50 protein-coding genes and 1 pseudogene (1 of these 51 running past the window's edge) are annotated in these 57,671 nt (G+C 37.5%); 17 read left to right on the top strand and 34 right to left on the bottom strand.

Annotated features, from left to right (window positions below; all coding sequences use genetic code 11):
* A protein-coding gene (locus ABJH90_RS04860) for a hypothetical protein (RefSeq protein ID WP_348137085.1) crosses the window boundary here: on the bottom strand, positions 1–1,165 show its 5' portion. Its footprint begins 653 nt before the window's first position; the window shows 1,165 of its 1,818 coding nt (coding positions 1–1,165); it begins with the start codon at positions 1,163–1,165; the stop codon falls past the left edge of the window.
* Between the two features lie 144 nt (positions 1,166–1,309).
* Here ABJH90_RS04860 and ABJH90_RS04855 point away from each other — a divergent pair, with 144 nt between their 5' ends.
* Positions 1,310–2,521, top strand: coding sequence for a hypothetical protein (locus ABJH90_RS04855; RefSeq protein WP_348137083.1), 1,212 nt, complete (start codon positions 1,310–1,312; stop codon positions 2,519–2,521).
* A gap of 92 nt (positions 2,522–2,613) precedes the next feature.
* Here the strand turns inward: ABJH90_RS04855 and ABJH90_RS04850 are convergent, their stop codons facing one another.
* From ABJH90_RS04850 to cphA, 6 genes are all read right to left on the bottom strand, one after another.
* The gene (locus ABJH90_RS04850) at positions 2,614–3,360 is read right to left on the bottom strand and encodes a hypothetical protein (RefSeq protein ID WP_348137081.1); all 747 of its coding nucleotides are present in this window, start codon (positions 3,358–3,360) and stop codon (positions 2,614–2,616) included.
* Between the two features lie 9 nt (positions 3,361–3,369).
* Entirely contained in the window at positions 3,370–4,128 is a 759-nt protein-coding gene (locus tag ABJH90_RS04845) for an NAD(P)H-dependent oxidoreductase (RefSeq protein ID WP_348137079.1), read from the bottom strand.
* A 22-nt stretch (positions 4,129–4,150) separates the two neighbouring features.
* The gene (locus ABJH90_RS04840; RefSeq protein WP_348137077.1) at positions 4,151–4,423 is read right to left on the bottom strand and encodes a hypothetical protein; all 273 of its coding nucleotides are present in this window, start codon (positions 4,421–4,423) and stop codon (positions 4,151–4,153) included.
* Positions 4,423–5,088, bottom strand: a complete 666-nt coding sequence (locus tag ABJH90_RS04835; protein ID WP_348137075.1) for a Crp/Fnr family transcriptional regulator — start codon at positions 5,086–5,088, stop codon at positions 4,423–4,425. Before ABJH90_RS04835 ends, ABJH90_RS04840 begins: the two co-directional genes overlap by 1 nt.
* 210 nt (positions 5,089–5,298) lie before the next feature.
* On the bottom strand, positions 5,299–6,645 hold the full coding sequence (locus ABJH90_RS04830) for a sugar porter family MFS transporter (protein WP_348137073.1): 1,347 nt from the start codon (positions 6,643–6,645) through the stop codon (positions 5,299–5,301).
* 99 nt (positions 6,646–6,744) lie between these two features.
* On the bottom strand, positions 6,745–9,372 hold the full coding sequence (gene cphA / locus ABJH90_RS04825; RefSeq protein WP_348137071.1) for a cyanophycin synthetase: 2,628 nt from the start codon (positions 9,370–9,372) through the stop codon (positions 6,745–6,747).
* Positions 9,373–9,538: 166 nt separating this feature from the next.
* Here cphA and ABJH90_RS04820 point away from each other — a divergent pair, with 166 nt between their 5' ends.
* Positions 9,539–10,402 carry a cyanophycinase gene (locus ABJH90_RS04820; protein ID WP_348137069.1) on the top strand — a complete coding sequence of 288 codons (864 nt, stop codon included), beginning with the start codon at positions 9,539–9,541 and terminating at the stop codon, positions 10,400–10,402.
* Here ABJH90_RS04820 and ABJH90_RS04815 read toward each other — a convergent pair.
* Positions 10,399–11,334 (bottom strand): isoaspartyl peptidase/L-asparaginase, encoded by a 936-nt coding sequence (locus ABJH90_RS04815; RefSeq protein ID WP_348137067.1) that lies wholly within the window; start codon positions 11,332–11,334, stop codon positions 10,399–10,401. The genes ABJH90_RS04820 and ABJH90_RS04815 overlap by 4 nt on opposite strands.
* A 15-nt stretch (positions 11,335–11,349) precedes the next feature.
* On the bottom strand, positions 11,350–12,333 hold the full coding sequence (locus tag ABJH90_RS04810) for a YpdA family putative bacillithiol disulfide reductase (RefSeq protein ID WP_348137065.1): 984 nt from the start codon (positions 12,331–12,333) through the stop codon (positions 11,350–11,352).
* Positions 12,334–12,587: 254 nt separating this feature from the next.
* Here ABJH90_RS04810 and ABJH90_RS04805 point away from each other — a divergent pair, with 254 nt between their 5' ends.
* A complete protein-coding gene (locus ABJH90_RS04805; protein ID WP_348137063.1) occupies positions 12,588–13,013 on the top strand; it encodes a CBS domain-containing protein in 426 nt (141 codons plus the stop codon).
* On the opposite strand, the gene rpe is transcribed toward ABJH90_RS04805, so the two are convergent.
* The 5 genes from rpe to rpsO all read right to left on the bottom strand — a co-directional run bounded on the left by rpe (position 13,010) and on the right by rpsO (position 20,468).
* Positions 13,010–13,672 (bottom strand): ribulose-phosphate 3-epimerase, encoded by a 663-nt coding sequence (gene rpe, locus ABJH90_RS04800; RefSeq protein WP_348137061.1) that lies wholly within the window; start codon positions 13,670–13,672, stop codon positions 13,010–13,012. The two genes, ABJH90_RS04805 and rpe, sit on opposite strands and share 4 nt — an antisense overlap.
* 82 nt (positions 13,673–13,754) lie before the next feature.
* A complete protein-coding gene (locus tag ABJH90_RS04795; protein ID WP_348137059.1) occupies positions 13,755–16,409 on the bottom strand; it encodes a hypothetical protein in 2,655 nt (884 codons plus the stop codon).
* A 362-nt stretch (positions 16,410–16,771) separates the two neighbouring features.
* Entirely contained in the window at positions 16,772–17,635 is an 864-nt protein-coding gene (locus tag ABJH90_RS04790) for a sigma-70 family RNA polymerase sigma factor (RefSeq protein WP_019671028.1), read from the bottom strand.
* A gap of 166 nt (positions 17,636–17,801) precedes the next feature.
* Positions 17,802–20,015, bottom strand: a complete 2,214-nt coding sequence (locus ABJH90_RS04785) for a polyribonucleotide nucleotidyltransferase (RefSeq protein WP_348137057.1) — start codon at positions 20,013–20,015, stop codon at positions 17,802–17,804.
* A gap of 183 nt (positions 20,016–20,198) precedes the next feature.
* Positions 20,199–20,468, bottom strand: a complete 270-nt coding sequence (gene rpsO / locus ABJH90_RS04780; RefSeq protein ID WP_348137055.1) for a 30S ribosomal protein S15 — start codon at positions 20,466–20,468, stop codon at positions 20,199–20,201.
* Between the two features lie 166 nt (positions 20,469–20,634).
* Between rpsO and ABJH90_RS04775 the strand changes: the two genes are divergently transcribed.
* Complete coding sequence (locus ABJH90_RS04775; RefSeq protein ID WP_348137053.1) at positions 20,635–21,504, top strand: hypothetical protein; 870 nt, start codon at positions 20,635–20,637, stop codon at positions 21,502–21,504.
* A gap of 53 nt (positions 21,505–21,557) precedes the next feature.
* Here ABJH90_RS04775 and accD read toward each other — a convergent pair whose 3' ends face one another.
* Genes accD through ABJH90_RS04760 form a run of 3 tightly spaced genes read right to left on the bottom strand, consistent with a single transcriptional unit; the run spans position 21,558 to position 26,159 of the window.
* Complete coding sequence (accD, locus tag ABJH90_RS04770; protein ID WP_348137051.1) at positions 21,558–22,418, bottom strand: acetyl-CoA carboxylase, carboxyltransferase subunit beta; 861 nt, start codon at positions 22,416–22,418, stop codon at positions 21,558–21,560.
* A gap of 28 nt (positions 22,419–22,446) precedes the next feature.
* Positions 22,447–23,514 (bottom strand): class II fructose-bisphosphate aldolase, encoded by a 1,068-nt coding sequence (gene fbaA, locus ABJH90_RS04765; RefSeq protein ID WP_348137049.1) that lies wholly within the window; start codon positions 23,512–23,514, stop codon positions 22,447–22,449.
* A gap of 59 nt (positions 23,515–23,573) precedes the next feature.
* Entirely contained in the window at positions 23,574–26,159 is a 2,586-nt protein-coding gene (locus tag ABJH90_RS04760) for a BamA/TamA family outer membrane protein (RefSeq protein WP_348137047.1), read from the bottom strand.
* A 99-nt stretch (positions 26,160–26,258) separates the two neighbouring features.
* Here ABJH90_RS04760 and ABJH90_RS04755 point away from each other — a divergent pair, with 99 nt between their 5' ends.
* A complete protein-coding gene (locus ABJH90_RS04755) occupies positions 26,259–26,918 on the top strand; it encodes an RNA methyltransferase (protein ID WP_348137045.1) in 660 nt (219 codons plus the stop codon).
* 60 nt (positions 26,919–26,978) lie between these two features.
* Here the strand turns inward: ABJH90_RS04755 and ABJH90_RS04750 are convergent, their stop codons facing one another.
* A complete protein-coding gene (locus ABJH90_RS04750) occupies positions 26,979–27,677 on the bottom strand; it encodes a porin family protein (protein WP_348137043.1) in 699 nt (232 codons plus the stop codon).
* A 4-nt stretch (positions 27,678–27,681) separates the two neighbouring features.
* The gene (gene ubiE, locus ABJH90_RS04745) at positions 27,682–28,410 is read right to left on the bottom strand and encodes a bifunctional demethylmenaquinone methyltransferase/2-methoxy-6-polyprenyl-1,4-benzoquinol methylase UbiE (RefSeq protein ID WP_348137041.1); all 729 of its coding nucleotides are present in this window, start codon (positions 28,408–28,410) and stop codon (positions 27,682–27,684) included.
* Between the two features lie 245 nt (positions 28,411–28,655).
* Between ubiE and trkA the strand changes: the two genes are divergently transcribed.
* Together trkA and ABJH90_RS04735 are read left to right on the top strand one after the other, a co-directional pair.
* On the top strand, positions 28,656–30,005 hold the full coding sequence (gene trkA, locus ABJH90_RS04740; RefSeq protein ID WP_348137039.1) for a Trk system potassium transporter TrkA: 1,350 nt from the start codon (positions 28,656–28,658) through the stop codon (positions 30,003–30,005).
* Between the two features lie 35 nt (positions 30,006–30,040).
* Complete coding sequence (locus ABJH90_RS04735) at positions 30,041–31,498, top strand: potassium transporter TrkG (protein WP_348137037.1); 1,458 nt, start codon at positions 30,041–30,043, stop codon at positions 31,496–31,498.
* Positions 31,499–31,532: 34 nt separating this feature from the next.
* Here the strand turns inward: ABJH90_RS04735 and ABJH90_RS04730 are convergent, their stop codons facing one another.
* Together ABJH90_RS04730 and ABJH90_RS04725 are read right to left on the bottom strand one after the other, a co-directional pair.
* Entirely contained in the window at positions 31,533–32,717 is a 1,185-nt protein-coding gene (locus ABJH90_RS04730) for a pyridoxal phosphate-dependent aminotransferase (protein WP_348137035.1), read from the bottom strand.
* 13 nt (positions 32,718–32,730) lie between these two features.
* Positions 32,731–33,834: an acyl-CoA desaturase gene (locus ABJH90_RS04725; RefSeq protein WP_348137033.1), complete on the bottom strand. Its 1,104-nt coding sequence runs from the start codon at positions 33,832–33,834 to the stop codon at positions 32,731–32,733.
* Positions 33,835–33,955: 121 nt separating this feature from the next.
* Here ABJH90_RS04725 and rsmG point away from each other — a divergent pair, with 121 nt between their 5' ends.
* Positions 33,956–34,597, top strand: coding sequence for a 16S rRNA (guanine(527)-N(7))-methyltransferase RsmG (gene rsmG / locus ABJH90_RS04720; protein ID WP_348137031.1), 642 nt, complete (start codon positions 33,956–33,958; stop codon positions 34,595–34,597).
* 424 nt (positions 34,598–35,021) lie between these two features.
* On the opposite strand, the gene ABJH90_RS04715 is transcribed toward rsmG, so the two are convergent.
* The 5 genes from ABJH90_RS04715 to ABJH90_RS04695 all read right to left on the bottom strand — a co-directional run bounded on the left by ABJH90_RS04715 (position 35,022) and on the right by ABJH90_RS04695 (position 40,920).
* Complete coding sequence (locus tag ABJH90_RS04715; RefSeq protein WP_348137029.1) at positions 35,022–35,996, bottom strand: transporter substrate-binding domain-containing protein; 975 nt, start codon at positions 35,994–35,996, stop codon at positions 35,022–35,024.
* A gap of 186 nt (positions 35,997–36,182) precedes the next feature.
* On the bottom strand, positions 36,183–37,811 hold the full coding sequence (gene pruA / locus ABJH90_RS04710) for an L-glutamate gamma-semialdehyde dehydrogenase (protein WP_348137027.1): 1,629 nt from the start codon (positions 37,809–37,811) through the stop codon (positions 36,183–36,185).
* Positions 37,812–37,896: 85 nt separating this feature from the next.
* Complete coding sequence (gene apaG, locus ABJH90_RS04705; protein WP_026348611.1) at positions 37,897–38,283, bottom strand: Co2+/Mg2+ efflux protein ApaG; 387 nt, start codon at positions 38,281–38,283, stop codon at positions 37,897–37,899.
* A gap of 498 nt (positions 38,284–38,781) precedes the next feature.
* Entirely contained in the window at positions 38,782–39,390 is a 609-nt protein-coding gene (locus ABJH90_RS04700; protein WP_348137025.1) for an HD domain-containing protein, read from the bottom strand.
* 285 nt (positions 39,391–39,675) lie between these two features.
* Positions 39,676–40,920: a DUF5103 domain-containing protein gene (locus ABJH90_RS04695; RefSeq protein ID WP_348137023.1), complete on the bottom strand. Its 1,245-nt coding sequence runs from the start codon at positions 40,918–40,920 to the stop codon at positions 39,676–39,678.
* Positions 40,921–41,072: 152 nt separating this feature from the next.
* Between ABJH90_RS04695 and ABJH90_RS04690 the strand changes: the two genes are divergently transcribed.
* From ABJH90_RS04690 to ABJH90_RS04655, 8 genes are read left to right on the top strand one after another with little or no spacing between them, the layout of a single operon-like run.
* On the top strand, positions 41,073–42,422 hold the full coding sequence (locus tag ABJH90_RS04690; RefSeq protein ID WP_348137021.1) for a Na(+)-translocating NADH-quinone reductase subunit A: 1,350 nt from the start codon (positions 41,073–41,075) through the stop codon (positions 42,420–42,422).
* A gap of 2 nt (positions 42,423–42,424) precedes the next feature.
* On the top strand, positions 42,425–43,699 hold the full coding sequence (locus ABJH90_RS04685; RefSeq protein ID WP_348137019.1) for an NADH:ubiquinone reductase (Na(+)-transporting) subunit B: 1,275 nt from the start codon (positions 42,425–42,427) through the stop codon (positions 43,697–43,699).
* A gap of 2 nt (positions 43,700–43,701) precedes the next feature.
* Positions 43,702–44,451 carry a Na(+)-translocating NADH-quinone reductase subunit C gene (locus ABJH90_RS04680; RefSeq protein ID WP_348137017.1) on the top strand — a complete coding sequence of 250 codons (750 nt, stop codon included), beginning with the start codon at positions 43,702–43,704 and terminating at the stop codon, positions 44,449–44,451.
* A gap of 1 nt (position 44,452) precedes the next feature.
* The gene (locus ABJH90_RS04675) at positions 44,453–45,100 is read left to right on the top strand and encodes an NADH:ubiquinone reductase (Na(+)-transporting) subunit D (protein WP_348137015.1); all 648 of its coding nucleotides are present in this window, start codon (positions 44,453–44,455) and stop codon (positions 45,098–45,100) included.
* A 21-nt stretch (positions 45,101–45,121) separates the two neighbouring features.
* Positions 45,122–45,868 carry an NADH:ubiquinone reductase (Na(+)-transporting) subunit E gene (nqrE, locus tag ABJH90_RS04670; protein ID WP_348137013.1) on the top strand — a complete coding sequence of 249 codons (747 nt, stop codon included), beginning with the start codon at positions 45,122–45,124 and terminating at the stop codon, positions 45,866–45,868.
* A complete protein-coding gene (gene nqrF / locus ABJH90_RS04665; RefSeq protein WP_348137011.1) occupies positions 45,865–47,172 on the top strand; it encodes an NADH:ubiquinone reductase (Na(+)-transporting) subunit F in 1,308 nt (435 codons plus the stop codon). The genes nqrE and nqrF overlap by 4 nt, the downstream gene beginning before the upstream one ends.
* Before the next feature lie 58 nt (positions 47,173–47,230).
* Positions 47,231–47,599, top strand: a complete 369-nt coding sequence (locus ABJH90_RS04660) for a Na(+)-translocating NADH-quinone reductase subunit F (protein ID WP_348137009.1) — start codon at positions 47,231–47,233, stop codon at positions 47,597–47,599.
* On the top strand, positions 47,577–48,608 hold the full coding sequence (locus tag ABJH90_RS04655; RefSeq protein WP_348137007.1) for an FAD:protein FMN transferase: 1,032 nt from the start codon (positions 47,577–47,579) through the stop codon (positions 48,606–48,608). Before ABJH90_RS04660 ends, ABJH90_RS04655 begins: the two co-directional genes overlap by 23 nt.
* On the opposite strand, the gene ABJH90_RS04650 is transcribed toward ABJH90_RS04655, so the two are convergent.
* Genes ABJH90_RS04650 through gpmI form a run of 3 tightly spaced genes read right to left on the bottom strand, consistent with a single transcriptional unit; the run spans position 48,609 to position 51,747 of the window.
* Positions 48,609–49,373 (bottom strand): methyltransferase domain-containing protein, encoded by a 765-nt coding sequence (locus tag ABJH90_RS04650; protein WP_348137006.1) that lies wholly within the window; start codon positions 49,371–49,373, stop codon positions 48,609–48,611. It abuts the gene before it with no gap.
* Positions 49,374–49,387: 14 nt separating this feature from the next.
* Entirely contained in the window at positions 49,388–50,206 is an 819-nt protein-coding gene (gene map, locus ABJH90_RS04645) for a type I methionyl aminopeptidase (protein ID WP_348137004.1), read from the bottom strand.
* Positions 50,207–50,229: 23 nt separating this feature from the next.
* Positions 50,230–51,747 (bottom strand): 2,3-bisphosphoglycerate-independent phosphoglycerate mutase, encoded by a 1,518-nt coding sequence (gene gpmI, locus ABJH90_RS04640; RefSeq protein WP_348137002.1) that lies wholly within the window; start codon positions 51,745–51,747, stop codon positions 50,230–50,232.
* A 234-nt stretch (positions 51,748–51,981) separates the two neighbouring features.
* On the opposite strand from gpmI, the gene ABJH90_RS04635 reads away from it, so the two are divergent.
* Positions 51,982–52,371, top strand: coding sequence for an ankyrin repeat domain-containing protein (locus ABJH90_RS04635; protein WP_348137000.1), 390 nt, complete (start codon positions 51,982–51,984; stop codon positions 52,369–52,371).
* Positions 52,372–52,472: 101 nt separating this feature from the next.
* On the opposite strand, the gene ABJH90_RS04630 is transcribed toward ABJH90_RS04635, so the two are convergent.
* The 5 genes and pseudogenes from ABJH90_RS04630 to ABJH90_RS04610 form a co-directional block, all read right to left on the bottom strand.
* The gene (locus tag ABJH90_RS04630) at positions 52,473–52,640 is read right to left on the bottom strand and encodes a DUF6747 family protein (protein WP_348136998.1); all 168 of its coding nucleotides are present in this window, start codon (positions 52,638–52,640) and stop codon (positions 52,473–52,475) included.
* A 120-nt stretch (positions 52,641–52,760) separates the two neighbouring features.
* Positions 52,761–53,531, bottom strand: a complete 771-nt coding sequence (locus tag ABJH90_RS04625) for a M48 family metalloprotease (RefSeq protein ID WP_348136996.1) — start codon at positions 53,529–53,531, stop codon at positions 52,761–52,763.
* A gap of 42 nt (positions 53,532–53,573) precedes the next feature.
* A complete protein-coding gene (locus tag ABJH90_RS04620) occupies positions 53,574–54,308 on the bottom strand; it encodes a M15 family metallopeptidase (protein ID WP_348136994.1) in 735 nt (244 codons plus the stop codon).
* A gap of 247 nt (positions 54,309–54,555) precedes the next feature.
* The gene (locus ABJH90_RS04615; RefSeq protein ID WP_348136992.1) at positions 54,556–55,722 is read right to left on the bottom strand and encodes a gliding motility-associated C-terminal domain-containing protein; all 1,167 of its coding nucleotides are present in this window, start codon (positions 55,720–55,722) and stop codon (positions 54,556–54,558) included.
* Between the two features lie 22 nt (positions 55,723–55,744).
* Positions 55,745–57,671: pseudogene (locus ABJH90_RS04610) on the bottom strand (hypothetical protein); the annotation flags it as partial.

Raw genomic sequence — 57,671 nt, 5'->3', positions numbered from 1 at the left:
TCAATTTGGATTTTTCCAAATCTTTAGTATTTCCTTTTAAGCTATGAAAGGGAATGCCCAGGGGGGAGGTATTACTGAGATACAAATCATTTTCTTTGGCCTCGACTAATTTTGAGATGGTCGACTTGTCAACGGTTGTTGCTTCCGGCACCAGAAGAAATGGTGTTCCCCAGCCAACAGAGTCTGCCTTGTAATGATTCAAAATAAAGTTGTGTTCCTCTGTAGTGCCAACACCACCTTGGGCCGTTATTTTTAATGGCAAGATATTTTTTGGAGCAACCCGATTTTTTTGGGTTAAAGCACTCACCAAAATCTCATGAACCGATTGGCTCAATTCTTCTTTCTCTTCTTTAAACTGATTTAGGATAGGGCCCATAAGATAACCATCTGTAGCAAAGGCATGTCCGCCACAATTAAGTCCGGATTCTATTCGATATTCTGACACCCATAATCCTTTTTTTGCCAGGAATTTACCTTGGATCAAAGCAGACCGGAAATCACTTACTTTTAAAACGATTTTCTTTTTGATGGTTCCATTTTCATCGGGATAAAAATCCTCAAACCGTTCCAAATAGCTATATAATCTTGGGTTCATTCCGGCAGAAAGGATCAGGGAAGAGCTTAGAACACTGTTAGCATATCCTCTCAGAGCAGCATGGGCATCATTATATTCCGAAGGCAATTTTTCCTTTTTAATATAATTTTCCTTATCAACCTTGGTCATAATATTAACATCAATACTACCCATAGAGAGGTTTTCGGTTACCCAAGTTTTGATTTCCTGTAGATCAAAAGAGTCTTTAGTCAAATTTTTGAATTCTTGTTTCAAACTTGAGGTATCGGGCAACATTGAAAAATAGTTCTTGATTTCAGTTGCAGATTCAGCAGTTATATTTTTTAGCTCTTCGAATTTCTTAACGCTCTCATCATAGATAAGGTTAAGATAGGAGGTAATTCTTTTCGCCCTAAAATCATCTATTTTTTCGGTAATCTCAGAATAGGGTCGCCCGAATTTATCGCAATACATTTTTCTCAATTTTTCAATGAGAATATCATCCACTAAGGAAATAACGGAGTTTATGCCAAATTGGGAAACTTTTAAAGGCGTGTCTATGGTAAAGCCTATTCCCATAACGGGAATATGGAATGAATGGGCATTTGTCATGTTACAATTTAATTTATGACAAACGCGAATCAAAATTAAACGTAATTTGCCATTACAAATTTCTAACAACAAGCAGTCTTAAAACATGATATTTGTCAGTTAGTCCTTTTAAAGTTAGATTGGCTTACCTAAACACCTGAGATAGTGATTAAATTAAACCGACACATCCAAATAGCTTTAGGCTATTTTTTCCTGGCAGCCTCTTTGGGTGTGTTATTAAGGTCATTTTATGCGATTAAAATTCCACTAAACTATGACTATATTGTTCATACACATTCACATATTGCCTTGTTGGGTTGGGTTTATCTGGTTTTGACTACCTTGATTTTCAAGATTTATGCCCGGAAAATTGACAAGTACAAGGAATACCGTGCAATTTTTTGGTTTACACAGTTGACCTTGGTGGGAATGCTTCTGACTTTCCCCTTTCAGGGATATGCAGTGTTCTCCATAATATTTTCCACCTTATTTCTGTTCGCATCCTATTGGTTCACTTGGTTCATAATGAAAAATGTACCCAGGGAGCTGCGGACAACCAATTACTATAAATGCATTAACGCGGCATTATGGTATATGGTATTTTCAAGTATTGGTCCCTGGATGCTGGGAGCCATAATGGTTTCGTTAGGGCAGGAATCTATTTGGTATCGGATGTCTATTTATTTTTATCTTCATTTTCAATATAATGGATGGATGATTATGGCTTTACTGGGATTGTTTTTTTATGTTTTGGAACAACATCGGATAATAATTTCAAATGTACAATTTAAGAGGTTTTTTTGGAGTATCAATCTGGGTATTCTCCTTACGTTTTTCTTGTCCACCCTTTGGACAAAACCAAATATCATTTTTAATGTTTTAGGTGGAGTGGGCGATGTGTTCCAAATTTTATCTTTTGCAATTCTTCTTGAAATAGTCCTAAAATCAAGAATCAAATTGACCGACATCTTTTCAAGATTTCAATACCAATTGTTAAAAACTGTGGCCTTAATGTTGGGGATCAAAATGATGCTCCAATTATTAACTTCTTTACCCTATTATGCGAATTTGGCGGCAACCTATCTGGACTTTACCGTTGGTTATCTGCATTGGACATTCTTAGGTGTGATGAGTATTGGATTATTTCTGTTATTAGACTTTTTTAAATTGATATACTTATCGAAAATATCATACATGCTTTATTTAATTGGATTTGCAATAACTGAGGTACTTATCTTCTATAAAGGTATAGCGGCATGGCAGGGTTTTTCAATGTTTGATGGTTATTTTGAAACATTGGCAATTGGTAGTTTTTTTATTCCATTAGCACTAATTTTAATGTTGTTGTTTAATATGAAGAGCAAAACAAAGGATTAAATTCAATTACACCCTGCTCTCTGGTAAATCAGTCTTATTATCCAGAACTTTATGCCAAATAAGGTCTTGCGAAGAAGCCATAAATAATCGGTTTAATATTTATATTGAAAAAATGCCTCGGACAAAAAGGCAGTACCCTTGTTCTTGTCAATTTCTGTGGCTGGCAGGATTGCTCCATTAAATCCATTTACACCCCAGGATCCATGCGATAAAGGTTTAAAATCCGAAGTATCAATTACCTCATGTCCTTTGTATCCACTGATGTATAAATAATGATCTCTGCACACAGTATCAGGAACTGCAAGGCCTAATCCAATTGCATCACCCGTCATATCATTGAAAATAACATAAGCCCCGGTGTCAAAGTGGTGGGGCCATATCCGAATTTCGGAGTTTAAATTTTCGTCCTGTAAAAAAGTTTTAAGAACAGATTGGGCCAAAATCCTAAGATTCAACAATTCACGAAGTCTATTAGCATCCAAAAGTTTAAAAACAAAATTATCTTTTATTTGATAGGGAAAATCATAATGAAAGCTATATTCATATGGAAGCTTAATGGCCGCCTTGTCGCCCATCTTTTTTATCCATTTTAGAATTTCGTAATGGGTGGTACCATCCAATCGCAGTGAAGTGGACACATCATTTGAACTCCATTCTAAAGTAAATTTTTCATAGTTTACAGACAATGTATCTCCGTTCTCATTTAACGGCCTTGAATACATGCTACTATTTTCGATTAAAAAGCCAAGATTACTATGGCTGTCATCATCCTTTTTCTCTAAAAAACTTATTCCTGCGGCCGCAAGGTATTGCGCCAGCAGGTACATCATTTTATCCATATAACAGATTTATCTTTTATGTTCGGGGCTGTCAAATCCTGCCTTGCATCCTGCAGCCCACTCATCGGGTTGGTTACCGTGTGCCGGTATGCCGCCATTGTCTTTTAACATTCGGGCAAGATGCAAACAGTTCCAGACCAGGAAAGTCGTATTTCTATTGGTAAAGTCATTCTCCGGACCTCCTGAACCTTCGTCTCTGTAGGAAGGTCCTGGTCCTGCTTCACCCATCCAACCGGCATCAGCCTGTGGAGGCACGGAATACCCAATATGAGAAAGTGAAAATAGTATATTCATGGCACAGTGTTTAACACCATCTTCGTTACCTGTTATTAAGGTAGCACCAACTTTGCCATAATCTCTGTATTGCCCTTTTTCATTAAACATATGAGTATATCCATACATCCGCTCCAATACACGGTTACATACCGAAGATTTTTCTCCCAACCAGACTGAAGTACACAGGATAAGAATATCACAGGCGTCTACTTCTTTTTGAAGCATGGGCCAGTCATCTTTCTCCCATTCCGGGGTTTTGGACATATCCAGCCCCAGTCCTGCTGGAAGCTCATAATCCACTGGCCTGATAACTTTTGTAGCTACACCATTTGCCTCGAAAATTCGCTGAGCTACACCTATAAGTGCCTCGGTATGCGAAAGAACCGGCGTTCTGTTTAGAGTGCAGTTAAGGAATAAAACTTTTAGATCGTTGTATTTGGCAGGAGGATTGGAACAGTGTTGTTCCGTCATTTTTGAGAGTTGTTTTGACATTATTGATTGTTTAGAATTTAGATTATTTTTTATATGATATTTCACAAGTAGGACATTCTGAGCCTTGTACGGCACTTTTTAGTTTTATTCCATCTAAATGGGTTACCATAAAGTCCTGTATAAAAGCATACTTTCTTTCTTTATTATTTACTCCAATCTGGGCGTCCTTAAATTTTTCACGGATAAGGTTACCATATTCCTGATCTCCCCAACAATTGGGGCAAACCCCTTCGGGAACTTCATCAAATTCATCTGTTTTTTTAGTTTTAAAAAGATTGCTGAAAAAATTTCTCATTAGTTTACTGTTTTTGGAATGGAAATGTATTGAGTGCTATACTCAATATGTCCAATTTTTCTAAGATTACTTACTGTATTGCTAACTGTTTGTCTGGACGTATTGGTAAGATTGGCAATATCTTTATGTGACAATAAATTTTTAGCTACCAATTGACTTTCCTGCTCCTTGCCAAATTCTTTAATATAGGAAGTAATAAATTCAGTAATTCTTGTAGTACTATCTTTATAAAGCAGGTCGCGGAGTCTTCTTTCCAATCGTTTTATTCGGATACCATAAATTTTTAAAACCGCATTTTTCAAAGTCTCATGTTCTTCCATAAGATTCTCCATCATATCAGATTCAATATAGCATATTATGCAGTCTTCCAAAGCTATCGCGCATTCTTCAGCGTCCCTTTTTTTATCATATAAGGACAATTCTCCAAAAATATTTCCCTTTCGGACAATGTACTTTACAATATCGTTTGAGGAGTCAATAATCTTGACGCTTCCTTGCTTTAGAAAGAAAATACTCCTGTTATCTCGATTATTCATTTTTATTACCTGACCTTTATCCAGGTTTTCCATTTCGAGGATAGAGCACATATGCATCATGGTAGGTTTTCCCAGCTTTTGGAACAAATCAAAACCTTCCAAAAACCAATATTTTGTTAGGGCACTCATTTTCAAATAAATTACTTCCTAGTAGTTTTAAAAGTACTGAAATTTAATCCGGCAGATGTGAGAAGAATTTTAAGAAATTACTTTAGACGACATTAACGCACAGAAAGTACTGGAAGATAAGAATCACAGTTGAAATTTGATAATAAATTTAGGCAACCAATTCGTTAACCTGTTCCTGGCCTAATTCTTTTTTATACAATGCAATTAATCTTATTTGAAATCTCCTCCAGATTTATCCTTCTTAGTTCTTGTAAGCGACTTGCTTAATTCTTCCAGTGGCACCCCCTTGGTCTCAGGCATAATAAAGGCCACAAAAAGAAGCTGTAAAAACATCATAAATGCGAAAAATGTAAATACAATTCCGGGGCCTATAGTAGCAAAGAGAATAGGAATTAATGAAGGCACAACAGCTGCGAGAATCCAATGCACAGAACTTCCAAAGCTTTGGCCGTATCCTCTTAAATGATTAGGGAATATTTCTGAAATAAACACCCAAATTACAGTACCTTGTCCAATTGCATGGGCTGCTATAAACAGGAATAAAAAGAATGCTACAGAAATTCCTTCCCAGTTTAAATAAAATGCACAGGCTACCAGAGATAGTGCTATAATATATCCAATAGAGCCGATATACATTAATTGTTTTCTCCCCATTCGGTCAATCAGGTATATTCCCAAAAGGGTGAATAACATATTGGTTACCCCTATACCAATACTACTCAACAGGGCGGTGCTGGCACCCAGGCCAGCTTCTTCCAATATTCGTGGAGCATAATAAAGAAAAGCATTGATTCCCGAGAGTTGATTAAAAAAGGCGATGCAAAAAGCCAGTATCAATGGAAATCTATATTTCATTAAGAAAATGTTTTCCCCTGGAATCGTACCTTCACTTTCCTTTTCGATTTCCAGCATCATGTGTTCTGAATCCATGCCAGGATTTATAACTTCTAAAACTGTTTTAGCCTCATCAACACGGAGTTTAGACAACAACCACCTAGGACTTTTTGGAATTGTCAATGCGAATACGGTATAAATAGCTGCCGGGATGGCTTCAACTCCTACCATCCAGCGCCAGGCATTTTCCCCAATTCCATTTAACAGGTAATTTGAAAAAAAGGCAATCAGGATACCAAATACAATATTAAACTGATATAAACCAACAAGTTTGCCTCGATCCTTAGCAGGAGCAATCTCTGAAATGTAAGCAGGAGCGGCGATTGTTGAAGCCCCTACCCCTAATCCACCAATAAATCTAAAAATGGCAAACGTTATAGGATCACTTGACAAGGCAGAGCCCAAAGCCGAGATTGTATAAAATATACCTATCCATATAAGGGTATTCTTTCTGCCGAGTTTATTTGTGGGGATACCGCCTAATAATGCGCCAATAACAGTGCCCCAAAGTGCCATTCCTATTACTACTACTCCATGAAACACATCGGACGAACCCCACAATGCTTGAAGTGTTTTATCAGCACCGGAAATAACAACGGTATCAAAGCCGAAAAGAAACCCGGCTAAAGCTGCCGTAATTGACCAAACCCATATTTTTTTCATTTGAATATTTCTTGAGAAAACCACGGGTTTCGCCCGGTATTTTTATTTATGATAAACTCTAAATAATGAACAGGTATTTAAAAACAGATCACCAATGCCCTAATTCATTTCGCCATTTGCCTCCTGATCTTTTAAATGTTTTACAAGGTCCAGCGCATCCGGCACCACATCGCTGCAGAGCACTATAAGGGATCCTTTTTCCGCATGAGCCACCGCGTGGGTAATCGCTTCTTTTTCTGAAGGAATAATGGTAGTTTTTTTATTGGGATCCTGTTTTTTAATTCCCGCATCCAGCATATTGATTAGGTCCTTTTCCGATTTACCTCTCAAATTTTTATCCTGTCTGATAATAATCTCATCAAACATTTCCGCCGCTATTGTTCCCATCTCATTATTATCTTCTTCTCTGCGGTCCCCAATACCTGCTATGATCCCTACTTTTACAGTAGCTTCCAGATTATCTGTAAACTTTTGCAAGGCACGCATACCTGCAGGATTGTGAGCATAGTCTAATAATATGTCAAAGTTGTTAAACTTAAACAGATTTAAACGCCCGGGAGTACTTGAGGCAGATGGGATAAATGTCTCCAGGGCCGCTTTCGTATCTTCAATACTGATGCCCTGAACATTGGCAGCTATTATAGCCGGAAGAATATTTTGAATCATAAAAAGAGCCTTCCCGCCATAGGTCAATGGAATATTTTCTGCCTTCATTAACCGCATTTTCCACTCACCTCTGCAAAGGGTTACATAGCCATTCTCATAAATGGCAGTTATTCCCCCAATTCTTTGTAAGGCTTGAATCCTAGGGTTATTTTCATCCATGGAGAATAGCGCAAGATTACAATTTATGTTTCTCCGCATTTCATATACCAAATCGTCATCGGCATTTAGAATGGCATAACCATCAGGCAACACCGTTTCCGGAATAACTGCCTTAACCCTGGCGAGTTGTTCAATAGTATGTATGCCTTTTAAACCCAAATGATCTGCTGAAACATTGGTAACAATGGCAACATCACATTTCTTAAAACCTAAACCGGCTCTTAATAAACCACCTCGTGCACATTCCAGTACGGCAAAATTGACAGTAGGATCCTTCAACACAAACTCTGCACTTGCCGGGCCAGTGCAATCTCCTTTCATCAACATCCTATTTTGAATATAAACCCCATCACTTGTCGTATAACCTACCCTTTGTCCATTCATTTTAGCGATATGAGCAATAAGCCGGCTTGTCGTAGTTTTACCATTTGTTCCGGTAATAGCAATAATAGGTATCCTGCCTGTGTCGCCTTTTTGAGGGAATAATTTATCTACAACAGGAGCGGCAACGTTTCTTGGCAACCCAGAGGTTGGTGCCAGGTGCATTCTGAAACCGGGCCCTGCATTAACTTCCAAAACCGCACCACCTGTATCTGAAAGTGGCTGGCTAATATCACTGGTCATTATATCAATTCCACATATGTCGAGGTCGATGATCTTTGAAATCCTTTCCGCCATTGACACATTGGCAGGATGAACGATATCTGTTAGATCTTCTGCAGTACCCCCGGTGCTTAAGTTAGCAGTATCCTTTAAAATTAATCGCTCCCCTTCTTTTAATACGGAGTCTACAGTATAGCCTGCATCTGTAATAATCGTTTTGGTTAGATCATTTATTGTTATTGCAGTAAGCACTTTCTCATGGCCATATCCCCTTCGTGGATCTTTATTCACTTCCTCAACCAATTCCTCTATAGTTGATTTTCCATTACCTACAACATGAGCAGGAGTACGTTTCGCCGCGGCAACAAAATTGTTGTTAATGACCAAAAGCCTGTAATCTTCGCCTGTAATATATTTTTCAACAATGACCCGTCTTGATACTTCTTTAGCCACTTTAAAGGCCTCAAGCGCATCCTCATATGAATTGATATCTACTGTAATTCCTCTGCCGTGATTACCGTCAATAGGTTTAATAACCAGAGGGTATCCCACATAACGGCAAGCATCTTCCAAACTGCCTTCACGGCTGATTATATCACCACGAGGGACTTCAACCTCGGCCTGTTCTAATAAATATTTAGTGTCTTCCTTATCACATGCTAATTCAACTCCTATACTACTGGTCTCACTGGTTACGGTGGCCTGTATCCTTTTCTGATTGGCACCATACCCAAGTTGCACAAGCGAATATTTGTTTAACCTTATCCATGGTATCCCACGACTTTTTGCTTCCAGAACTATAGACCCGGTACTTGGTCCAAGTCTTTCAGATTCCCTGAGTTCTCTCATTCGTTGTATGTCATCTTCGAGATCATAAGGCTCAGCAGCAATTAATGCTTCACATATACGAACAGCAGCTTTAGCAGCATATCTTCCTACCGTTTCTTCAATGTATGAGAAAACAACGTTGTATACCCCTTTTTCCCCATATCCGCGCGTTCTTCCGAATCCGGTATCCATATCTGCCAATGTTTGGATTTCCAGGGCAATATGCTCAATAACATGACCCATCCACGTTCCTTCATCTACCCGCATAAAAAAACCTCCTTCGCATCCTTCTGAACATCTATGCGAGTACATACTTGGAAACATCTCGCGAATACGGTCTGCGAATCCATCTATTTTATTACTTGGTAATTCTTCCATTTCTTCCAAATCCAGGACCATTACTATTAGTCTGTGACGGCGAATAGACCAGTAATTTGGTCCCCTCATGGCATTTATTTCTCTTATTTTCATGACCTTAGATTTTATGGCTTTTAACCGCGGATTTATAAGTTGACAACAAGCCTTCGAATACGATTCTTACTGTTGAAATGAGTTTAATAAGTTCTTTGTAATTTCATAAATATATGACATTTTTTATAACAATAGCTGTATTTTTGCTTCCTAAATACCAAAAAGTATGACGGCAAATGGAACCTTAATTCCCATTGGTGGAAATGAGGATAAAGGGACGGAATCAGGAGAGTCGTTTCACCTTGAATTTATTCAGGAAAGTATCCTCTCCAGAGTTGTAGGTGAGAGTGGGGGTAAAGAAGCACAAATTGTTGTTATTCCAACTGCCTCGAGTATTCCGAAAGAGGTAAGTGATAGTTATCTCAGGGCCTTCGATAAATTAGGATGTCGAAAGGTACATATTATGGACATTCGAGATAGGAAAGAGTCTGAAAACCCAAAGAATCTGGAATGGATTGGAAATGCACAATGCGTGATGTTTTCAGGGGGGAACCAATCGAAAATCACTTCAAAAATTGGCAGCACTAAATTACATGAAGTGCTCATAGAACGTTATAAAAAAGACTCTCTAGTGATTGCTGGCACCAGTGCCGGCGCCATGTGCATGTCCAGTGAGATGATTGCAGGCGGCAGCAGTACAGAATCATTTATAAAAGGAGCAGTAAAAATGGATACCGGTATGGGATTCATTTCCAATTTAATCATAGACTCTCATTTTATTCGTCGAGGCCGTTTTGGACGACTTGCGGAAGCCGTGGCTAAATATCCGGATATGATGGGGATTGGTCTTGCGGAAGATACAGGACTGGTTATTAAAAATAGCAGCACTTTTGAGATAATAGGTTCTGGGATGGTTATTATGTTTGATCCAAGAAAACTTAAACACAATAATGAAAAGGTTCTTGAGAAAGGCACCCCTATGTCTCTGATTAATCTTAAAACTCATGTGTTGGCAAATGGGGACCGATTTAATATGAAAATGGGTAAAGTAAAAGTATTACCTCTTGATGCTCCTTTTCCAGCCTCTTAATTCATATAAATACTGATTTGATCTGTGCCGTCTGATGATTTGCAGGCCCTATACATGCCTTCCGTGTTAAAAGGCATAGAAATATTACCAAGGGCATCAACAGCAATTAAACCGCCATCTCCTCCTAACTTCAATAAACGATTTTGGATAAGTTCCTCTGCGGCATCCTGAAGCGATAGATTTTTGTATTCCATCAGACAGGACAAATCATAGGCAACAACTCCTCTGATAAAATATTCGCCACTACCCGTACAGGAAACAGCACATGTTTTATTGTTGGCATAATTTCCGGCTCCAATCATCGGACTATCGCCAACTCTGCCAAATCGCTTGTTGGTCATGCCTCCGGTGGAAGTTGCAGCTGCAAGGTTCCCGAAACCGTCACAAGCTACCGCACCAACAGTTCCAAATTTCGAATCCTTATTTGCTGCAGAATGGTCTAGTTGAAAACCCTCAGTACCTCTAAGCTCCTGCCATTGTTGGAATCGAAGTTCATCATAGAAATATTTCTCGTCTTCAAGAGGGTATTTCAGTTTATCCGCAAATTGCATAGCACCTTTAGAAGCAAGGAAAACATGATCGCTTTTTTCCATAACATCCCGTGCCAGACTTATAGGATTTTTTATACCACTTACCAAAGAAACTGCTCCTGCATTAAGGGTTTTTCCATCCATAATGGAAGCATCCATTTCATGTTTTCCTTCGGAAGTAAAGACACTTCCCTTACCTGCATTAAACAAGTGTGAATCTTCAAGTTCTTTAACAGATACCTCAACTACTTCAACTGCAGATGCGCCAGATTCTAAAAGCATATACCCTCTGTTTAAGGCGCTTTCTAAAACGGCTTTATATAAGCTTTCTTTTTCAGGAGTCATCATTCCCCTTACAAGGGTTCCGGCGCCTCCATGAATGGCCAGGGAAATTTTTTTCATGCGCTTGAATAACTCTTAATTACCGATTTCGGATCTTTTTTTCTGTATAATATTTTCAATAATGATCTTTGCATGTACTCGGGAATTTTCAATAAACCATTTATGAGTTTCCATGCCTCCGCAAATAACACCTGCAAGGTAAATTCCTTTTATATTGGTTTCCATGGTTTCCGGATTGTAATTTGGTAATTTTTTCTCATCCTTTGATAATTCAATTCCTACATTCTCCAGAAATTCAAAATTTGGAGTGTATCCGGTTAAGGCCAGGACAAAATCATTTTCTATATTAATTTTTCCCTCAGGGGTTTCCAGCTCAATTTCTTTTTCGCGAATTTCCTTCACTGAAGTGTTATAATAGGTCTTAATACTTCCCTCTTCAATTCTGTTCATAATATCCGGGCGAACCCAGTATTTAACGCGCTTGCCAACTTCAGGGCCTCTGATAATCAGCGTAACTTCAGCGCCTTTTCGCCAGCACTCAAGGGCGGCGTCAATCGCTGAATTACTTGCTCCTACCACCGCCAGTTTTTGACTCGCATAGAAATGAGGATCCTTGTAATAATGAGATACTTTTGGGAGTTTTTCCCCGGGAACCTCCAGGAGGTTTGGAAGGTCGTAAAATCCTGTGGCAATAGTAATATTATTAGCTGTATATGTATTTTTATTTGTTGCTACTTTAAAATCTTCTTTCTCTTTTTCTATAGTCTCAACTTTTTCGAAGAGGTGAAGCTTCAACTTATTGGAAGTAACAATTCTCCTGTAATACTCCAAAGATTCATTGCGTTTTGGTTTTGCCTCGTTGCTTATAAAAGGAATTTCATCTATTTCCAGTCGTTCTGAAGAGGAGAAAAACTGCATGTTCACGGGATAGTTAAATAAGGAATTAACTATAGGACCCTTCTCTATAATCAGGTAGCTCAAACCGTTTTTTTGAGCTTCGAGTCCGCAGGCTATTCCTATCGGTCCACCACCAACAATCAAAAGATCAAATTTATCCATATGTTTCCTAATAATAGAGGTAAAATTTAGTGAGAATATAGGTAGACGCAAAGCTATGTAATTTATTCTTAAACTTATTAAAGAAAGCAAGTTAAGCCAATATGGTTAACAAATTAAGTAGCATTATATTAAAGAATCAGAATCTCAGAATTAATAAAAAGAATTAAATTATAATCATAACTAACATGACTTTTATCATTCTTTTTGTTTTTGATTAAACTGATCTTTATTAAATAATATTTAAATTGAAAGTCATGAATGTACAGATTGAGCTCCCCATTTCCAGTATAATGACCACTAACCTTATCACTCTTAATGTAAGGGAAGGCTTGGATAGAGCAGAGCACTTATTAAAAAAATATAAAATACGACATATCCCGGTACTTGAAAATCAAAAGATTGTTGGGATGATAAGTTTGAATGACATACTACGTATCAGTTTTGCAGATGGGGCTTACAGGGAAGAGGATAGTATTTCTTCCTCTATATATGATATGTTCACTATCCGACAAATGATGATAAGTAACTTAGAAACAGTTACACCGGATACAACAATTAAAGAAGTTGCAGAATTACTTATAAAAAGGGAATATCATTCATTACCCGTTGTTGAAGATGGTTTTCTAAAAGGGATGGTGACTACCACAGATTTAATTCAGTACCTTCTTAAACAGTGTTAAGTATTTGCAAGCTTAGAAATATTTGATATTGTAGCAGTAGGATCCTGTGAGTTGAAAACAAAACTTCCTGCAACCAAAACATCTGCACCAGCCTCTACAAGGGCTTTCGTATTATCTGCATTTACTCCGCCATCAATTTCTATAAGTGTTTTGGCCTTTTTTTCATTAATTAGTGCTTTCAATGCCCTTACTTTAGCAAATGTATTTTCAATAAACTTCTGACCTCCATAACCCGGATTAACGCTCATTACACAAACCAGGTCTATCTCTGCAATACTGTCTTCCAGGAGGCTTATATTGGTGTGCGGATTAAGAGCTACACCTGCCTTCATGCCTTCCGCTTTAATAGCCTGTATTGTTCTATTCAAATGTGGACAGGCTTCATAATGCACTGTCAGTATATTGGCGCCCAAAGAGGCAAAAGATTTGATATATCTATCAGGATCAATAATCATAAGATGAACATCAAGCGGCTTGGTCGCATGCTCAGCAATGCTTTTTATCACAGGCATTCCAAATGAGATGTTTGGAACAAAAACTCCGTCCATAACATCAATATGGTGCCAGTCTGCCTGACTTGAATTGACCATTTCAACGTCTCTTTGTAAATTCCCGAAATCGGCCGCAAGTAATGAGGGTGCTATAAGTTTATTGTTCATTATTTAATGACTGAAAATATTTTGATACAAAAATAAGTATTCATTATGGTTTTATGCTGAGCCATTAAATATAACTGCTAATTTATTCCTGATTCTTATTATAAATTTCATTCGATTCATCGGCTCCACTTAGCAGATAGGCAAAAAGATCGGTAATTTCCTTTTCGTTTAACCTATTGAGTAAGCCAGAAGGCATTGGAGAAATTGGTGACAACTCCTGTTTTATTACAGAGGATTTGGACAATTGAACGGTATATGATGTATTTAATGGATTGGGCATTATTTTAATAGAATCCGTACTTTCCGAAAGAATTCTGCCGGCTATTTTTTTGTCATTATCCAAATGAAAAAGGGTAAAGGCATATTGATCGGAAATGTCATCATTAGGGCTGTATATGGAATATAACAAATCATACCTTCCAAACTTTGTAACTATCTGGGTTAAATCTGGTCCGGTAGCACCTCCTTCACCTCTCATGCGGTGACATAAAACGCACAAGGCTGCCTGATATGCCCTCTGGCCATCGGCAAAAGTTCCATTATAATCATTCATTTTATCACTCCAAAGAAACTGATTGATGGTACTACCTGAATAATTTGATCCTGGACCAATTGGTTGTGGGAGGTTTTCCACAACAGTGTTAGGAGAATAGACGCCGGAAAGTTCTTCAAAATATGCTTTTTCTTCATTTGGGACATTTGACATTGCCTGTAGCCTTACATTTTCCATGTAAGCTTTAAAACTCATTCCGCCTTTAGCACTTAAGACATCGTAAAACCACAGGAAGTATTTCTCCCGCAGTACTTTGTTCCAACCTTCTGTGGCATGGCTTAACAGCATCCCGTAAAAAATGGCTTCACCAGGGGGCATTTTTGCGATTACTTCCCTAATTAGTGGCCCGTATTGTTCACTTCTTAATGTAGTTTCCTCTGAAAGCATCTCACTGGAAGTGTTAGTCTTTTCAGCAGTGTGTTTTTCTAATAAATCAATAAGAATTTTTACTGTACCACCTTCATTTAAATAGAGCATAATTTGCGCAAGCTCTCTGTTTATGGCGTTGTTTGAATTGGGAAAATAAGGTTTTAATTTTTTAATAGCCGCCTGTCGAGACTGACTTCCCGGCTGCCCCATCCGGATAAACAGAAGGGAATAATTTCTCAAAAGGTCTATTTGCTGCTGTTCATCCAGCCCTTCCCAATTGATTTGATTCAATTTTTTCAGAATCTTATCCTGATCTCTTTTATCTCCCTGTCTTGCTAACGCAATCCCGGCTTCAATCACTTTTACTGATGATTCTTCAGAATAGAACCTTTCCTGCCATCCTTCCGTAGAAAGGTTTTCCAGGGCAATTCGAGATGCATATCTTATAAATCTGTCTTCGTGATCGAGATTGTTCCACGCTGTGGATATAGCTTCTTCAGGATTAATTGCGGAATAATTTTCTAATTGGTGTCTAAGCTGTCTTAATTCTTTTCCGCTATCATTCGGCTTACTTTCTAATTTTGAAATATCTCCGTCATAACTTAGGCGATATAAGTGTGAATCCAGGCTTCTGCCACCAGTAGCAAAATAAAGGTTGCCATCAGAACCTGCAATCATATCAGTTAATGGTAAAGGCGTGCCTGATAAAAATTCTTCTCTTGTTGCAGAGTAACTACTTCCTTTGGGTATGAGGTTAGCGAAGTAGATTGTCCCAAAACTCCAATCCATAATAAAAAGTCCGTTGCCATACTTCGAGGGAAATTTCAATTTTCTACCAGCCAATATGGCCGTGGGAGAGCCCTGTTCAAGATTATGGACAGCTGGTAAGTTATCCGGGTAGTAATCCGGCCATTTTCCAGATCCTGTCCGCCATCCATATTCACTTCCCGGAGTAACATGACATATTCGGGTTGGCCTGTACCATGGCATTCCTATGTCCCATTCCATGTCGGCATCATAGGTAAATAATTCTCCATCCTGGTTAAATGCCAAATCAAAAGGATTTCTATAGCCTGCAGAGATAAGTTCCCAGTTTTCTCCTGTAGAATCAAATTTTGCTACCCAACCACCCGGTGCTTTTATGTCATTGGCGTGCCCGCGTGCATCCAGATAGGGGGTAAACAGATTATCTTCTCCCCAGTTTGTCGGTAGTCGGCTATTATTTTTCAGGCGTTCCGGTATAATAACGTGGTTTCCAGCAATAAAATAGATAGATTCACCATTTGGGCTTAATACAAAGCTGTGTGGCCCGTGCTCACCGGCTCCTTCTAATTGCAGGAGCATGCTCACATCATTAAGTTGGCCATCTCCGTTTGAATCTGTAATTCTGTAAATACCGCTCCCTCTTTGGTTTTCATCTTCGGTGTCATCTTCCCAATTTTTATTGACAGCTACATACAGGCTATTAAATGCCCACAAAAGGCCATGGGCTTCGCCAATATCAAGATCCAAGCTGTCTACTTTTGCTGTTTGGACTAGATCACCTTTTTCAGGCATTTTAAAATAATAGATCTTACCACGCTGATCACATGCGTAAATTATTTTGCCGGCACCTTCTGCCAGGGCAACCCAGGAACCTTGCATATTCGCACTGGGGTGATAAATTTCTTCGAGTACAAAATTTTCGGGTAAATTAAATTTGATTTCAGAAGTATCATTTGTTTCCTCAGTTGAATTATTCTGTTGGCAAGAAATAAGCAAACAATAAAAGGCAACGCAAATAAATCTAACTGATATTAAAGAAAGTCTTTTCATAGATTTCAATTTAAATGATTACTTCATTTAGCGGTTTACTTTCCATAAATATACAGAAATGTGTCGGTACAAATAGTTGAAACTAAAATCAATTGGGAAAAGTAACCAAAAGAATCTTCAATCAACAAAAATTAATGAAAATCCATGGTAGTTATGAGGAGGGAAAAAGAATCACTTTTAAAAAGAATCAATTATTATTGATCGTATTATAATAAAATGAAAAACTCCGGTAATCAGCCGGAGTTTATTCATCAATCAAAAAACGAACAGTCATGATAAACTGTTGTTACTGTCACAAATTACAATTTTTATACCAAAATTCCAATTCAAGGAAAATTCAACATGTAATTAATGTCTCGTTATTATCCGAGATAAGTTTTTAATATTTTGCTTCTGGAAGTATGTTTTAATCTTCTTATTGCTTTTTCTTTAATCTGACGTACTCTTTCCCTGGTAAGGTCAAAAGTTTCACCAATTTCCTCTAGGGTCATGGAATGTTGTCCAGCCAAACCAAAATACAATCTGATAACATCTGCTTCTCTGGGTGTAAGGGTTTCTAAGGCCCTTTCAATTTCCGTGCGTAAAGATTCATGTAATAATTCTTTATCTGGATTAGGAGATTCTCCACTACGAAGAACATCATACAGATTTGAATCCTCCCCGTCAATTAAGGGTGCATCCATAGATACGTGACGACCTGAATTTTTCAAAGACTGTTTTACATCTTCTACGGTCATATCTAATTCCTTGGCAATTTCCTCCGCTGAAGGGATTCGCTCATGAGCTTGCTCAAGAAATGCAAATGTCTTGTTTATCTTATTTATTGAACCAATTTTATTTAATGGTAATCTAACAATACGGGATTGTTCTGCCAAAGCCTGTAATATAGACTGACGAATCCACCATACGGCATAAGAGATAAATTTAAAGCCCCTGGTTTCGTCAAAACGCTGAGCAGCCTTAATAAGGCCAAGATTTCCTTCATTAATCAAATCTGGAAGTGTAAGTCCCTGGTTTTGATACTGCTTCGCAACAGATACCACAAAACGAAGATTGGCTTTTGTAAGTTTTTCCAAAGCTAACTGATCACCTGCTTTTATGCGCTGTGCTAATTCTACTTCCTCATCAGCCGTAATTAGATCAACCTTACCAATTTCCTGTAAGTATTTATCCAAGGATGCCGTTTCCCTATTCGTAACCTGTTTTGTAATCTTTAGCTGTCTCATCTAGGTTTTCCTTTATATATTAAGTTCAAAGTGCATGGGCTGCATATACTTATACGTAAAAAAACGGCAAATGTTACAATAAGGTTATAAAAATTTAACATTTTGGTAAAATTATATTAAAAAACCCCTGTTTTAAAGGGGTTTTAGTATATCGAAGGATTAAAAATTAGTCTCTTCTCGGTTTACGATCTCTATTTCTATCGTTTCTGCCTCTATCGCGATCCCGATTTTCTCTAGGGGGTCTTTCCTTATAACCTTCCGGTTTTGGGAATAAAGCTTTACGAGATACTTTTTCCTTTCTCGTTCTTGGGTCTGTACCAAAATATTTAACATCAAAAACATCACCCATGTTAACAACATCGGTAACTTTCTCAGTTCGCTCCCAAGCGAGTTCAGAAACATGAAGCAATACTTCATTTCCAGGGGCTTCAACATATTCTACTACCGCACCAAAATCCAAAATCTTTATTACTTTAACCTCATAAACACTGCCTACATCTGGTTTAAAAGTAATGGAGTCTATTTTGGCGAGTACGGCATCAATACCTGTCTGATCTGTTCCTAAGATCTCTACCAGTCCCTCTTCAGTAACAGGATCTTCATTTATTACTATTGTCGTACCTGTTGTTTTCTGAAGCTCTTGGATTACTTTTCCACCGGGTCCAATTAATGCACCAATATAATCTCCCGGAATCGTAGTTGTAACCATTTTTGGTGCATGAGCTTTTACATCCTCATTAGGTTGAGCGATTGTATCGGTCAATTTCTCAAGAATATGGAGTCTTCCTTCTCTTGCTTGCATTAGTGCCTTAACCAGAATTTCGTAGGATAAGCCCTTAACTTTTATGTCCATTTGGCAAGCTGTAATCCCATCAGCTGTCCCGGTTACCTTAAAGTCCATGTCTCCCAAATGGTCTTCATCACCCAGAATATCTGATAATACCGCATATTTACCGGTTTCGCTATCTGAAATCAATCCCATTGCAATTCCTGAGACAGGTTTTAAAAGTTGCACACCAGCATCCATTAGCGCCATGGTACCCGAGCAAACGGTTGCCATAGAAGAGGAACCATTACTTTCCAATACCTCAGAAACTACTCTTAGTGTATAAGGGCAATCTTCAGGGATCATACCTTTTAATGCTCTTTGGGCCAAGTTTCCGTGGCCAACCTCTCTTCGGGATGTTCCCCTGATTGGTCTTGCCTCGCCAGTGGAAAAAGGAGGGAAATTGTAATGTAGATAGAAAGTTTCTTCGCCTTCAAATGATGGCATATCTATTTTATTCGCTTCTCTGGAGGTTCCTAAAGTTACTGTTGCCAATGCCTGTGTTTCTCCTCTAGTAAAAATGGCCGAACCATGAGTTGAAGGCAAATAATCCACCTCGCACCAGATAGGCCGTATTTCATCTGTCTTTCTTCCGTCGAGCCTTAATCCTTCATTTAAGGTAAGGTCTCTTACGGCAGCTTTTTCAGCTTTGTAGTAATATTTGCTGATTAAATCACCAATTTCTTCAAGTTCTTCTTCGGAATGTGAAGCTTTAATTTCGTCTTTTATTTCTGCAAATGATGCACTTCGTTCATGTTTGGCAGAACCAGCCTTGGCTACCTTATATACTTTATCATATGCAAGGTCATGAATCTTTTTCATTAGTGCTTCGTCCTCATCTTCCGTTTCGTATTCGCGCACTTCTTTTTGTCCAAAGGCCTTCGCTAATTTAATTTGTGCAGCGCATTGGACTTTTGCAGCTTCATGACCAAATTTAATTGCTTCAACCATTTCTTCTTCAGAAATTTCACTCATTTCACCCTCAACCATCATCACGGAATCCTCTGAAGCTCCAATGACCATGTCAATATCAGATTCAAGTAATTGTGATCTTGTAGGGTTAATGACAAATTCGCCATTCACTCTCCCGACACGAACTTCCGAAATTGCACATTCAAATGGAAAGTCTGAGAGTTGAATTGCTGCAGATGCAGCAAGACCTGCCATGGCATCGGGCATGACATTATCATCATGAGACATTAGCTGTATCATCACCTGAGTCTCGGAATGGTAGTCCTTGGGAAATAATGGTCTCAAAACACGATCTACCAGTCGCATTGTCAAGACCTCTCCGTCACTTGGCCTGGCCTCTCTTTTAAAAAAGCCTCCTGGATAACGTCCTGAAGCCGCAAATTTTTCCCTATAATCTACTGTTAAGGGAAGAAAATCTACATCACTTTGTCTATAATTGGAAACTACTGTACATAATAACATACAGTTTCCTGATTGTACAACAACAGAGCCATGGGCCTGCTTTGCAAGTTTTCCGGTTTCGATAGAAATCTCTCTACCGTCACCAAGGTCAATGACCTCTTTAAATGTTTTTGGAATCATAAATTTTAATTAGAACCTGAATTTTTATCAGGCTGTTAAACAATGGTCAACCGTCATACATAGACGGTCCGAGTTGTGTTGTTGTGTTGTCGACCAATGAAAAACTATGTGTAAGCTTTTTGTGTTCTCCCCGTATTCCGGGGCTTTTGTTAAAAAAAAGGGAAGCAATGCCTCCCCTTTATATTATTTTCTAATATTTAATACTTTAATAAGGGCACGATATTTTTCTATGTCCTTTTTCTTCAAATAATCCAGTAAACTTCTTCTTTTACCAACAAGTCTTACCAGGGATCTCTCTGTATTATAATCCTTTTGGTTGTTTTTTAAATGTCCTGTTAAATGATCAATCCGATGCGTAAACAACGCAATCTGACCTTCAGTGGAACCCGTGTTACCTTCTGAACCACCATGTTTTTTAAAGATTTCTGACTTAACTTCTTTTGTTAAATACATTCCAATATTATTTTAAATGATTTTTATGTATCTGATTGATTTTCAATCGAGCGCAAAGATAGTAATAAATTTATATAAAGCGGATGTCATTTATTTTTTTTGAACTTCAATTAAACCTTTATGAAAACCTGGGGTCAAAGGAGAGTAATATTAAAAAAATGATAATATGAAAAATTGTTTTAAAAAACTGAATTTTACAGGATTATTGATTTTGGCAATTGTGTTAAATGTTTCCTGTAACAAAGAAGAATCTCCGGAAATTATTGAAACCGGGGAAACAGAAACTTTTGAGGTGGCACAACTTCAGGCCAGTGACGAATCTGAATTAATTTCTGAGGAAATCTTAAACGTTGGAGAGGATGTTTATGCTACCGACGAAATCCAGGCTATCTCCAAGGGTTCTTACAATTCAGATTATTTGCCAGAATGTGTAACAATTACTACTGTGGTGACTAGTACCAGTAAAGAAAAAACTATTGATTTTGGTGAGGGATGTGAACTACCCAATGGAAATTTTTTAAGTGGTATCATTAAACTGAGTTATCTTAAGGACATGGAGATGGCAACGAAAACGCTTAGTTTTTCACTTGAGAACTTTACATTTAATGGGGTATCTGTTGAGGGAAATGCTACGGTTCAGCGAATGCGTTCCAATGAAAATGGAAATCCTCAGTCAGATGCGGTAGCCGATTTTACAGGAGAATGGCCAGAAGGTGGTACTGCCAGTTTTACTGGTAACAGGACCAGAGAATGGATTGAAGGTTTTGGAAGCGGATTCTGGGGCGATAACGTTTTTCTTATCTCAGGCAAGGGTACTTACACAGGGAAATTTGATAATGTATTCGTTAAAGAAACCCTTAGCCCGCTAAGACGAGAACTATCTTGTAGATTCCTAGTGAGCGGAATACTTGAAATTTCGCGCAATGATACAACGGTGAGCCTTGATTTTGGAGATGGTAGTTGCGATTCTAAGGGGATTCTTACTTATCCTAATGGAGAATCTGAGGAAATATTTTTAAGAAGGTTTAAGAATTAAAAAACCTACAAATGATTAATTAATAGCCCTGGCTTTTATAGTTCAGGGCTTTTTTATTCTCTAATAGCAGTATTCTGAATAAGATCTATATAAAGGTTAATATTCTTTTTTAGATCCCTTCTATGAGAAATAAAGTCTAAAAAACCATTTTCCAAAACGAATTCTGCTGTTTGAAAACCTTTAGGGAGATCTTTCCCTGTTGCTTCTTTAACAACTCTCGGTCCCGCAAAACCAATCAAAGCACCAGGTTCAGAAATATTAATATCTCCTAGCATGGCATAGGAAGCAGTTGTACCACCTGTAGTAGGATCTGTACACAAAGAAATATATGGAATTTTGGCTTCAGCTAACTGTGCTAATTTTGCAGATGTTTTGGCAAGTTGCATTAAGGACAAAGCAGCCTCCATCATTCTGGCCCCACCAGATTTGGATATCATCACAAAAGGAATTCCCTTTTTAATCGAATAATCTATTCCCCGTGCAATTTTTTCACCAACAACACTTCCCATCGATCCTCCTATAAAACTAAAATCCATACAACAAACAACCATATCCTTACCCACAGATTTGCCTACAGCAGTTCTTACTGCATCTTTTAAACCTGTCTTTTTTTTGGCGGCCGTCAATCTATCAGAATATTTCTTTGTATCCTCAAATTTTAGGGGATCTTTGGAAGTTAGCTTGGCATCTAACTCCTGAAATGTATTGTTGTCAAATAAAATTTCGAAATATTCTTTGCTCCCAATTCTAACGTGATAATCATCTTCAGGACTAACATAATAATTTTTGGCTAAATCTTCAGATTCAACAATCTTTCCGGTTGGGGATTTATACCATAAGCCTTTGGGTGTATCTTTTTTCTGCTCAGTTGCAGTTTGTATACCCTTTTCTGTTCTTTTGAACCAAGCAGTCATTGGAATATAATTTAATTCTAAAAGTTACCTACAAGGTATTAATATTGTTTAGATCTTCAAAAGCTTTTTTTAATCTCTCAACAAATGTCTTTTCCCCTTCTCGAAGCCAAACCCTTGGGTCGTAGAATTTTTTATTAGGTTGGTCCGCACCATCCGGATTCCCAATTTGCGATTGTAAATAAGCTGATTTACCCTGGAAGTAATCCCGAATGCCTTCCATGAAAGCATACTGTAAATCGGTATCAATATTCATCTTTATCACGCCATATCCAATAGCTTCACGTATTTCCTCAACAGTTGAACCAGAGCCACCATGAAATACAAAATCTATGTGATTATGTTCAACACCGTATTTTTTAGTTATATACTCCTGAGAATTTCTTAAAATTTTGGGAGTTAACTTTACATTTCCCGGTTTGTAAACGCCATGCACGTTCCCAAATGCTGCAGCTATAGTGAATCTGTGGCTTATTTTGGATAATTCTTCATATGCATAAGCCACTTCTTCTGGCTGAGTATATAATTTGGAATCATCAACATCTGAATTATCTACGCCATCTTCCTCACCTCCGGTTATTCCCAATTCAATTTCCAGGGTCATGTCCATTTTGCTCATTCTTTCCAGATATCCTTTGCAAATGGCAATATTTTCCTCAATAGGTTCTTCAGATAAATCTATCATATGAGAACTATAGAGGGATTTTCCTGTCTCTGCATAATGTTTTTCACTTGCGTCAAGAAGTCCATCTATCCATGGCAATAACTTTTTAGCACAATGATCTGTATGAAGAATAACGGTAGCACCATAAGCCTCAGCTAACTGATGAATGTGTTTTGCACCCGCAACAGCTCCTTGTATGGCAGCAAGCTGCTCTTCATTAGACAAACCTTTACCCGCATTAAATTGCGCTCCACCGTTCGAAAATTGTATAATAACAGGTGAGTTTAATTCTGCAGCAGTTTCCAGGACCCCATTGATAGTATCCGAGCCTATGACATTAACCGCCGGAAGAGCAAATCCTTTTTCCTTGGCATAGTTAAAAATATGTTGAACTTGGTCACCAGTGGCAACACCTGGTTTAATTGAATGAGACATAATTTTTGGTCTGTTAGATTTTTATGAGATGTGGCAAATGTAGTAAAATAATTAAAGCTCTAAAAAGGATAGTTTATACCAATTTGGAATACTGCGTTTGCGAAATTATAATCGCGAAACCATCTTTGGCCAGGTAATTCTGCCGGATTATAGGTTTTAAAACCCATATCAAGACGGAATACGAAATAGGTGAAGTCATATCTTAACCCCATTCCTGTTCCAAGTGCTATTTCAGATAAGGATTCAAAGCCTTCAAATACAGCAGCAGGTTCCTCTACGTTATCCCAAACATTCCAAATATTTCCGGCATCAGCAAAAATGGCACCTTTAATATCTCCAGCGATAGGAAACCTATACTCCAAATTAAGCGCAATTTTCATGTTAGCTTCATTAAAATCATTAATATTATCGGTAGACCCAGGGCCAAGGGAATAAGGAAACCAAGCTCTGTTATCATTGGACCCACCACCAAAATAACTGCGAACAAAAGGTACATTATTAGAGTTTCCATAGGGTATAGCTATGCCAAAAAAGCTTCGGAAAGCAAGGACGTTGGATCTGGATAGATCCCAATGTTTTATATAATCAAATTCCGTTTTTATATACTGGGAATAAGGAACACCAAAGACGGTGCGATCTCCATTTTCATTTTCGTCAAATTCTATAATGTTGGATATTGCTGACAATATAGCTCCGGCGCTTTCAACTTTGAATCGGAAAGAATAAAAACTATTATCATTTATGTTGACCCTGTTACTCTTGTTAAAGGTATAGTTGCTGGCAAAAATAAGATTGTTTTCCGTTAACCTAATTCTTCGTTCCTCTATACTAGCAACATCGTCAAAATCTTCTGGAGTTGAAGGTACGTCAACATTCAAAATGGCATCAGTAAAACCTGTGGTACCTTCAGGAATAATTAGTGTAGGGCCATCTGATGGTTCGGGCATAACATAAAAGTCCTGTAATAAGGGGTCATTCGCATAATCCACGGCAATATCATTCAATCTCTCAAAGGTGCTTTGATATACGTTATAAAAACGATCGGGATTAAGATTATTTACAAATTGAATGTTCAATAATTCTACGTTATTTTTGTTCAAATTGTTCGTTGACCAATTATATCCTAATACTGTATTGAAAGTCTGTTTGTCGAGGCCAATGTTTTTCTGAAAACTTGTGCCTACAGAAATTCTGGATTGGGGTAGTTTATAGGATGGAATTATTTTCTTCCAGTTAAAAAATGGAAACCATATTCGCGGGAAAGTAATGTTGACATCAGCGCCCAATTCTGAAAAGAAATTCTCGGTAGCTGTATCATCACTTAACAAACCAAAAGTACCCCCAACTGACAAACTCAGAGTTTCCGCTCCACGGAAAATATTTCGTGAGATAAGGGCAGTACTAAAACCGATGCCCAATGATCTAATATTAGAGTGAGTAAGATCAAAATCAAAAGCCCATGAGAATTTTGGTCTTGTTGCTAAAAAAATGTCTGCTGTAAGTTTTGATTGTGTACTATCCTCTGTAAAAAGTATATTGGGATATTTAAATGTATTTAAATTCGTAATTCTTCTATAAGTGCGAATTTTATCAATTTCTCTGTAAAGACTATCCTTTTCAAGGAAGATTGCATCTGCTAGTGCCTTAGGTTTATATCGGAGTTTATCATAGTAAAAAATAGTATAATTGTCATGTTGAATAGATTTTAAATCAGAGATATCCCTGTTAAAACCATAATCCGGATAAATGTTGATTTTGTCTAAGCGAAAGACTTTATATTCTGAAGTTGTTATAATGCTATCTCCTCGTTTTCTAAGGTTACCAATGTTAAGTTCTACGCTCATTTTTTGATCGTCGTTAATCCTCGTAGTATCTCTTAGAATATCATAGGCTATTGAACTTTCCTGGAAATTATAAACTCCTGTATTTCTAATAAGTTCTGAAAGTCTTTTCCGCTCATTATTAAAATCAGTAAGATCAAACTGCTTGCTATTTTTAATAAAGGATTTATCCTCATTAAGAGTATAGATAGAATCAATAGCCATAGAGGTTATATTTCTGGAAATCGAATCAACTATAAATGGTTTTCCAAGTGCAATCTTATAATTTATTTCAGCTCTTTGCTTTTTTTTTGTACTATCTATTTCATAGGACGAGGTGTTGTTAAAATACCCCTTGCTTCCGTAAAAGATGCTCAAACGTTGCAGCGATTTCTGAGTCTTTATGGTATCTACTATGGAAGGAGATTCACCAATCCTTTTAAGCCAATCACTATATCCTTTTACCAAAAAGGATTCACCTAATCTGTTAACTTGCTTCTGTGATAATATATTTACAAGTCTTTTCTCTCTGTTTTCTTTTCTATGAAGCCAGGCCTGGAAAGTTGAATCGGGATCTTTTTTAGCTAAATTGTAGAGGTTAAGCCTTAAAGGATAACCCAATAAGGTACTGTTAGGTTCTTGCAGGACAAGACTTCGAATATCTTCACTTTTGATTTTTTCACTATTTACGAAGATGTTATTTTTGGTTAACAGAAATTCATCATCCTCTACCCTTTTTAGTGTATTACAGGAAGTGAATGCGACAATAAGCAAGAATAAACCTATTTTTGCAATATTCTTTTCGTAACTCCGAAGGGTCTTCATAGAAGCCAAAAATACATTATTTGAATGGTTGTTAAAAGTCAATTAAAATTTATAAAAAGCTTATATCAAAAAAAGTACCGAATTCAAAACGGACTTTTTGTGGTAGAAGGAAAAAAGGTCGTTTCAGAGCTTTTAAATTCTAAATTTAAGTCACATAGTATCTATAGTACTGACCCCGAATTTAAGACAAAAAACAAAGAAGAAGTTCACTATATTTCAGAAAAGGATCTAACAAGAATAAGTTCTCATAAAAGTCCAAATAAAATATTGGGAATATTTGAAATCCCTGTACCGGCGGCCATTGATTATTCTGATTGGGTTATTGTTTTGGATGCAATACAGGATCCGGGAAACTTGGGAACCATTATAAGGTTATGCGACTGGTTTGGAATAGCACATTTGGTTTGTTCTCCAGATACTGTAGATTGTTACAATCATAAAGTCTTACAAGCAACAATGGGTTCTATTGCCAGGGTAAATATTGTGTATGCCGATATTGCCGTACTGCTCGAAGAAAATAAAAATCTTGCTTTTGGTACATACATGAATGGGAAATCTGTGTACTCTGCAAATCTTCCTGAAAAAGGGCTTTTAATATTAGGCAATGAAGGCAAAGGTATATCTGAGAAAGTAGGACTTCGGATAGACAAAGAAAACAGATTAGGTATCCCCCAATATGGAAATAAAATCACCGAAAGTTTAAATGTAGCAACTGCCACAGCCATTTTTTTAAGTGAAATTAGAAGAACCGAAGGTTAAACGATTTAAAGGATAAGATCCCGAAGTAGAAAAACACCAATGCCCTTAATAGGCTTTTACCTACTCAAAAGTAAAATTCACGAATATCCCTCTGGTTTTCAGGGCATCTATATTTCCAGTCCATGGACTGTTTGGATCATTATCAGGGACTAATTCATTGCTGAGTGCAAAGATTCCCCTTATAGAAGGGGAAAATTTGAAATATTCAGTGTAAAAATCAATACCAAATCCAATTTCCCAGTTATAGACCGTTTTGGTCATTCGGAACGTACCACTGCTATTATCATCAAGACTATCCTCATTACTTCCCAAATTTAAAGAAGCAGATAGGCCACCAATAATAAAAGGTTTCCAGTTGCCAAATCTTCGGGCACTTATTTTTAAAAGTAAAGGGAAATTTATATAAGTAGATTTTACTTCTCTTAGTGCATCATTTTCACTTGCAAACCCGGTATAACCCAAAGTTCGACTGGTGTAAAACAATCCAGGTTCAAATCGAAGGTCTAAAAATTCGTTAATCCTCATTTCGCCAATCAGACCTACATTGAAGCCAATAGATTTGTCAACCAAGACATCATCCAAGTCATTCTTGTATTCAAATTTGAAGTCAAATTGATTAAATCCGAGAAAATATCCCCAATTTAAAAATGCTTTATCTTCATTTTCAAGATTTATGATGGGTTTTTCTTTAAATTGGGCATGTATTGGATATGTCACCAACATTAAGAAGCCTATCAGAAAAACTAAGATATATTTCATTCTTCTATTTTGTAGCTATATATATAGTTGCCACTCCAAATGTCTGTGGCTTGTTCTCCATAGCTATAAACCCAATTTTTCCTAAAATATTGTTGAAGGACGGGCCGTAGGGAAAAACTGCTGCAGATTCTGAAAGATAGGCGTAAGCAGAACGGTCTTTGGAGAAAAGTTTGCCAATTAAAGGGAGGATGTTTTTAGTATAAAACCAATACCCTTGCTTAAAGGGAGATTTGGCAGGAACGGAAGTCTCTAGAACCACAAAAGTACCGGAAGGTTTTAAAACCCGATATATCTCCGATAAACCTTTTTCAAGATTTTCAAAATTCCGAACCCCAAACGCCACAGTAATAGCGTCAAAGCTGTGGTCTTCAAACGGAAGGTTTTCACTGTCACCTACAATCATTTCAATAGTATCATTTAGACCCTTTTCTGCCACCTTCTTTTTCCCAACCTGCAGCATTCCCTTGGAAATATCCAAACCTATTATTTGTTCTGCACCTGTTTTAACCAAGTTAATAGCCAAGTCTCCTGTTCCGGTTGCTATATCCAGGATATTTTTTGGATTTTTCTTCTTTAAAATTTTTACTACCCTGTTTCTCCATTTAATATCTATACCAAAAGAAATTACGCGATTTAAGCCGTCATAGCTGCCGGAAATTGTATCAAACATTTGTGTGACCTGTTCTTTTTTTCCAAGCGTTGATGTCTTATAAGGTTTTACTTTTTTGGACATAAGGTAAATTTTCGGGCAAAGATAGTACAAAGCCTGCTTCGAGAATTGGTGTTAATAGAGATAATCGAAATTGATTCAATGCTCATTTTTGCATGCCAAGTTAGACATTAATCAAAATAAATTTGCGTAATTTTGCCATTGCAAACTTTGCAAATACAACGTACATGAGCTGCATTGGCTTATATTATATAAAAATAGCTCCTTTACGCAACATTCGGACTCTTGATAATTAATAAAGGCTAAAGATGAGAATTATTATTGCGGGGGCAGGTGAAGTTGGTTTTCATTTGGCAAAACTTTTATCTTATGAATCCCAGAACATTACTTTGATTGATTCCAACAAGGAAAGTTTAACTTACGCAGACACTCATTTGGACATAAAAGTACTAAAAGGTGATGCAACTTCAATTTCCGTATTAAGTGAAGCCAAAGTTGAAAGTTCTGATCTTGTAATTGGCGTAACTTCTTCTGAAACAACAAATATTACCCTCTGTTTACTAGCTAAACAAATGGGGTGTAAAAAAACGATTGCGAGAATTTCAAATATTGAATTCTTAGATAACAGGGAACTAATTAAATTTTCAGAAATGGGAATTGATGAGTTGATCTCACCTGAAGAACTGGCCGCCACAGAAATTCAACTTTTATTAAATCAGTCCGCTTTTTTTGATACCTACGAATTCGAGGCAGGGGCATTAATGATGGTTGGTGTTACCTTGCCTAAGGGCGCTCCGTTCATTGGCAAATCTGTCAAAGATGCAGCAAATATATTTCCTGGATTACATTTTATGCCTATTGCCATGCAACGTGTTGGAACCCAGTTTACACTTATCCCCAGAGGCGATACAGTTTTTAAAGACAAGGACCAGGTATATTTTGTAACTGACAAAGAAGGCGTAGATGACCTTTACAAGCTAACCGGTAAGAAGAAGGAAGAAATAAAAAATGTAATGATTTTGGGAGGTAGTAAAGTTGGTTTTAACGCAGCCAGAGATCTTTGTGCTAAAAAATTTAATGTAAAATTAATAGAAAAAAACAAAGAAAAGGCTTTTGATATATCTGATAGTCTGGCAAATGTGCTAGTAATAAATGGAGATGGTAGGAATGTGGAGTTATTGGATGAAGAAAGTTTGGAATCTATGGATGCATTTATTGCGGTTACCGGAAATTCTGAAACTAATATTATGTCTTGTCTGATGGCAAGATCCAAGAATATCAAAAAAACCATCGCTCTCGTCGAAAATATGGACTACTTTCAACTCTCACAGTCCATTGGTGTTGATACTTTAATTAATAAGAAATTACTCGCTGCTAATAACATCTTTAGGTATATAAGAAGGGGTGAGGTTGTAGCTCTGACCCGATTAAATAACCTAAATGCTGAAATCCTGGAATTTGAAGTAAAAGCAACCTCAAAAGTAAATGGTAAAATTATACGCGAATTGGAATTTCCTAGGGAAGCAATTATTGGCGGGATTGTAAGAGATGGAATAGGAAATACTGCCTTGGGAAATTTTAGGATTGAGGAAGGCGATAGGGTGGTGGTATGCTGTCTGCCAGATTCCATTCCAAAAATTGAAAGGCTTTTTATATAATGACAGGGCTAAATTATAGAATAATTATCCACTTAATGGGATTACTGTTATTATTTAATGGTGGTTTCATGCTAATTGCAGCTTTGGTGAGTGGGATTTATGATGATGGCGCCACCCTTGATATTACCTTGGCCGCAATATTAACCTTACTGCTTGGTATTGTGGCCATGTTTTATACCAGAGGCCATGATAAAGAAGTAAAAAAGAAGGAAGGTTATATAATAGTTACACTTGGCTGGATTGTAATGTCTGCCTCTGGCGTAATGCCTTATATTTTTTCAGGAGCTATCCCAAGTATTACGAATGCCTTTTTTGAAACGATATCAGGGTATACAACAACAGGTGCTTCAATTCTTGACGATATTGAATCTCTTCCCAAGGGAATACTGTTCTGGCGCAGTCTAACCCACTGGATAGGCGGTATGGGGATTATTGTTCTGGCAATAGCCATTCTTCCATTATTGGGAATTGGTGGAATGCAATTGTTTTCAGCAGAAGCTCCCGGGCCGAATGCAGATAAATTACATCCAAGGATTACGGATACCGCAAAAAGGCTTTGGTTAATTTATTTTGGTTATACAGCTGCAGAAACTCTTTTGTTAAGTGTAGCCGGGATGTCTTTTTTTGATGCAATAAACCATTCTATGGCTACCTTGTCCACAGGTGGATTTTCAACGAAAAATGCAAGTCTGGCTTATTGGAGCAACCAACCGTTTATCCAATATATTGTTATTTTCTTTATGTTTCTGGCGGGAAGCAACTTTGTATTGAGCTATTTTGCTTTTAAAGGTAAGGTCCAAAGAGTGTTAAGGGATGAAGAATTTAAATTTTACGGTATTTTAATGGTGATTTTCACCTTGATAACTGCATTGGTCATATATTTTATGGCTCATGTTGAAGTATCAAATTTCTACCCCATGCCATTTGGAGAAGTTGAAAGTTCTTTCAGGCATGCATTATTTCAGATAATTGCAATTATTACAACTACAGGATTTGTCACGGCTGATTTTACCGCCTGGACACCATTTTTAACTGTTTTCTTTTTCGGACTGATGTTTATGGGTGGCTCAGCAGGATCTACAGCAGGGGGAATTAAAGTCATGAGGCATATACTAATTATTAAGAATGGGCTTCTAGAATTTAAAAGAACCTTGCATCCAAGTGCTATTATTCCTGTAAGGTTCAATAATAAAACGGTAAACGAACATATTGTATATAACGTTATTGCATTTTTTGTCCTTTACATGTTACTTTTTATAATTGGTGCCCTTGTACTTAGTTTTTTAGGCCTCGATTTTATTTCGGCAATTGGTGGTGCGGCATCCTCTCTGGGAAATGTTGGTCCGGCATTTGGAGATCTTAACCCTGTAAGTAATTATAATAGCCTGCCGGCCTTGGGAAAATGGTGGTGTGGTTTTCTTATGCTTGCCGGTAGGTTAGAACTATTTACTGTATTGATACTTTTTAATCCATATTTCTGGAAAAGGATATGATCTTAACCAAACAGACTTATAGATAAATTGGAACTTAGACCACTGCTTTTATTCTTTTAACAGCTTCTCTTAATTCATCTTCCGAAGCAGCATATGAGATTCGTATACAATTTGGATTACCAAATGCTTCACCAGTAACAGTAGCCACGTTGGCGTTTTCTAACAGATATAAAGCAAAATCAGACGCATTGTTGATTGTAAAGCCCTGCAGGGTTTTACCAAAGAAACTTGAAATATCAGGAAAAACATAAAACGCACCTTCCGGAACATTTAAATTAAATCCGTTTATTTCACTTAGAAGTTGCAATAAGATATCTCGCCTTTTATGAAATTGATCAACCATGAATTGAATTTTACTTACAGGTGCATTTAAAGCCTCAATAGTAGCGCGTTGAGCAATAGCATTAGCACCACTTGTAATTTGGCCCTGAAATTTGGTACAGGCCTTAGCTAGCCATTCAGGCGCTCCTATATAACCAATTCTCCAGCCTGTCATGGCAAAGGCCTTAGACACTCCATTTACCGTAATAGTTCTTTCGTACATTCCATCAATTGTCGCAATACTTTCATGTTTACCCCTGAAGTTAATATGTTCGTAAATCTCATCGGATACAACCAGTATCCCCGGATAATTTTTTAATATACGGGCAATACCTTCCAGCTCCTCTTTACTATAAACAGATCCACTTGGATTACAGGGTGAACTAAACCAAATCATTTTTGTTTTGGGAGTGATGGCCACCTCCAATTGTTCCGGGGTAATTTTAAAATCTGTTTCTATATTGGTTGGAACCTCAACCGGGACACCTTCTGCGAGTTTCACAATATCACTATAGCTTACCCAATAAGGAGCGGGTAATATTACTTCGTCTCCTTTATTGATTATTACCATTGCTACGTTAGCAAGAGATTGTTTGGCCCCTGTAGACACAACTATTTGACTTAACCCGTAATCCAGATTATTATCCCTTTTGAATTTGTTAGATATGGCCTGTTTAAGATCTGCGTATCCATCTACCGGGGAGTAACTGCTATAGTTCTCATCAATTGCTTTTTTTGCTGCATCCTTGATAAACTCCGGGATGTTGAAATCGGGTTCTCCAAGGCTTAACCCAATGATATCTTTTCCCTGAGTTCTTAATTCCCTTGCTTTTGCGGCCATAGCTAAGGTGGCCGAAGTAGACATGTTTTTAATTCTATCGGATAAATGGTTGCTCATTCTTGCAATAAATTTACTGGTACTGTAATGTAGGCTTTTTGCCTAATTCTTTTAAGTGTTTGAAATGCGAAATTATAGCTTTTCTCGTAGTTTTGTACTCGTTATAGGGTAAATTAAATTCCTTTGTGGTCTGTTTAACAATTTTGGAAATTTTTGTGTAATGAATATGGCTGATATTTGGAAAGATATGATGTTCTACCTGATGATTTAAGCCTCCTGTAAACCAATTTACAACCTTGTTTTTAGTTCCAAAGTTAACAGTTGTTAGCAATTGATGAATAGCCCATGTATTTTTCATGCTACCATCTTTTTCAGGTAAAGGTGTTTCTGCCTCATCTACGACGTGCGCCAATTGAAAAACAACGCTAAGAATTACACCAGCAACATAGTGCATAATAAAAAATCCAAGCAGAATTTTCCACCATGCTATGTCTAAAATAAGCATGGGCAATACTATCCATATTGTTATATAAATCATTTTAGTAGCCACTAAAACGCTCCAGTTCAGGAAAGGATTCGGAAACCTGCCATAAGACAACTTACGTTTAGTATAGCGGTACATTTGCATAAAATCGGTCGTTATTGCCCAATTAAAGGTTAGTAATCCATAAAGGAATAGGGAATAATAATGCTGAAACTTATGAAACCTGTGCCATTTGGCATGTTCAGAAAAACGCAATATTCTTCCTGCTTCAAGATCTTCGTCGTGAGTATGAATATTGGTATAGGTATGATGCAATACATTATGTTGAACCTGCCAGTTATATACATTTCCTGCCAGAATATAAATACTACTCCCCATTAGTTTATTCACCCACTTTTTAGTTGAGTAGGACCCATGGTTTCCATCGTGCATAACATTCATACCAACGCCTGCCATTCCAACTCCCATGGTAATGGTTAATAATAGATTGGCCCAATTAGGTAAATTCAAAGTCAAAATCAAAAAATAAGGAGCAAGAAAAAGACCAAACATAATAGCCGTTTTGAAATACAACCGCCAGTTTCCGGTTTTCTTAATTTCATTTTCCTTAAAATAATTATTAACCCGTTTATTCAAGGTTTTGAAGAACTGTGCCGAATCTTTTCGAGAAAATTTAATTGTGGTTGAATCCATGTGCAGAAATCATTTGTGTAAATATAACGTAATATCTTGCTTTTTAATACCCTCCTTGTGCCATAATTAAAAAAGGAGTTATTGGTGAATGTACTATTTTTGGTAAAATACAAAGGTACATATGCAAGCTGATATAATATTTAAATATTTTGCCAATTTATCTGAAATTCAGAAAGAACAATTTTTGCGCCTCGAAGTTTTATACAAAGACTGGAATGAAAAAATAAATGTAGTATCCAGAAAAGATATAGAGGAACTCTATCTACGTCATGTCCTACATTCATTAGGGATTGCTAAAATTCAATCGTTTAAAAAAGGGGCCTCTATTTTAGATGTTGGAACTGGTGGTGGTTTTCCTGGACTTCCTCTCGCCATACTTTATCCTGAGTCCCATTTTACGTTGGTAGACGCTATAGGCAAGAAAATAAAAGTAGTAGAAGAAGTGGTTGCCGGCCTTGAACTAAAAAATGTTACGACTTACCACAGCAGGGTTGAGGCCCTGGATGATCAGTTCGATTTTATTGTTAGTAGGGCAGTAGCTGCCATGCCTACCTTTGTTAGATGGGTTCAGGGCCGTATTAAGAAAAAATCTATTCATGAGCTTAAAAACGGTATCCTATATTTAAAGGGAGGAGATTTAACTGAGGAGTTAAAAGATTATAGAAATGTACAGATATTTGAGTTGTCCAAATTCTTTAATGAGGACTTTTTTAAGACCAAAAAAGTGGTCTATTTGCCAATGAAGTACAAAGGCAGCGGTTAAAGCATCAACATCATATTAAAGGAGTACCTGCAATTTTCTGCGTAGGTTTTGACGTAGCTAGCTAGTTTTTTCAAACTTATTTTTTTTGACTTTGTACCATCATTCGCTTTCATAATTTTGATTTAGAGTTAGAATAATGTAGTATTTAAAATATAATTTACAATTAATTAACGTTAAATTTACATAAAAAGTATAAGAAAACAAACTTTAAGCCTATAATGTGCTGAAAATCAGCCGTAAAATAAAAATTTGCTGAAAATTATAATTTCTGTGTGGAAATGGAAAAATAGATGTTTCGATTATAAATCTAATTTCATTCAGATTTGATAATATTATTAAGAAAGTATAAATTTTTGAAGTGAACTTTTCTTTCTTCAATCAAATTGAGGATGCTTAGCGAGTTATTGCATAGTTGACCTTTTCCTTAGAACTTTAATTTTAAACCGGAAGATGGAGAATTATTCATATTGGCGGCCTTAATAATGTCAGTCTTATACTTAGCCGGGACAACCTCCCATCCATTATAAATTTCTCCGTTTATGTAATACCTTTCATTACCTTCGGTCATTGCGGTTTCAGTCATTAATTTATAGTAAGAAGCAGGTGCATTTCTACCCGCACTATCCCCATGCAAGACCAGTTCAAGAATGCCATCACCGTCAATATCGGATTGTATCCAATTTAGTTCCAGTATTTGATTATAAGTGCCATCAGACATCATTTCGTTAATATTGCTATTAAAGTCGTCAATTATTTTTTGAGCATTCGGGATATTTTTTAAAATGGCAAAATGAAGTGGTTGAATCATAAAGGCCTCTTTGCCAATTTCAAGAAATCTGCTGACATCATTTAATTGGTAAGTTAGTAAATAGGATATGAGTAATTCATCTACCAGCATATAATCTGTCTTGAAAGTTAGTAATTTCTCCAGATTTCCCTGATCACTTTTACCTGGAATAAGAACCGCATCCAGATTGGTATATACGGAGGATCCATATGCATATCCACTTATAATAGCAATTCGTTTATCTTTTAATTCACTTAGAGATTTTGCACTTACATCACTTCCTTTTCTGCCAACTAAAATCAGGCGGTTTTCAAGATAGGGTTCTGAATAAAGCAAATAATTTTCCCGGTCTTCCGTTTTCCATAAAGTCGGACTTCCCTGGAAGGTGCCGGAGATAATTCCTTCCATCACCGGATCAAATCCTGCAATGGTCAATTCCATTTGAAAACCTCCTCTTTCAAGCGCCTCCTTTACTAATTCGAGGGCGAAGCCTTTTTCCCCTTCTATATTTGAAAAGGGAGGCCATATATCAGCAGCCAAGTTAATATTCTGATTCTGCGAATACATAAATAAACAGGGAATAGTAAGGAAAAGCAGTAGCAATTTTTTCATATTCTTACTTGGTTAATGATAAAAAGTACCTTAAGATAAACCAACTAACGCGGAAATTATGTTAAAAAAAGAAACAAAAATTATTTCTAACGGATTTTTTGAATATAGTACGTTTAGGCTCTTCAACTTTTCGGTATCAAAGCCTTATATTTTCCAAAAAAATAAAGATTAATTGTTTTATCCTTTTTAACCCAAAAACGGATAGCGATAATCTTCAGGAGTCACAAAAGTTTCTTTAATCAACCTCGGTGAAACCCATCGAAGCAAATTTTGAGCAGAACCTGCTTTGTCATTTGTCCCTGAAGCCCTTGCGCCACCAAAAGGTTGCTGCCCCACAACAGCCCCTGTGGGTTTGTCGTTTATATAGAAATTACCTGCGCAGTTTTGAAGTACTTTCGTGGCTTCATTTATTGCATATCGGTCTTTCGCCAAAACAGCCCCTGTAAGTGCGTATTCAGAAGTAGTATCAACCATTTTTAGAGTTTTGGACCAATCCTTATCTTCATAGACATAAATTGTAACTACCGGTCCGAACAATTCGGTTTCCATAGTTGAATAATGAGGATCTGTGGTTAGTATTACTGTAGGTTCAATAAAATACCCCGTGGATTTATCATAATTACCACCAACAACAATAGTCGCGTTCTTATCTTTTTTAGCCTGATCGATAAAGGAAGCTAATTTGTCAAATGATCCTTCATGTATTACAGCAGTAATAAAATTGCTCATATTTTCAGGAGATCCGGGAGGATTGAATGATTCCACATCCCGCTTTACCAAATCCAAGATTTCGGTGGAAGTAGACTTTGGTAAATATACACGTGAGGCAGCACTACACTTTTGGCCCTGGAATTCAAAGGCACCGCGTGTAATTGCGGTAGCTACCTGCTGAGGTTTTGCTGTTGGGTGCGCAATTATAAAGTCCTTACCGCCAGTTTCTCCAACAATTCTTGGATATGTTTTATAGCGATCAATATTATTCCCTATCTGTTTCCACAAGGATTTAAAAACATGGGTGCTTCCCGTAAAATGAATTCCCGAAAAGTCAGCACTTGCTAAAATCGTGTCTGTAATCATTACAGGATCACCGTAAACCACATTGATTACCCCATCTGGCAGTCCAGCTTCCTTAAAAACGTCCACAATTACTTTGGCCGAAAAAATTTGACTATCACTGGGCTTCCATACGACAACATTACCCATCATAGCCGCACTTGCAGGAAGATTACCTGCTATAGCTGTAAAGTTAAAAGGGGTAATTGCATAAATAAACCCCTCTAGAGGTCTGTATTCCACCCGATTCCAGATTCCTTCAGATGATTCAGGTTGTTCCGCATAGATCTGAGACATGTAGGATACATTAAACCTGAGAAAATCGATTAATTCACAGGCGGCATCAATTTCCGCTTGATGTATAGTTTTTGACTGCGCCAACATCGTAGCCGCATTGATTTTAGCCCTGTAGGGCCCGGCAATAAGATCTGCTGCTTTTAAGAAGATACTGGCTCTTTGTTCCCATGGCAACGATGCCCATGCGGTTCTGGATTTGAGTGTATTTTCGATGGCCAAACTAACATGACTTTTTTCGGCGAGATGATATTTGCCCAAAACGTGTTTATGATCATGCGGAGGTGACATTGTTCGGGTATTTGATGTTGTTATTTCATCACTTCCGATATATAATGGAACTTCTAAACTTCCATCGAAGTATTCTTTATATTGCTTTAAAACCTCGTCTCTTTCCGGAGTGCCAGGAGCATAACTCTTTATTGGTTCATTAATAGCCAGCGGGACCTCAAAAAAACCTTTACCCATAATCACTTTTTGTTAGTTAAATTTTCACGTCAAAGGTACTAAAACCCGAAACGTTTATAAAATTAAAACAAGCTAAAAGGAATCATTAATTCAGTGCGAAGGGTGCACTGAATTTAAAAGAAGGAATGTAGACTCTGAATTTTTCATTAGTGGTGAAATTTACCATATTATAATGGCCTTTCATTGCCCCAATAGGAGATGCAAGGAGGCATCCGGAGCTGTATGTATGAGATTCTCCCGGTCTAATTACCGGTTTTTTTCCGATTACACCTTCACCGTCTAAAACTTCAAAATCATTTAGGGCATCGTATATTTGCCAGTGCCTTGAGGTTAACTGCACAGAATCCTTACTTTGATTTTCTATGGTAATTGTATAACCAAAAGCAAAATGCATTTTATAGTTTTTAAAGAAAGTGCCTTCAAAACTAGTATTCACAGAAATTTTTATGCCTTTGGTTACTTGTGTAATCATCTTTTTCATGCTAATAAATAACGGTATTTCTCAATATGAGTAGCATATCCGTTATATCTGCTAAAATAAAAAAAATCGCATTAGGCCAGCTTTATTTAACAATAGTTTTAAAATAAGCTTAATGCACAAATTTCCTTAAATCATTTTACAAGTAGGGAGAAAAACCAAATTTTTAGCAACTCTCCTAAGATAAAAAATAAAACTATAAGAAAACCCAGGTGTCCAAGATAGATAATAGGAACTGATTATGAAAACTTCAGATTGGATTATCGGTGTATGTATATTTTTTTCTGATGTATTTCTGCCCTATTTCGCCTTAAATAAAGGTTATTGACAGATTTTCTTGGTTGATAAAGATCCGGATTATGATTTAAAACTGAAGGAAGATCATATTGGAAATTATATAGGGAACTTAAAAAGGATGAAACACGCCAGTTTTTGATTAAAATAAATCGTCTATAGTTTACTATTCTTAATTACAAGTTTTAAAATAAATTATCATTTCAAATTGGCTGCTAATCTAAGAGATAAGAGTTCCTTTATCTTTTCGGATTTTAATTTCTCACGATTCTTCTTAGCAAAATCAGTATGAAATTTATGATTTTCCAAAAACGAAATTTGCAGGTCTAACCACTCAATTTTATTAGAAACGACGTCGAAATGCAGATACTCGTTGAATAGTTTATCGCTAATGTCATTATAGTCTTTTCTTCCCAGGTAGTCTAAATCGGCATCTGCCAATATTTCTTCATAAAAAGTCTTTGGTTCCTGAGGTACTTTTGTGGCCCTAATCATCCCACTTACTATTTCCACTTCCTCGCTGGTAAGAACAGGAGTTAAAAATGGTTGGATTTCAATAATGCTGCGTTCTTCATGATCTAAAGAAGATACTACAAAACCATAATCATGACAGATTGCAGCAATTCGTATAAGCCCGGCCATTTTTTCGGGAATATCATAAAATTTGATATAGTCGTTACATACGTTGGCCACATCTATAATATGATCTATAGAATGGTAAGAAAGATAATCGGGGAGTTTTTGTTTTAACTGCTCAATAATCTCAAAACAAATTTTTGGATATGAATTTTTGTTGCGAAGAATCATTTATCCCAATCCTAAGAATTATAAGTGTATAGATTTAAACCCAATGTTATGAAAATTATTGTAATAACATGATATTTATATCAGGAAATTTTAATATCTAACCTCATTAAATGATTAAAAAACAACAACTTACAAAATTATTTCTTAGTGTAATTAGGATCCATAAATTAAATTGGAACCATTTATTTTTCTTTCAAAAAAACATTTTACTCTTACGAGTTATTCACATTATATAATGGTTTTAAGCCAATCAACCTCACATTTACTATGATTATTGAAAAATGTTTAGTTGGTAATATTTTCAGAATTTGTTGAACCAATACCAATTATGCTATCGTATAAATCGCCGAAATTCCTGTAATAGACCAGTATTAAATAATTGTTTTCTGTAAAATTAAAGTTACCACCAACTTTGTTCAGGTCAATATTACCATCCTCACTTTTAAGGACGTATTTATAGTTGTAAAACCCCTGCTTAAGTTTTATTTCAGCCTCCATATTTCCTGTCTCGGAATTGTAATTCATTTTGTTCCCTTCCTCTAGAGCATAGTTATTAAATTTACCGTAGACATAAATTTCATTTAAACCAATATCTACGGTATATGGAAGGCTGAAATGAATGAGGGTATATTCTGATTCTCTGGATACATCTTCACCTTGTAAGGTGCGAATAAGAAAATCGCCATTAATGTCAGGGAAATAGGTGTATGCCTTATCAAATCTATAGTTATCTGTAAAAAGATAATGATGGTAAAGTTCTTGATAGTCAATGCGGGAAATAGCAGAAGAAGGTGCTCGCAAATCACTGGTGTCAAAATTTAGGAATTCATTCCCACCAAAAAAACTGGTTTCAATATCATATTTATATGCCAGCGAATTGCCCAGCGTAAATTGTGGGGGTACATTTGTAATGACATTAGACCATTGATAGTTTTGAATAATTGCAACTTTCACTTCTTTTACAGGATTAATAAGTTGAAGATTGAATGGGCTAATCGTAAATTGTACAGATTGTTTTTGATTTAGAAAATCAAAATTTCTGGAATTCCTGGTTGTGGCTCCAACTTTTGCCAAATCTTTGTAAACTACAAATCGTCTTGTAAATTGAAGTTCGTAGTTAGAATTATAAATTTCGAGAACATAATTGCCGCTAACTTTTAAACTCACGACTTTATTGGGAATGGTCAAGCGATAATTGGAATATGCCTGCAGTGTACTAAAACTGTTACTATAATTAATAATTCTTTGGTTGTCTGCACCTCTAAGGTATTGGGACTTTAATAGTTCAGATGGCGTCCAATCATAATTACAATAAACAATTTTATAATAATAGTCTTGCTCACTTGCGGTCAAATCATCAAACTCCAGATAAATTGGATCTCCCAATTTGATAACAGGGAATTGATCTTCAGTTGGTCCCTTAAAAATAATAGTCTTAATATTTTCAGGCGGGTTCATCTCTTCCTGAATCTGCGAATATAACTGAGTTGTTAGGAAAAAGAAGAATAGTTGTTTAAGAACTAAACGCATATTTAGCCTGTTTTTGAGATAAAGGTAAACAAAATGCACACCCAAAAAAGTCATATCGGTATAATGCCCAAAATTATAGTTAATAATTATGAAAACCGCATCATAAGTCCTATTTTTGGACGAAATTTTGTTAAACTAAATGTTTACAATTTATGTCTAAAGACATTAGGATTAAGAAAGGATTGAACATTAATCTTGTCGGTGTTGCCGAACAAAATACATCAAAAGCAGTTTTAAGTAATGTTTACGCCATCAATCTCCTGGATTTTCATGGTATAATGCCCAAAATGTTGGTTAAACAAGGGGCAGAGGTAAAGGCAGGTGAACCTTTGTTTTATAGCAAAGATAAACCAGACATGCTTTTCACTTCTCCGGTGAGTGGTGAATTAATTGAAATAATTAGAGGAGCTCGCAGAAAAATTCTGACTATAAAAATTCTTGCAGATAAGTCTCAGGACTATATGGAGCATTCCAAAATAAAACCCGGTGCTGATTCAGAAGAAATTAAGTCTCTACTGCTTAAATCCGGTTGCTGGCCTTTTATCAGAGAGCGTCCTTATGATTATGTTGCAGATCCGGCAGCTATTCCAAAGGCAATTTTCATATCGGCATATGTTACAGCTCCGTTGGCTGCAGATTTGGATTATACCCTAAAGGGTAAAGAAGAAGAACTACAAGCAGCATTAACCGCTCTAGGAAAACTTACCCCGGGAAAGGTTCATGTTTCCGTTGGCAAGGGTTCCGGTTCTCCTTTTTCTAAACTCGAAAATATAGAATTGCATAAAGTTTCCGGACCCCATCCAGCAGGATTGGTGGGCACTCAAATAAATAAATTAGATCCAATAAATAAAGGTGAAGTAGTTTGGACCGTTACTCCTCAAGACCTTGTAATAATTGGGGAGTTACTTCTAACAGGTAGATTTAATGCGCAGCGCACCATTGCCCTTGCTGGTTCAATGGTGAAGTCTCCAAAATATTTTACTACAAAAATCGGAGCGGAGATAGCTACATTTTTATATGCCAGTGGCGTAAAAGATGAAAAATTTCGCGTGATTAATGGAGATGTGCTGACAGGAAAAAAAACGAGACCGGATGGTTATCTCGGTTTTTATAACAATACGGTAAGTGTTATTCCTGAGGGGGATGATTATGAATTTTTTGGTTGGAGCAAACCGGTATTTGATAAATTATCTTCCACAAGAGCGCTGACATTTTCATGGTTACAACCCAACAAGAAATATGATCTTGATACAAATACAAATGGCGAACACAGAGCATTTGTAGTTACAGGTATGTATGAAGAAGTATTCCCTTTAGACATTTATCCACTTCAGCTATTAAAGGCATGTATGGTTAAAGATTTGGATGAAATGGAACAACTGGGTTTGTATGAGGTTATTCCTGAGGACTTTTCATTGACTGAATTTATTTGTATTTCCAAACAACCACATCAACAGATAATTCGTGAAGGACTGGATTTACTACATCAAGAAATAGGATAAAGATGAGCAATAAACGATTGACCTTTAAGAAAAGATTACATATTCTAAAGCATAGATATAGGGGTAAAAAAATGGCACCTGCCTTTAATGCCATCCATACATTTTTGTTTGCTCCGGATGAAACCACACATAATGGTTCTCACATAAGAGCTGCGGATGATTTAAAGCGTACGATGAATACGGTTATTATGGCGCTGATTCCTGTGTTGTTGTTTTCATTTTTTAACACTGGTTATCAACACTATTCTGCCATTAACGGTTTTCCTGAAAATTTTTCGCTTATGGAACATTTTCTTACCTGGGATAATTTTTGGTTAGGATTTGTGCAGGTTATGCCTTTGGTTATTGTTTCATATGGTGTGGGATTGTTGATAGAATTCATTTTTGCAGTAATAAAAGGACATGAAGTGGAAGAAGGTTATCTTGTTACTGGAATGTTGGTTCCATTAATAGTTCCGATCGATACACCTCTTTGGATGTTAGCCGTTTCAGTCGTTTTTGGTGTGATCATTGGTAAAGAAGTTTTCGGTGGTACAGGAATGAATATTCTAAACCCTGCTCTTACCATAAGGGCTTTTTTGTTTTTTGCCTACCCCACCTGGATGAGCGGAGATAAAGTATGGGTACACGGTGCGGTTGATCGTGCAGGAACAGCCGATGCTATTTCAGGAGAAACTATCCTGGGTTATCTGGCTCAGAACAACGCCAGTGAATATTCTTATTCTGTATCAGATATGTTTTTTGGTTTTATTCCCGGTTCAGTAGGGGAGACCTCCGCTTTTTTAATATTGCTCGGTGGTCTTTTCCTGATTTTCAGTAAAATAGCAAGCTGGCGAATCATGGTAAGTGCAGTAGCCGGCGCTTTGGTTATGGGCCTTGTCTTTAATGGGGTAGTTGATGCTGGTTGGATTGGTGAGGGAAGTACTTTTTATGGATTGATGAGTTTTGATTTTTGGAAACACCTCCTGGTAGGCGGCCTTGCATTTGGTATTGTATATATGGCAACAGATCCGGTAACCGGATCACAAACTAATAAGGGGAAATGGATTTACGGATTCCTGATAGGGTTCATCTCAGTAATGATACGTGTATTTAACCCGGCTTATCCTGAAGGCGTATTCCTTGCAATTCTCTTAATGAATGTTTTTGCACCAACTATTGATCATTATGTGGTTAGGGGTAATATCAGACGAAGAATGAAGCGTTTGAAACAAGCAACAATTTTTCCAAAGACTACAGACGGGAAAGCAAAGGAACTTAAGGTAGAAACAATATAATTATGGCATTTAATAAGGAAAATAATAGTTATACCGTACTCTTTGCTGCTATAATGGTTGTTATTGTCGGGTCGATACTGGCATATCTTGCCTCGGCATTGAGTGGTAAAATTAAGGAGAATGAGAGATTTGAAAAGCAACAGAATATTCTCTATGCCATGGGTGTGAATGAAAACCAGGACGAGAGTAGTGTAAATTTTATACCAACGGACATAGTAGAGGCAGAATTTTCGCGGTTTATCACTGAACAACTAGTTATCAATGGAGAGCAAATAACACAAAATGACGAGGCATACCTAATTGACCTTAAAAAGCAAATTGCGGCCATAAAGAAAGGTGAAACAGCAGAGCTTCCAGTGTTTATAGGTGAAAAAGAAGGAAATAAATATTATATCATACCCATGTATGGAAAAGGGCTATGGGATGCTATCTGGGGTTTTATAGCCCTGAATGAAAATATGGTGGTACAAGGGGTTTACTTTGATCATAAAAGTGAAACACCAGGACTCGGAGCAAATATCAAACAGCGCTATTTTATGGACGATTTTACAGGGGAATCTGTTTTGTATAATGATGAGTTTAAAGGAATTGCGGTAGCAAAAGGAAATAATGACCCGGCGAACAAAATAAAGGATGACAATGAAGTGGACGCCCTGGCAGGAGCAACTATTACGGGGAATGGTGTTTCTGCAATGATTAGGGAAAGCGTAAATTTATATAAGGACTATTTAGAAACTATTAGAGTTAAATAAAATGGCACTACTTTCAAAGAAAGACACTAACCTTATTTTAGATCCATTAGCGGATAATAACCCTATTACGATTCAGGTTCTTGGTATTTGTTCTGCACTGGCTATTACGGCAGAATTACAAGCCTCGGTAGTTATGGCTATCTCCGTTCTTTTTGTTTTAGGGGTAGGTAATGTTGTAATTTCACTTTTACGAAATATTATACCTACCAAGATCAGGATTATTGTTCAGTTAATAGTTGTTGCCGCATTAGTAATCATTGTTGATCAGGTGTTGAAGGCTTTTGCCTATGAATTGAGTAAGACACTATCCGTTTTTGTTGGTTTAATTATTACAAACTGTATCATAATGGGAAGGTTCGAAGCCTTTGCTTTAGGCAACGGACCCTGGAAGGCGTTTTTAGACGGTATAGGTAATGCCTTAGGTTATGGTATTATCCTCATAATTGTAGGCTTTTTTAGAGAATTACTGGGATCGGGAACTTTATTAGGGTTCAGAGTTCTTGGAGATCCTGTAAATAAAACAGGATTATATGCAACAGGTTATGAAAACAACGGATTTATGATTATTCCCCCGGCAGCATTGATAGTTGTTGGCATAATTATCTGGGTACAACGCTCCAGGAATAGGGCGCTTATAGAGGAAAACTAATTTACTTTTTAAGAGAAGATTATGTTAGAACATATTGAATTATTTTTTAAATCCATCTTTATAGACAACATGGTCTTTGCGGTTTTTTTAGGGATGTGTTCATATTTGGCGGTTTCTAAAAAAGTTGCTACTGCAATTGGATTAGGGGCAGCAGTTATTTTTGTGCTTGCTGTAACGGTGCCTCTTAATTGGTTATTAGACCAATACCTCTTGAGAGATGGCGCCTTGGTATGGCTTGGACCTGAATACGCCGATTACAATTTAAGTTTTTTGTCATTCATTCTTTTTATAGCGACTATAGCCACAATGGTACAGTTGGTAGAAATTGTGGTTGAAAAATTTTCTCCTGCCCTATACAATTCCCTGGGTATATTTTTACCATTAATTGCGGTTAACTGTGCTATTTTGGGAGGTTCGTTATTTATGCAATCCAGGGAGATTGAGACATTAGGATTAGCTTTTAATTATGGGGTTAGTTCCGGAATAGGTTGGTTTTTGGCCATTTTGGCAATAGCTGCTATTCGTGAAAAGATAAGATACTCAAATGTTCCGGCACCTTTAAGAGGCCTTGGAATTACCTTTATTATTACAGGTTTAATGGGAATAGGATTTCAAAGTTTTGGAGGGATGCTTACCGGCGGAGATGAAGCTCCTGCTCCGGTAGAGGAAACTACGGCCGAAAAGATTGAAGAGAATAAAGTAAAAGTTGAAGAAGAAATAGATGAGAAAGAGATTTCTTATAACAACCTAATAAAAGAAGAGGAATGATTTTAGCTACGAGCACCCTTGGTACCATAACCATTACGGTTATTGCTTTTATGATATTGTTATTACTACTTGTAACCCTTTTACTTTTTACAAAAGAAAAGCTTTCTCCATCAGGTCCTGTAACAATAACCATTAATGGAGAAAAAAAGATACAAGTTGCCTCTGGTAGTTCTTTACTTTCTACTTTAGGAAATCAAAAGGTATTTCTTCCCTCAGCTTGCGGTGGTGGTGGTACCTGCATTCAGTGTGAGTGTCATGTGCTTTCAGGTGGTGGTGAGGCTCTTCCCACGGAAACACCTCATTTTTCGAAGAGAGAATTGACTGAAGGCGCAAGATTGGCGTGCCAGGTTAAGGTAAAACAGGATATGGAAATAACTATTCCTGAAGAAGTATTTGGTATTAAAAAATGGGAAGGGACAGTAGTACGTAATTATAATGTTGCATCCTTCATTAAAGAATTTGTGGTAGAAATACCAGAGGATATGGGATATAAAGCCGGCGGATATATTCAAATTGAGATTCCACCCTGCGAGATTAAGTATTCCGATATAGATATTACAGCTCACCCCGAAGAACATGAAACACCAGATAAGTTTCAAAATGAGTGGGATAAATTTAACCTTTGGCCCTTGACAATGAGAAATGCCGAGGTGGTTGAGCGGGCATACTCAATGGCATCTTATCCTGCAGAAGGAAGGGAAATAATGCTAAATGTTCGAATTGCCACTCCGCCATGGGACAGGTCTAAGAATGGTTGGATGGATGTAAATCCGGGTGTGGCATCTTCTTATATTTTTGCTCAAAAACCAGGAGACAAAGTAACTATCTCCGGACCATATGGTGAATTTTTTATCAATGAGTCTGAATCGGAAATGTTATATGTAGGAGGGGGTGCAGGGATGGCTCCAATGAGATCTCATTTATATCACCTTTTTAAAACTTTGAAAACTAATCGTAAGGTAACTTACTGGTATGGAGGTCGTTCAAAAAGGGAATTATTTTACATAGAACATTTTAAAGAATTAGAAAAAGAGTTTCCGAATTTTAAATTTTATATGGCACTCTCGGAACCTCAAGAAGTGGATAACTGGAAAGTTAAGGAGAGCCTGGATGCTCCCGGGGATGGATTTGTTGGGTTTATTCATAATTGTGTTATAGATAATTACTTAGATAACCACGAATCCCCTGAAGATATAGAACTCTATTTTTGTGGACCGCCACTTATGAACAAGGCCGTTCAAAAAATGGGAGAAGATTTTGGTATTCCGGATGAACATATACGTTTTGATGACTTTGGAGGTTAATAATTTTAATTGTATATAATTTAAAACCGATATTGAGAAATATCGGTTTTTTTGATAAATGAATAATAAGTTACAGGCGCTAACAGAACAAGAATTGCACAACCTGGCAATGAATATTGTGGGGAGACAGTTGGAATCTGAAGGATATGAATTCATGGGTGTCAACAGTAAACCTCTAAAGAACCCTCAATTTGTCTGTCTTAAGAAAAAACAACTGCATTTTATTGTTGTTCGGAATGTGGTTTATCCCAATGACCCTGGAATATATGACAAGGGCCTTATGATGAAAATAAAAGAACAAGCATCCAAATTTGAGGCTAAGACCTATTATGCGGGAGTTGGTTTATCTAACGCCGAAGATCAAAATCTTCCCGTTTATCTTAATGAAGCTTATATTGTGAATTATGATGGTCTTCTCGAAATTTAAAATCAAGTTACTCTATCTTTCCCTGTTAGGAGCATTAATGGCTTCCTGCGGGCTTGATTCTGGAACATATATTGAAAGAACACACTTTGGAGGTGCTCTGGGCACTTCATATAGTATTACTATCCTATACCCGGAAACACTCAATCTAGAAAGGGAAATAGATTCTGTATTCAGGGTTATAAATTATTCCATGTCTACATATTTGCCCGATTCAGATATTTCTAAGATAAATCAGGGAGATTCAATCATTGTAGTGGATAAGATGTTTCGGGACGTATTTGAGCTTTCAAAAGAAGTTTATTCCAATACTAACGGTTATTTTGATCCCACCGTTGGCGCTCTTGTAAATGCATGGGGATTTGGCCCGGGGAAACAGCTGGCAATGGATAGTATCAGAGTAGATAGTATTCTGAAATTCGTGGGCTTTGATAAAGTCCGATTAACGGAAGAGGGAACTGTACTAAAGATTGATCCAAGAATTTTCATCGACTTCAATGCAATTGCTAAGGGATATGCAATAGACTGCTTGGCTGAACTTTTGGATCAAAAAGATGTTGAAAATTATTTAATTGAAGTTGGAGGCGAGATCATTGCCAAAGGAGAGAATAAATTAAAACAAAAGTCCTGGATTGTTGGTATTGACGATCCTCAAATTGAGGAGGGAAGAAGGTTAAAACTCACGCTTCAGCTTAGAGATAACGCTATGGCCTCATCTGGTAATTATAGAAAATTTAGAGTAGATTCTACTACGGGTAAAAAGTTTGTTCATACAATTGATCCTAAAACGGGTTATACCAGAAATGCTAATATTCTTGCCGTCAGCGTAATTGCAAAAAATTGTGCAAAAGCCGATGCATATGCTACAGCATTTATGGCGATGGAGTTATCAGAAACCATAAAACTTTTGGGCACCCACGAAGAACTAGATGCATATATGATTTATATTGACGAACTTGGAGAGGTAAAAGAATTTATGACTCCTGAATTTAAAAAGCTTGTAGTATACTGATCATTTAGTAACGAGAGGGATTATTTCCCCTTTTGCCAATCTGTATTTATCTATATCGGAAACTGACATACCCGATGTGTAATCTACCTCACTAACTTTAAACCCGACTTCTTTTAATCTGTCAAAATAATCACGCCCATAAATACGGACATGATCGTATTGTCCAAATATTTTAGCCCGTTCTTTCTTATCGGTAATAGAATCATCTTCGTAGGTGACTTCTCTTTTAAGATCCTGAGGTATTTGGAAAATACCCCAACCAGAAGGTTTAAGAACTCGATAGAGCTCGCTTATTGCTTTTCTATCGTTCGGGATATGTTCCAATACATGATTGCATAAAATAATATCAAATGAATTATCCTTAAAAGGAAGCGCACAAATATCTGCTTTGACATCGGCAAGTGGAGAGTTAAGATCTGTGGTGGTATATTCCAACTGTTTTATCTTCTTAAATTTTTTATAGAAAGCCTGCTCCGGTGCAAAATGTAAAACCTTGTGAGGTGCTGTAAAAAAATCGGTTTCATTCTTCAGGTATAACCACAAAAGGCGATGCCTTTCCAGAGATAGGGTAGAGGGTGAAAGAACATTTTCCCTTGGGTTTTCATATCCATATGGAAGGAAACTTCTAAATTGCTTGCCATCAATTGGATCTGTATACTTATTCCCTTTAAGTGTCACAGAGAGGATTGGCCTTGCCAGATAGCTCAGTTGAATTAATAAAGGCCTGGGTATTATATTTAGGACATATTTGAATAGTTTTTTCAAAATCCTTTGGCAGATTATGGTTGAAGCTTCTTTGTCCTAAATTCTTCTTCCTCGTTATTTTTTATACCAAGTGCGTCATAGATATACTGAAATGTAGAAAGTAATTCCGGTTTACCCTGAATAAGAGCCACATTATGCTCAAAATGAGCACTAGGCTTGCCATCAGCAGTTAGGATGGTCCATCCATCTCGGAGTTGTTTTATACGCTTGGTACCCATATTAATCATTGGTTCAATGGCTACTACCATCCCGTCTACAAATTTCTTTCCTCTTCCGCGCTTGCCGTAATTTGGCATTTCCGGCGCTTCGTGAAGCTTTTTTCCCAGACCATGACCGACGAGTTCTCGTACTACCCCATATCCATGACTTTCGCAGTAATTTTGGATTGCAAAACCAACGTCTCCAACGCGGTTTCCTGCCTTAAACTCGCTGATTCCTTTATAAAGAGATTCCTTAGTAATCCTGAGAAGCTTTTTGGTCTCTTCATCTACATTTCCCACTTTAAACGTATATGCATGGTCTCCGTAAAATCCATTTTTTAAGGCACCGCAATCCACGGAAATAATATCCCCGTCTTTCAATGGTTCTTTATTTGGGATGCCATGGACCACCTGTGCATTCGGACTCAGGTTTAATGTATTTGGAAAATCATACATACCTAGAAAACCTGGTTCAGCACCGTGATCACGAATATATTCTTCCGCCAATTTATCCAGGTAAAGTCCGTCAACACCTGGCTTAATTTCAGAGGCCAGCATTCCTAAAGTTCTAGAAACTACTAAAGCACTTTCTCTAAGAAGTTCAATCTCTTCTAATGTCTTAATAACTACCATGATACAAATTTAGTACATTCCACCTATATCAAGGAGTGTTGCGTCATTAATGCCGGCTGTGAAATTCCCATAAGTTCAAGAATTGTTGGAGCAATATCGCCAAGCACACCATCATTTATTTTTTTTACATCCTTGTCAACCAGGATTAAGGGTACCGGATTTGTTGTATGTGCGGTATTTGGCGTACCATCTGGATTAATCATAGTATCGCAATTACCGTGATCTGCAATAACCAAGGTCGCATATCCGTTTTGCAATCCTGCGGTAATAACCGCTTGTGCACATGCATCAACTGTTTCACAAGCTTTTATTGCAGCCTTCATATCTCCGGTATGCCCTACCATATCAGGATTTGCGAAGTTAAGGCACACAAAGTCCACTTCTCCTTTATTCAACTCGGGAATTATGGAATCTCTAATTTCATAAGCGCTCATTTCCGGTTTCAGGTCATAAGTTGCCACCTTTGGTGAAGGGCATAATATCCGTTCTTCACCCTCAAAAGGGATTTCTCTGCCGCCGTTAAAGAAAAAAGTTACATGAGGATATTTCTCTGTTTCAGCTATACGAATCTGCTTTTTACCTTTAAGAGCAAGAACTTCGCCTAGGGTTTCCTTAATATTGTCTTTGTCATAAACTACATGTACACCGGTAAAGGAATCGTCATAGTTTGTAAGGGTTACATAGTAGAGATCCAGTTTATGCATGTTTTGTTCATGAAAATCTTTTTGACTAAGTACCTGAGTAAGTTCTCTGCCCCGGTCTGTCCTAAAATTGAAAAAGATAACCACGTCACCCTCTTTTATTTTAGCTAATGGTTCACCGGCTTCATTAACCATAGAAATTGGTTTAATGAATTCATCTGTGATTCCTTCACTATAGCTTTTTTGCATTGCTTCAGATATATTGTTAAAAGGTTCGCCTTTCCCATTAACCAATAAATCGTATGCTATTTTAACGCGTTCCCATCGTTTATCCCTATCCATAGCATAATACCTGCCAACAACGGAAGCCAGTTTAGCATTTTTATCTGAGCAAAATGCGGTCAGGTCCTCTAAAAATGTGATTCCACTTTTTGGATCTACATCTCTTCCATCAGTAAAAGCGTGAATAAATGCTTTTTCAACCCCATAATTTTCACTTACTTCAATAAGTCCTTTTAAGTGTTTTGTATGGCTGTGGACACCTCCATTACTTAGTAAACCCAGAAAATGGACATCCTTGTTATGTTCTTTGGCATAAGTGAAGGCATCTTTTAACTCTTTTTCGTCCTTTAGTGTATTTTCTTCAACGGCAAGATTAATTTTGGCCAAATCCTGATACACAATTCGCCCGGCTCCTAAATTCATATGGCCTACTTCACTATTGCCCATTTGACCTGTTGGGAGGCCAACATTCATACCGTCTGTCAGAAGATTAGCATTAGCGTAATTTTTGTAAAGTGAATCTACAAAGGGTGTATGGGCGTTATCAATAGCCGAAACTTTAGGGTCCGGAGATTTACCCCATCCATCCAGAATCATCAAGATTACCTTTTTATTCATGGTTCTTTATTTAATGATTTAGCAAAAATACAGTGATTTACTAAGGTTTACCAGTATTCTTTGAGGCTTTTTATAAAATTTACAGGAAGATAAAATCATCTTATATATTCAACTGCAAAGAAAGGCTAAATGTTAAAATTAAGTTATTTATGTGTTAATGGTGAAACAATTATCCATTAGTGGCGTCTATTGTAATATAATCAAAATCTATTAATCAATTAAAATCAATTCATCATGAAAAAAACAATCTTTATTGCGGCCACAGCATGTCTGCTTATGGTTTCTGGCGTTTATGCCGAGAACAGTACAACTAATGAATCTACCAAAACAACTTTGAATGTGAAGGACCTTGCTATCAGTTCCTTTTGCAAAGCAATTCTTCAGGGGGATATTGATACGGTAAAAACATTAATTGAACTTGGAGAGGACGTTAATCAAAAATCCTTAGACATGACTCCTGCAATGTTCGCAGCAAGGTATAACAAAGCTGAAATATTAGAGTTACTTATTGCAAATGGAGCAGATTTATCTATTAAAAATGATAAGGGGTATACGGCTAAGAAGTTGGCAAAACTTTCTAATGCAACTGATGCCCTCGCTGTACTAGACGGACACAATATCTAGAAAGAAAAGTTTATTCATCTATCAAAAAAACCCTGACATAAATGTCAGGGTTTTTTGTTTGAATTGGTTTTAAACAATTAGTGTTCTTGTAAAAGAGTTAATTAAAATTCAAATCCTGTAAAAGCCCTATACAAAAAGGCATAGATGGCCATAGACAGCATTAACACACAGAAAAAGGAATAAATTTTTAGCAGTACTACAACAAATTCCGGTTTACAATCGTCAAATGCTTCTAAATAAAGACTTTTAAAATGCAATAGCGTTCCCATATAGTTTCGTTTAAAATAAAAATCAAAGCTATAAGGGTTAAATTAGGGGTATAAAACAGATTGGGAGGTAAATCAAATATACAAAAAAAAGATTCATGGCCTAGAATAACTGTATAAATCTTATCCGGTCTGGTCCTCGTATTTCTGGATAGATTCCTTAATTTTTTCAATTCTATTATCCGGATCCGGATGAGTGCTTTGAAATTCAGGAACTCTATTTGGCCCGGCCGAAGCTTTCAAAATTGTCATTACATGAATCATTTCTTCCGGTTCATAATTACTTTGCATCATAAATAAAACCCCGAGATCATCACTTTCCAATTCGTCTTCACGGCCATTTGTTAAAAGTGTATTTTGGCCAATGCTACCTACCAGGCTACCGGCATCGGCGCCCACGCTGGCACCCATGGATACAGTTTTCCAAAAATTACTCTCTGCAATTCGTTCAGCCGAATGTCTGCCTATCACATGTCCAATTTCATGTCCAAGTACCCCAGCTAATTGTGATTCATTAAGTTGCTTGAATAGGGCATAGGTTATAAAAACCTGTCCACCCGGTAATGCAAAGGCATTAACAGTTTGGTCATCTGCGAGTAAATGAAATTCATATTTATAAGGAGTTTCCCGTGCAATGCTGTTTTGTATTAGCCGGTTTCCTACGGCATCCACCAGGGTTTGAAGACGCTCATCGGGATATAATCCTCCGTATTGCTGAGCCATTTCGGGAGCACTTTGAAGGCCAATAGCAATTTCCTGTTCAGAGGTCATATTGATATTTTGAACTCTTCCGGTATAAGGATTCTCTTCCTTATTGTTCCATCGCTGGATGAGCGCAAATGCGACTATTATCAAACCAATAACTATTCGAATTTTCCAACTTCCTCTTCTCATTGTATAGAATTTATCTCTGTTGTTTTAAAGTATAAAAAATGCTCACAAAAGTTCTGGATTTATATCAAGTATATTATCTTCAATATAGGTTTTCACATATTCCGTAGTCAAATGATCACTACCCAAAAAATCTTCTTGCTCCAGTTGTTTCATAATATTTTTAAGTCTGAAAGATTTAAGCATAGGCATGGATAGGGGAGCATAACTGTAATGCCAGGGTTCATATTTAAACCCTCTCCTCTTGGAATTATCTGTATATACCAGGTAATAATCATACTTTTTAGAGTTTTCGTCCATCCAAAGTTTGAATTTTTCAAATGGTCCTCCTGTTCCGAATTTACTGGCCACAAGTACATCCCCATCTACCTTGGGACTCCCGTCGATAAGATCTATATCAGTTCCCCAATGATGCCTGCTTGTACCAGGAATGGTAGAATACTCTATTATCTTATCAATTGCATCCAGTGGTTCCATACCATCATCATCCGTGTATTTTAAATATTTACGTTCAAAAATTACTGCTTGCCTGTCAAAACTACGATAACTTGAGACGATTTTCATCTCAATACCATCGGCCAGGGCTGCCTTTCTCATTTCAACAAATGCATCATGTGCTTCCTGCCTTAAATTAATGCCATCACCATATAACTCAATATCTTCTTTGCCCATTAATTCCTCAATGGAATATTTGATGTCCTGAAGTAAAAGGGTGCTTGGGACAATAGTTAGGGCCAGACTGCAAAACCCACTTCTTTTAATAAACAACCTTCTTTCCATAATTTTTCGGTTTAAACAGGGACATTCTATTCATGCTATCTTCAAATCAAGAAAGATACCATTTATATAAATCATGATTCTTAAATATAATCAATTTACCAAATAACAATGTCTAATATGCTGTACATCTAAACAGCTTGCTTCAAAGTTACTAAGTATTTTGAGATAATATATATCCTCTCATAATGAAAATACTGAACTAAAGCCTGGGATAATAATGATTGGAGGATTTAACTGGGGTAACAGACTAGTTGGAAATATAGAGATAACCCTGGTGTTTTCGTCGCAAATCATTAAGGGTAATGATATAAAAGTAGATGCCTGTTTCTAAGCCCGAATTCTTCTGAATTGCATTTTCCATATTAGAATAGCCGTTAAATTGGCCATTGTAGTTATCCATAGAATAAACTAACGCACCATAACGGTTAAAAATCTGAAGGGAATTATTCGGGGACTTTTCAATACCCTCAATAGTTAGTACATCATTTTGACCATCACCATTGGGGGTCATATAATAGTTGTCCAACTCTATGGTATCAAAGGTTTCCAGCATGTCGTCATTGCCTCCTATGGTAATAATCTCATAATCATTCGGGACAAAGAGATCTGAAGTAATTGAACCATAGTCCATTCCGCCTTCGACGCCCGTATTACCCAAATTCACCCAATGGTTTTCAGATTTGCTCCAGCCCACTACTTTAAGATCACTGATAAATTCACCCAAAGCGGAAATATTGCTATAACCATCCCAGCTAAGGGTTACATTTGAGGGCACGTCCCCTTCAAGTCGCCAAAATTCTATATCACTAACGGACATATATTCCGAAGACCTTTTATTTGTACTGTAAATGGCGCTTAAAGTTTTGGAATTATTGGGATCTTCAAAAAAGTAAGCACATTTTGCCAAAGAATTTGTGGCCATAGATACTATAGTTAAAGGTCTTAACCTTTGGTCATCTCCAACCGGAAATACAAAGGTGTCTTTATTGGTCATCGCCGCATAGCCATATACTTTTGAAACACTGCTTTCACCAGTATAAAAAGAATTGTCGAAAAAGTTTGAATAAATTCCTGATTGTGTTCTGGGTGTTATAATATCACCGGTAATTAAATTTCCATTATTATTTACACCTAAGGAAGTCTGAAGAACCAAACCATTTTCAACAGCGACTTCAGCATCAAAAAAAACTGGAGTAAAAGCTCCTGAAATCGTTAATTGTCCAAAATCACTGTAAAAACCAACAAGACCCATGTTCTGGTCAAAACTACCATCATTGATCAGGTCTAAATGTAAACCAACCATTGCAGTTTCATGTATTTGAATTGTACCAAAGTTATGCATTGCTTCTTGTGCATTACTTAACATGGAGATAAGTAAAACGATAGAATACAATATGTGTTTTAAACCGGTCATATTTTTTATTACAATTGCCAATTTATGGTCTTCTTCTTAAGAAGACGGCAACGCGGGCATCTCTTATGTCGCCGGTCTCGTTTATGGTTCTAAATCCTATGCTGGTCCCTGGAGTAACAGGTACAACTGTCGCTAACATTTGAGTATATACCATATTATTTGTATTTCCAGTTGCCGTGAAAGTTAAGAGATTGGAATTAGTAGCTGAATTAATAACAGCCATTAGTGCAGAATCTCCTGCACCATTTCTATCTGCATTAAAACTTACAGCATATATTTCCCAATCTTCAGGCAGTGGGATGCCAATTCTACCACTCTGGCCTCTTCCGAAAGACCATTCCAAACTGTTATCATCTAATCTATCGCATTCTGCCCAAATGACAATTTTCTCATATATATTTAGATAAGCACCGCCATCGGAACCTACTTTTATTGCATTGCTGGCATTTGTGGATACCACATTTGCGGTCTGGTCTGTTGCAGTTTCATTTGTATAAGTAATAACGCCTGTTGAGGTATTCTGACTTAAATTGGTCGTGATATTAGTTGCCGGATCACCCTGTGGCCCTTGTGGCCCAGCTGGTCCTTGTGCACCATCAGCGCCATCCGCTCCTGCAGGTCCAATTGCTCCGTCAACTCCATCAGCTCCTGCAGGTCCGGTTAATCCTATTGGTCCTTGCGGTCCAACTGCACCGTCTGCACCATCTGTTCCGTTTGTTCCTGGTATTCCTTGCGGTCCAACTGAGCCATCAACGCCATCAGCTCCTGCTGGTCCAACTGGTCCTTGAGCGCCATCGGCACCTGCCGGTCCTGTGAGTCCTATGGGTCCTTGAGGTCCAACTGCTCCATCAGCACCATTTGTACCATCTATTCCGTTTGTTCCCGGTATTCCTTGTGGTCCTTGAGGCCCAACTGCACCGTCAACACCGTCAGCCCCTGCCGGTCCTGTGAGTCCTATGGGTCCCTGAGGTCCGATTGCACCATCCACACCATTTATACCATCTATTCCGTTTGTTCCCGGTATTCCTTGCGGTCCAACTGAGCCTCCAACGCCATCAGCTCCTGCCGGTCCTGTGAGTCCTATTGGTCCCTGAGGTCCGACTGCTCCGTCAGCACCATCTGTTCCGTTTGTTCCCGGTATTCCTTGTGGACCGACTGCTCCGTCAGCGCCATCTGTTCCGTTTGTTCCCGGTATTCCTTGTGGACCGACTGCACCGTCAGCTCCTGCGGGTCCTGTAAGTCCTATGGGTCCTTGAGGTCCAATTGCGCCATCAGCACCGTCAGCACCATCTGTTCCGTTTGTTCCCGGTATTCCTTGAGGACCGACTGCGCCATCAGCACCATCAGCACCATCTGTTCCGTTAGTTCCCGGTATTCCTTGCGGTCCAACTGCACCGTCTGCACCGTCAGCACCTGCTGGTCCTGTGAGTCCTATTGGTCCCTGAGGTCCGACTGCGCCATCAGCACCGTCAGCACCATCTGTTCCGTTTGTTCCCGGTATTCCTTGTGGTCCGACTGCGCCATCAGCACCATCAGCACCATCTGTTCCGTTTGTTCCCGGTATTCCTTGAGGTCCAACTGCACCGTCTGCACCGTCAGCACCTGCCGGTCCTGTTAAACCTATGGGTCCTTGCGGTCCGATTGCACCATCTGCTCCATCAGCACCATCTGTTCCGTTTGTTCCAGGTAATCCCTGTGGCCCTTGTGCACCATCAGCGCCGTCTGTTCCGTTTGTTCCAGGTAATCCCTGAGGTCCTTGAGCGCCATCAGCGCCGTCTGTTCCGTTTGTTCCTGGTATACCTTGAGGTCCTTGCGGCCCGACTGCACCGTCAGCTCCTGCTGGTCCTGTGAGTCCTATGGGTCCCTGAGGTCCGATTGCACCATCCGCACCATCTGTTCCTGTTAATCCTATGGGTCCTTGCGGTCCAACTGCTCCGTCAGCACCATCT

It is taken from the genome of Eudoraea sp., assembly GCF_039969275.1.
Lineage (GTDB): Bacteria > Bacteroidota > Bacteroidia > Flavobacteriales > Flavobacteriaceae > Eudoraea.
The sequence above is the reverse complement of the archived record's forward strand: the minus strand, read 5'-3'. Positions and strand labels throughout refer to the sequence as shown.

Coding starts and splice junctions, on each gene's coding strand:
- ABJH90_RS04675 (WP_348137015.1), top strand. CDS start 44,453: ATGGCACTACTTTCAAAGAAAGACACTAACCTTATTTTAGATCCATTA.
- ABJH90_RS04730 (WP_348137035.1), bottom strand. CDS start 32,717: ATGAGCAACCATTTATCCGATAGAATTAAAAACATGTCTACTTCGGCC.
- ABJH90_RS04775 (WP_348137053.1), top strand. CDS start 20,635: ATGAAAAATTGTTTTAAAAAACTGAATTTTACAGGATTATTGATTTTG.
- ABJH90_RS04845 (WP_348137079.1), bottom strand. CDS start 4,128: ATGTCAAAACAACTCTCAAAAATGACGGAACAACACTGTTCCAATCCT.
- ABJH90_RS04725 (WP_348137033.1), bottom strand. CDS start 33,834: ATGGATTCAACCACAATTAAATTTTCTCGAAAAGATTCGGCACAGTTC.
- ABJH90_RS04635 (WP_348137000.1), top strand. CDS start 51,982: ATGAAAAAAACAATCTTTATTGCGGCCACAGCATGTCTGCTTATGGTT.
- ABJH90_RS04735 (WP_348137037.1), top strand. CDS start 30,041: ATGGGATTACTGTTATTATTTAATGGTGGTTTCATGCTAATTGCAGCT.
- rsmG (WP_348137031.1), top strand. CDS start 33,956: ATGCAAGCTGATATAATATTTAAATATTTTGCCAATTTATCTGAAATT.
- fbaA (WP_348137049.1), bottom strand. CDS start 23,514: ATGTCTCATTCAATTAAACCAGGTGTTGCCACTGGTGACCAAGTTCAA.
- ABJH90_RS04615 (WP_348136992.1), bottom strand. CDS start 55,722: ATGACCGGTTTAAAACACATATTGTATTCTATCGTTTTACTTATCTCC.
- ABJH90_RS04695 (WP_348137023.1), bottom strand. CDS start 40,920: ATGCGTTTAGTTCTTAAACAACTATTCTTCTTTTTCCTAACAACTCAG.
- ABJH90_RS04700 (WP_348137025.1), bottom strand. CDS start 39,390: ATGATTCTTCGCAACAAAAATTCATATCCAAAAATTTGTTTTGAGATT.
- ABJH90_RS04690 (WP_348137021.1), top strand. CDS start 41,073: ATGTCTAAAGACATTAGGATTAAGAAAGGATTGAACATTAATCTTGTC.
- ABJH90_RS04655 (WP_348137007.1), top strand. CDS start 47,577: ATGATGGTCTTCTCGAAATTTAAAATCAAGTTACTCTATCTTTCCCTG.
- ABJH90_RS04835 (WP_348137075.1), bottom strand. CDS start 5,088: ATGAGTGCCCTAACAAAATATTGGTTTTTGGAAGGTTTTGATTTGTTC.
- nqrF (WP_348137011.1), top strand. CDS start 45,865: ATGATTTTAGCTACGAGCACCCTTGGTACCATAACCATTACGGTTATT.
- rpsO (WP_348137055.1), bottom strand. CDS start 20,468: ATGTATTTAACAAAAGAAGTTAAGTCAGAAATCTTTAAAAAACATGGT.
- ABJH90_RS04630 (WP_348136998.1), bottom strand. CDS start 52,640: ATGGGAACGCTATTGCATTTTAAAAGTCTTTATTTAGAAGCATTTGAC.
- ABJH90_RS04795 (WP_348137059.1), bottom strand. CDS start 16,409: ATGAAAAGACTTTCTTTAATATCAGTTAGATTTATTTGCGTTGCCTTT.
- ABJH90_RS04810 (WP_348137065.1), bottom strand. CDS start 12,333: ATGGATAAATTTGATCTTTTGATTGTTGGTGGTGGACCGATAGGAATA.
- pruA (WP_348137027.1), bottom strand. CDS start 37,811: ATGGGTAAAGGTTTTTTTGAGGTCCCGCTGGCTATTAATGAACCAATA.
- accD (WP_348137051.1), bottom strand. CDS start 22,418: ATGACTGCTTGGTTCAAAAGAACAGAAAAGGGTATACAAACTGCAACT.
- rpe (WP_348137061.1), bottom strand. CDS start 13,672: ATGAACAATAAACTTATAGCACCCTCATTACTTGCGGCCGATTTCGGG.
- ABJH90_RS04815 (WP_348137067.1), bottom strand. CDS start 11,334: ATGAAAAAAATTTCCCTGGCCATTCATGGAGGCGCCGGAACCCTTGTA.
- ABJH90_RS04790 (WP_019671028.1), bottom strand. CDS start 17,635: ATGAGACAGCTAAAGATTACAAAACAGGTTACGAATAGGGAAACGGCA.
- nqrE (WP_348137013.1), top strand. CDS start 45,122: ATGTTAGAACATATTGAATTATTTTTTAAATCCATCTTTATAGACAAC.
- ABJH90_RS04760 (WP_348137047.1), bottom strand. CDS start 26,159: ATGAAGACCCTTCGGAGTTACGAAAAGAATATTGCAAAAATAGGTTTA.
- ABJH90_RS04840 (WP_348137077.1), bottom strand. CDS start 4,423: ATGAGAAATTTTTTCAGCAATCTTTTTAAAACTAAAAAAACAGATGAA.
- ABJH90_RS04805 (WP_348137063.1), top strand. CDS start 12,588: ATGAATGTACAGATTGAGCTCCCCATTTCCAGTATAATGACCACTAAC.
- ABJH90_RS04715 (WP_348137029.1), bottom strand. CDS start 35,996: ATGAAAAAATTGCTACTGCTTTTCCTTACTATTCCCTGTTTATTTATG.
- ABJH90_RS04830 (WP_348137073.1), bottom strand. CDS start 6,645: ATGAAAAAAATATGGGTTTGGTCAATTACGGCAGCTTTAGCCGGGTTT.
- ABJH90_RS04680 (WP_348137017.1), top strand. CDS start 43,702: ATGGCATTTAATAAGGAAAATAATAGTTATACCGTACTCTTTGCTGCT.
- ABJH90_RS04820 (WP_348137069.1), top strand. CDS start 9,539: ATGACGGCAAATGGAACCTTAATTCCCATTGGTGGAAATGAGGATAAA.
- ABJH90_RS04850 (WP_348137081.1), bottom strand. CDS start 3,360: ATGGATAAAATGATGTACCTGCTGGCGCAATACCTTGCGGCCGCAGGA.
- ABJH90_RS04660 (WP_348137009.1), top strand. CDS start 47,231: ATGAATAATAAGTTACAGGCGCTAACAGAACAAGAATTGCACAACCTG.
- ABJH90_RS04620 (WP_348136994.1), bottom strand. CDS start 54,308: ATGGAAAGAAGGTTGTTTATTAAAAGAAGTGGGTTTTGCAGTCTGGCC.
- ubiE (WP_348137041.1), bottom strand. CDS start 28,410: ATGTCCAAAAAAGTAAAACCTTATAAGACATCAACGCTTGGAAAAAAA.
- ABJH90_RS04750 (WP_348137043.1), bottom strand. CDS start 27,677: ATGAAATATATCTTAGTTTTTCTGATAGGCTTCTTAATGTTGGTGACA.
- ABJH90_RS04685 (WP_348137019.1), top strand. CDS start 42,425: ATGAGCAATAAACGATTGACCTTTAAGAAAAGATTACATATTCTAAAG.
- ABJH90_RS04625 (WP_348136996.1), bottom strand. CDS start 53,531: ATGAGAAGAGGAAGTTGGAAAATTCGAATAGTTATTGGTTTGATAATA.
- gpmI (WP_348137002.1), bottom strand. CDS start 51,747: ATGAATAAAAAGGTAATCTTGATGATTCTGGATGGATGGGGTAAATCT.
- trkA (WP_348137039.1), top strand. CDS start 28,656: ATGAGAATTATTATTGCGGGGGCAGGTGAAGTTGGTTTTCATTTGGCA.
- ABJH90_RS04785 (WP_348137057.1), bottom strand. CDS start 20,015: ATGATTCCAAAAACATTTAAAGAGGTCATTGACCTTGGTGACGGTAGA.
- apaG (WP_026348611.1), bottom strand. CDS start 38,283: ATGATTACACAAGTAACCAAAGGCATAAAAATTTCTGTGAATACTAGT.
- cphA (WP_348137071.1), bottom strand. CDS start 9,372: ATGAAAATAAGAGAAATAAATGCCATGAGGGGACCAAATTACTGGTCT.
- map (WP_348137004.1), bottom strand. CDS start 50,206: ATGGTAGTTATTAAGACATTAGAAGAGATTGAACTTCTTAGAGAAAGT.